Genomic DNA, 43590 nt, shown 5'->3' on the forward strand with positions numbered 1-43590 from the left:
GATGAATCATTTCAAATTTCTGATGAAAATCAATAATATCTTCGATGGTCTTTTGTTCTTTGCTGTGATAATTTAAGAGTAATTCTTTCATCTTTATAACAACTTCTTTTGGAGGGCAGGTTTCGTTACCGCCAACCTCATTTGGCAACTTTTTGTAATCGCCAACTTTAAACCAATCTTTTCGACTGTCAGATGTTCCAGATTTTAGCAAAAAATGTAATTCTTTTATAAACGATTCTGTTAGTTTAGATTTTGCTTTTTCAATAATTAAATCAATACAGCGAAAATGATTATTGGTTTCAATAATATCATCAATATTCACACTTTCGTCGGTAATGCCTATAGTATTGGTTTCAAAAATAAAACGGGTTTGCTCTTGAGTAAGTTTGCTTCCTTCTATACGATTCGAATTATAGGTCAGATCAATCTGTGTACGATGATAAATCCCCCCTTTGAGCTTCATATCCTTTTGCTCTTTGAGATGATTAAGTAAAGGGTTATTACTGAATTTTTTCTTATTTCCTTTTTCAGGTATTGTTGCATTCTCTGGAATAACCCAGGTTTTACCAGTTAGGAAAGCTCCTTGAATTCTCCCTATAGCACAGTAATTCCGTACGGTTCTTTCGGGAATATTCCATTTTTTCGCAAATTCACTTACTGAAATAGAATTCATAGCTTCTTTACTATTTGCCGTTATCGGCAAATATACAATAAATAAGTACTTATAAGCACCTTCATTTTGCCGTTATCGGCAAAATTTAGACAAATAAATTTTGTAGTAAAAACTTTTTCTGTTCTTCTAATTTTTTCAAAAAGTTCGTTTCTATATCAATCTTATTGTCTAAAGCAGAAAGAAAACTAGCGATTTTTGTTTGTTCTTCTGGACAAGGTAATGAAATGGTTAATTTCATTAACTCGATTTTAGACATATTATATCGAGTACTTCCTTGTGCCAGCTTAACTATTTCTTTTCTAAAAACGGAATTATTTCTAAACAAATAGCTTGCAAAAAGCGGATTTAGGACTTGAAATGATAAAAGTCTGTATCCAAAACAAAAACTGTTCAGATACATTTCACTGACTGTGTTTAATAGGACTGAGGACATTCCTATCTCATCAGGAGTTTCAGATGATATGGTGAAAAAGACATCACCATACTGGACAATGTTCTGAATTTCATTTTCTGAAATTTCTACAAGTCCACAACTTTCCACTTGAATTTTGGAAGAGTCAAAAATTTGCTTGTATTGAATATAAAATTTACCTTTCCCAAAATTATCTTTAGTTTTTCCTGACAAACCATTAAAAGTTTCTCCTATATCTCCCAAACTCTTCAATGTCCATTGATTAGTAAATTCCTTAAATCTAACTTTCTGAGAAAATAACTTATTACATAGTGCTTTAATTAAGGTTTCCAAATGTTTAATTATTTTGTTTTGGGTTTGAATTCGGGTATCTAATAATTCTAAAAAATTAGAAATTTTATTCTGTTCTTGAATTAATGGAAACGATAACTTAATTTGTTTTATAATTTCTGCTGATAAATTTCCTTGTCCACCTTGCAAGTAGGTAATTGTTATAAATTCTTTTTTGTGTAATAAATAAGAATAAATAAAATAGTGATTTTCACTTGACTTTATACAAAGTACAGCTTGATTTATAGCTCCTTTTATTTTACTGATTCCGACTTCACCACTTGTTGCTCCATACAGTGCATACAAAATATCTCCTATATCAACCATTTTAGCTGAAGAATTTTTTAAACCTAATTCATTAATAAATTGTTCAGTTTGTTTAGAATTAATTTCTCCAGAACGGATAAACGGAATGTTACCGTTAAAATATTCTTTTCTCAACGTTAAAGGGGTTCCTCCTGAATAGAAGTTGGCAACATCCCTCAATTTCTTCAGTTCCCATTCTCCCTCAAACCCATTAAATCTCAAATTAGGAACATTGCCCATATTTTTATCTTGCTTTGTTATCTTAGTCATACAATTACCTTTTTTTTTAGCATTAAGGATTTACTTCTTTCTACTTTTCACTTCGTTTTCCAAGGTATTTAGCTCTTCCAAATCCTCTGCATCAACCTGTTCAGCTTGTTGTTGTTTTCGTTTAACATCAAATTCCTGATACACTTTTTCGACCATTTTTACCATCTAAGGCAGTTGTAAAGTAATTCTTTACAACTGAATTCGACTCTAATTCATTGTCTTCTAACACATTATTTATATGCTGACCTATATTCTGTTTAGAGGTGTCAAAAAGTTCTGCAAGCTGATTCTGATTCATCCACACAGAACCATCTTTTGCATACAAAGCAATGGAAACTTTCCCGTCTTGGGTTTTATATATAATGATGTTTTGTTCTTCACCCATAATTTATTACCTCTTACTTAAAAAACAAGTCCCAATTCCTTGAAATAGACATCAATTTCTTTATCGAGATCGGCTCGCTTGACTTCTAAAGATTTGATTTCGTTCATTACAGCCTGGATGTCGATTTCCGGTTCTTCCTCAAAAGTATCTACATATCGAGGAATGTTTAAATTATAATCGTTTTCAGCAACTTCTTTTAAAGTTGCTAAATGGCTGTATTTTTCAATCTCCGTTCTATTACGATAGGTTTCCACAATCTTAGTAATGTGTACGTCTCGCAACATATTTTGATTTTTGACCTTTTCAAATTCTTTACTGGCATCAATAAATAAAATGGTGTCAGGGGTTTCACGGCATTTTTTAAAAACTAAAATACAAGTGGGAATACTGGTTCCGTAGAAAATATTAGCAGGCAACCCAATAACGGCATCCAAGTAATTCTTTTGTTCAATAAGATACTTACGAATATGTAATTCTGCTGCACCACGGAACAAAACACCGTGTGGTAACACAATAGCCATTGTCCCGTTTTCTGCCAGATGATAAATCATGTGTTGTACGAAAGCAAAATCGGCTTTGCTTGCCGGAGCTAATTTTCCATATTGACTAAAACGATCATCGTTCAGAAATAAAGGATTTGCACTCCAATTAGCGGAAAAGGGAGGATTTGCCACTATGGCTTCAAAAGGCATATCATTAAGGTGCTGTGGATGTTCTAATGTATCCTCTTGCTTAATGTCAAATTTTAGATAATGTACGCCATGGAGTATCATATTCATTCGGGCAAGATTGTATGTGGTACGATTCATTTCTTGTCCGTAGAAATTGTTGACGTCTTTTACCTCCCGGGCAACACGCAATAATAAAGAACCGGAACCGCAGGTTGGATCATATACTGATTTTAATCTGTTTTTTCCTGTAGTAACAATTTTTGCCAGAATTTTAGAAACCTCTTGTGGAGTATAGAATTCTCCCGCTTTTTTACCTGCACCACTGGCAAACTGACCAATCAAATATTCGTAGGCATCACCCAATACATCAAGCTCAGTATGTTCCAGTTTAAAGTCAATTTCATCAAGATGTATTAATACTTTTACTATAATAGTATTTCGGGCATCTGCCGTTTTTCCCAATTTTGTACTGTTGAGATCCATGTCTTCAAACAGGTTATCAAAGTCTTCTTCACTTTGTGTTCCCATCGTACTCAACTGAATATTTGTAAGTATTTTCTGTAAATCTTCCAAAATAAACGTATTGGTATCGCTGTTTCCCCTTTTTGCAATTTCACCGAAAAGTTCAGATGGTTTCAAAAAGTAACCTAAGGTTTCAAGTGCTTCTTCTCTAATTGCTTCAATATATTTTTGACCTTCTTTTGTGTTTTCCTGAATATTTCGGAATTGAATATTATCCTGTTCTAAAATAGAGTTGGCAAAAATTTCCATTTTTTCAGCCAAATATTTATAAAATATGAAACCTAAGATATAATCTCGGAATTCATCCGCATTCATTTTACCTCTTAATGTATTAGCTATATTCCAAAGCTGTTGCTCTAATATTTTTTTTTGTTCTTCTGACATTTCAACTAATTGTAATTTAGATTAAGGATTAAAAATCCTTAAGAATGCACTAAAGTAGTAAACTTTTAAGTTGTATGCCTTATACTTGTAATGAAAAACGAATGGCTATATGTTTTGGGGGTTATTCTCTGAAAATTTATTTTAAAAGATCATCAAGAACTTTTCTGAAACGATCACTGTTCCAGTCTGCTGATCCGGTTTTATCAACAATAATATTTCCGGATCGGTCAATAAGATACGTTGTGGGAATTGAACGGGATTCTAATACTTCAGGAATCGAGCTGTAAACATAATAAACGGGTAAGGTATACTTATGTTTTTCCATAAATCGAACTACTTTATCTTCGTCATCATTTGCTATAAACAAAAACACAATCTCTTCTTTATAATCATTATACAGTTTCTGCATCCCGGGCATTTCTGCAATACAAGGAGGACACCATGTCGCCCAAAAATTAATCAGAATGATCTTGTCCTTATATTGTTCAAAGGAAACTGTTTCTCCTTTTTCATTTAGTAAGTTCCAATTGTAATTTTCTATTTTTTTCTGATCTGTTTTTTCTATTACGGAAGGACTAAAGGCAATTATTCTGTTAATCCATACTTTGATCGTGGTACCTAAGGGTGTAAACAGAAATAGGATTAGAAAAAGTAATACTGCTATATTTGTGATTCGGGATCTTAATTTATTTTTCATTTTTTCTCAGCTTTAGGGAATCCGTCTTTATAATATGGTTCTATATGAATATGTACGTCTATTACCTGAGGAACGGCTTCAACAATGGTATCTTTTACATTATGTGCAATAGTATGCCCTTTTTCTACTGTAAAGTCCTTATCTACCCAGATATGGAGATCAACATGATAGGCGGTTCCCATTTTTCTGCTTTTACATTTCTGAACTACGGCAACTCCGGGAACTGATTCTGCCAGTTTTTTAATATCAACTAATAATTCGGGTTCTAGTGTTTCGTCTAATAATTCTCCTATTGCGGGTCTTGCAATCTTATAGGCATTGTACATAATCAGACCGGCGGCAAACAAAGCTGCGTAATCATCTGCTACTTCATATCCGGGTCCGCCAATAATACCGATACTTATCCCTATAAATGCGGCTATTGAGGTTATTGCATCACTACGATGATGGGAAGCGTCTGCTTTTATAACGTCACTGTTCAGCTCTTTACCTACTTTCAGTACATATCGATATAAAATTTCTTTTGTAAATACCACTACAACTAATATTATCAGAGTATAGATAGCCGGCACTTTGTGGGGCTGTATAATATGTTCTATACTGTCTTTAATAATTATAAATCCTGCCAGTACCATCGCCAGTGCAATCCCTAATGAAACTAAAGCTTCTACTTTTCCATGTCCGTATGGATGATTTTCATCTGGGGGCTTTGTGGACCATTTTAAACCAAACCATAGTAATGTTGAAGTAAGTACATCTGCTCCGGATTCTATTGCATCTGCAATTAATGCATAGGAATGCCCAAAAATACCTCCCAGTAGTTTTACAACTGCTAATATTCCACTGGCAACAATTCCTATAAATGTTGTCTTAAGTCCTTTGTTTTGTTCTTTTTTAGAAGTATTAACCTCTTCCTGCATTATAACTGTTCTTTAAGGATTGTAAAAATGATTTACTGAAGAATTTTATTTATCAAAGATAAACTTTCTCTACAATAGAGTAAATCATAATCAAAAAAACATTTTTAGAATTAACTGATTAGTTTTTTTATAAAAAAACACATTGTATCATAAAAACAGACTTCTTTAATTTTTTTTTTGTTATATTTGCCTACTATAACATTCTTTTAACATAAAATTAATACAGAAATGAAAAAATACATATTATTTAGCTTACTATCTGTTTCGTATATCATTAAAGCTCAGGACTGTAACACTATACTTAACGAATCAGAATCTGCTACACAAAATGAAACCTTAAAAGTATCTGGTGAAGGAGAACTTATAATTTCTAGAAAAGGAGAAACCTCCGCTGCTAATCATTACTCTTTCTCTTCTACAAGTTTTCTGTTATATAGAGACAAGAACAACGATACAGCTCTTATAGAACTAAACCTTACAGCTGTACAGGCATTTACTCTTGAAAAAGGAGATCAAGTATTCTTCAAAACTCAAAAAGGAAGTATTATTAACCTGGAAATACCGGAAAAAATTGCTTCAAAAGATCTGGGATCTGACAAATGGGGAATAAATGCTATCTTGCCTATACCGGATTCTACTTACAACCAGCTTAAGGAAGAGAAAGCAGGTCGTTTTCTTCTTTTCCCAAATGAACATTACAGTAAGCTACAGGAAAAAGGAGATAATACTCTTCAGGAATACCTTAAATGTGTACTTAAATAAATTCAGGTAATTATAGACATACAAAAAAGCTGTTAAGAAATTCCTCTTAATAGCTTTTTTTGATTTAATCATTTATATTTTATTTTACATAAAAAAAGCGTTCCGAATATCGAAACGCTTTTTTATTACTGATATTACAATTTATAGTGATTACTTTGCTTCTCCGGCAGCGGCAATCAGGTTTAATGCAGAACCTGCTTTAAACCAACCAATCTGACCTTCGTTATAAGTATGATTTGCTATAATTGTGTCTTTAGAGCCATCTTTATGAACTACTTCAATTGTTAATGGTTTTGCAGGAGCGAAATCTTTCAGATCAATAAAATTGAAAGTATCGTCTTCCTGAATTAAATCGTAATCTGCTTCGTTAGCGAAAGTCAATCCTAATAAACCTTGTTTTTTAAGATTCGTTTCGTGAATACGGGCAAAAGATTTTACTAATACTGCTTTTACACCTAAATGACGTGGCTCCATTGCAGCATGTTCACGTGATGAACCTTCACCATAGTTATGATCTCCTACAACAATTGTAGGCACGTTTGCTGCTTTATATGCACGCTGAACCGCTGGTACTTCGGCATATTCTCCTGTTAACTGATTTTTTACAAGGTTTGCTTTTTGATTAAAAGCATTGATTGCACCGATCAGCATATTATTAGAGATATTATCTAAGTGTCCTCTAAAACGTAACCATGGACCTGCCATAGAAATATGGTCTGTAGTACATTTTCCGAAAGCTTTGATCAATAATTTAGCTCCTGTTATATTTTGTCCGTCCCATGGAGTGAAAGGGGATAACAACTGTAATCTTTCAGATGTAGGGCTTACTCTTACCTGAACTCCTGAACCGTCTTCTGACGGAGCCTGAAAGCCTGGATCTTCTGCATCAAAACCTTTTGGAGGTAATTCATTACCAGTTGGTTCATCTAGTTTTACTTCTTCTCCATCTTCATTGATAAGAGTATCAGTAAGCGGATTAAAACCTAAGTCTCCTGCAATTGCTAAAGCAGTTACTAATTCCGGAGAACCTACGAAAGCTAATGTATTCGGGTTACCGTCTGCACGTTTTGAGAAGTTTCTGTTGAAAGAATGAACGATTGTATTTCTCTCTTCTTTTTCTGCTCCTTCTCTATCCCACATACCAATACATGGTCCACAGGCATTTGCGAAAACGGTTGCTCCAATCTTATCAAAAGTGTCAATAAATCCATCGCGCTCGATAGTATATCTTACTAATTCTGAACCAGGAGTAATTGTAAATTTTGATTTAGTAGTCAGATTCTTATCTGCTACCTGTTTTGCTAAGGAAGCTGCTCTTGAAATATCTTCATAGGAAGAGTTTGTACAAGAACCAATCAAACCAACATCAATTTTTAAAGGCCAGTTATTTTTAATAGCTTCTTCTTTCATTTTTGAAATCGGTGTAGCTAAATCCGGTGTAAAAGGTCCGTTTAAATAAGGCTCTAATTCTGATAAATTAATTTCAATAACCTGATCGAAATACTGATCCGGATTAGCGTATACTTCTTCATCTGCTGTTAAATATTTTGCCACTTTGTTTGCTGCATCTGCTACATCTGCTCTTCCTGTAGAACGTAAATAACGATCCATTGATTCATCATACCCAAAAGTTGAGGTTGTAGCTCCAATCTCAGCACCCATGTTACATATTGTTCCTTTACCTGTACAGGACATTGCTTTTGCTCCTTCACCAAAGTATTCAACGATAGCACCGGTTCCTCCTTTTACAGTAAGAATACCTGCTACTTTTAGAATAACGTCTTTTGGTGCTGTCCAGCCGGAAAGTTTACCTGTTAATTTTACTCCGATTAGTTTAGGAAATTTTAATTCCCATGCCATTCCTGACATTACGTCTACTGCATCTGCTCCTCCAACTCCGATCGCTATCATACCTAAACCACCTGCATTTACAGTATGAGAGTCGGTACCTATCATCATTCCTCCCGGAAAAGCATAATTCTCAAGAACTACCTGATGAATAATACCTGCTCCTGGTTTCCAGAAACCAATCCCATATTTATCTGAAACAGATGATAAGAAATCAAATACTTCATTACTCTGTGTTTTTGCTCTTGCCAAATCGGTAACAGCGTCTACTTTTGCCTGAATCAAGTGATCGCAATGTACTGTTGTAGGAACTGCTACTTTGTTTTTTCCGGCATGCATGAACTGTAATAAAGCCATTTGTGCGGTAGCATCCTGACAAGCTACTCTATCCGGAGCAAAATCAACGTAGTCTTTACCTCTTGTAAAAGCTTGTGAGGGTTTACCTTCCCATAAATGAGCATATAAAATCTTTTCTGTAAGTGTTAGTGGACGACCTACAAGCTCTCGTGCTTTATCAACACGTACAGACATGTCAGCGTACACTTTTTTAATCATTTCAATATCAAAAGCCATAATAAAAATTTAGTTATGTTAAGTGTATTTTCTAAAAACATTAATCGGATACAAATCTACATATTAATACCGATATTTAAAAGATTTTCAGCAAAAGAGACCTTTCAGAAGATTATTATTGCCAAAAAGGTATTTTGAGTGCTCTTTATTGAAAAATATATGATTTTTTGATTAAATTACCTAATAATAATTATTTTAGAATCCTTTTATTGCTAAATTCGAAATCAGGGTTTAAAAAGAAAAAAGGTTCTTTGTGTTTTATTACAAAGAACCTTTCTAAATAAGGGATTCAGAAGCACTTAAAGCAATTTCTGAATAATCATTTCTTCGGAAATTCCTTCTGCGTCTGCTTTATAATTTTTAATAATCCTGTGTCTTAAAATTCCTTCTGCGACTGCTTGTACATTTTCAATATCCGGAGAATATTTTCCATTAAACGCAGCATGTGCTTTAGCTGCAAGAATTAGATTTTGTGATGCTCTCGGTCCTGCACCCCAGTCAATATAATTTTTTACAAACTCATTTGACAGTGGATTATCCGGACGTGTTTTACTTACTAATGTAACTGCATACTCAATAACATTATCGGCAACCGGTATTTTTCGAATCAAATGCTGAAAATCAATGATTTCCTGAGCTGTAAACAATGGATTAACGGTGACTTTAAAATCAGATGTTGTGCTTTTTACAACTTGTACTTCTTCTTCAAAAGAAGGGTAATCCAGCTTAATAGCAAACATGAATCGGTCTAATTGTGCTTCGGGTAAAGGATAGGTTCCTTCTTGTTCTATCGGGTTTTGTGTTGCCAGAACAAAATAGGGTAATGATAATTTATGATGATGTCCTGCAATTGTAACGGCTCTTTCCTGCATAGCTTCCAGTAAGGCTGCTTGAGTTTTAGGGGGTGTTCTGTTGATTTCATCTGCTAAAATAATATTTGAGAAAATAGGTCCTTTAATAAACTTAAACTGACGGTTCTCATCTAATATCTCACTTCCTAAAATATCTGAAGGCATTAGATCAGGTGTAAACTGGATACGTTTAAAATCAAGACCTAAAGCTTGTGAAATAGTATTTACCATTAATGTTTTTGCCAGACCGGGAACACCAACTAATAAGGCGTGTCCTCCAGAAAAAACACTGAGCAGAATCTGATCTACAACGGCATCCTGACCTACAATAATTTTTGCAATCTCTTGTTTTAATTCTTTCTGTTTTTGAACTAAACGTTCTATAGCAGCTACATCAGACATTCTTTTTTAATATTAAAGTGTATAAATCAAATCCTGATCTTCAGAATTTAATTTACAGCATTAAACATAATAACAAATTATTTTTTTAACCAATTATTGGTAAACTTACAGTTCCTGTATTCACCGTTAATTTTTATATAGGTTTCTTTGATCTTTTCTGCGGACCATTTCCCTATCTCTTTAATTTGTTTTTCACGTAAAGCTAACTCTTTTATTTTAATATAATCTTTTGCGTAATCTGCTTTATGCTCTTCAAAACGATTTGTTACTGTAACTAATTTGTATCTTTTTCTTCCGTTTTGATCCTGATCTAGTATAGGGAATGAAACTGCTCCGTCTTTCAGATCGGATACTTGATTGTATAATGCGGGATCCATTTTAGTTAATTCAAAGCGAGTCTCCATTGTTTTGGGATTCAACAGAATCCCTCCACTGTTTCTTGTTTCTTTTTCATCAGAAGAACCACGTGCTGCATCTGCAAAGGAGATTTCACCTTCTGTAATTCTTTTTCTGATTAGTTCAATCTTTTCTTTTGCTTCTTGTAAAGCTTCATCTGTGACCTTTGGTGTCAGTAATATATGTCTTACATCTAATTCCTGTCCTCTAATCTTTTCCAGATAAATGATATGATAACCAAAATCGGTTTCAAAAGGTTCTGATATTTCTCCTTCTGCCAGACTGAAAGCAACATCTTTAAATTCTTTTACAAATTGTGTTTTTCTGGTTATTTTGTAATACCCTCCACTGGATCTTGATCCTGGGTCTTCACTGTATAATACTGCTTTACTGAAAAAACTAGCTCCTTCTTCTACTTCTTTTTTAAATTCTTTTAATCGGTCAATTACTTTTTGTTTTTCTACTTCGGAAACTTTCGGATTCACTACAATCTGGGCTACTTCCATTTCTGCACCAAAAACAGGCAACTCTTTTTCCGGTATTCTTTTATAAAAAGCTCTTACTTCTTCAGGAGTTATTTCGACAGCATCTACAATTTTTCGTTGCATTTCCTCTGTCAGTTTATTCATTTTAATAATATCAAAGAACTCAGATCTGAAATCCTCCAGACTGTTTTTTTTATAATATTTAACAACTTTATCTATTGAGCCCAATTGTTCTACTATATAATCTAATCGCTGATCCAGCATAGCATTAACTTCGGCATCTTTAACAACAATACTATCCTGAGTAGCCTGATGTGCATAGAGTCTGTTCTCTAAAAGAGTACCTAACATTTCACATCTTGTAATATTTTCTACTGTTCCACCCTGACTGGATATTTCTAAATACGCTTTATCAATATCTGAATCTAAAATAACATATTCTCCAACTACTGCTATAACGCCATCAATCTTTGGTTTTGAAGTATTCTGAACAGGCTCCTTTACCTGAGGTACTTCCTCTGGAAGAATCTCTTGGGCATTTGTATTTCCTATTGAAACAATAGAAATACCCACGATCAGGCAAACCTTGTTAATTATAGATTTCATATATATTGTTTTTAATTGCATCATTAGTAATATCTTTTTCAAATTTTTTAATTAACTCTAATTGTCTTTTGTTTAAAATAACTTTTCTTAAAGTAGGTTTCACATAATCAAAAGGGCTCACCTCATTTTTATCCAATACTCTGTTCACTTTCACCAAATACACATTCAGAGAATCTGAATACTGAACTGTTTTTCCATTCTGAATATAATTACTTCTGTTATCTGATGTTATAAAGGGCAATTTTCCATAAACCTGGTCCATATCTACCCAGACAGAATCATTCAGCGCAAAACTATTAAATTGAATTGAATAAGTATTTAATATTTTTCGGTCTTCTTTATTATAATTCAAAAATTTAGCTTTTATTGTTTCAAATTTCGGATTGTCTTTTGCTAAATTTATAAATCTGAGTTTTACTAAACTGCTGGTCGTTTTGAAGTTTTCTTTATTTTCGTTATAATACTTTACCAATTCAGCCTGAGTAACGGTAGTATCAACAGTCCTCTGAATTATTTCTTCAATATAAGCTCTTGCATAAAGGTCAATTTTATACTGCTGAATCAGTTTATCAAACTCTGCTTTCTTTTCGGAACTTAAATTGATCTCGGCAGCATCAATAAGTAGTGACTGTGTTGCCCATCTATCGATATAATTTCTGATAATAACAACACTATCTTCTTTTGAAACCCCTTTAGGGACAAGGTTTACTAGTTCTTCTTTATATAAAAAAGATTTGTTTGCTCTGGCAACTGCTTCGGGTTTTATTGCCGGCTTAAAGAAATCACAGGAAGTAACTACTATTAATAATCCCGCTATATAGATGATTTTATGCATTATGATTTAATTCGTTTTTTTTCTTTTTCAAAAACAGCAATATTTAACAACTCTTGCGTTTTAATAATCTGTTTCCAATAATTAAATATTGCAATAATCGAAATATAATAAAAAAGTATAGTGCACCGATTTTCGGAACTATCTTTTAAATGGACTATTGTTAACGAACAAAAATAACAATTCCCAAACATTATACAAGTACAGATTTTTACTATTAACAAAAAATTATAGCAAAGTTTTATAAATATGAAATAAAAAGATTTTTTTTGAACCAAATTTGATTGAAAAATAGAAAATGTTTGTATGAATTTTCTTTCTTAAAGACCATAATACACTTGTTTTAAAGAACTCTCTTGCTACATTAGCTTTAATAATTTATTATTTAACGAATAAACATTACTTTTGCTGTCCATTTATTTATACATATGAGTTTTATAGAAGAAATAAACAGAAGACGAACTTTTGGTATTATTGCGCACCCTGATGCCGGTAAGACTACTTTAACAGAAAAATTATTACTCTTTGGTGGTGCAATTCAGGAAGCAGGTGCGGTAAAGAATAACAAAATAAAGAAAGGGGCTACGAGTGACTTTATGGAAATTGAACGCCAAAGAGGAATTTCTGTAGCTACTTCTGTATTGGCTTTTAATTATAAAGATAAAAAAATCAACATTCTCGATACACCAGGACACAAGGATTTTGCTGAAGATACTTTCAGAACACTTACTGCTGTAGATAGTGTTATTGTGGTAATTGATGTTGCAAAAGGGGTTGAGGAACAAACAGAGAAGCTGGTTGAAGTCTGCAGAATGCGTAAAATCCCGATCATTATTTTCATCAATAAATTAGATCGTGAAGGAAATGACGCTTTTGATTTAATGGATGAAGTGGAACAAAAACTAGGATTAGCAGTTACTCCTTTAAGTCTTCCGATAGGAATGGGCTATGATTTTAAAGGAATTTACAATATATGGGAAAAGAACATCAACCTATTTAGTGGAGACAGCCGTAAAAACATTGAGGAAACTATAGCTTTTTCTGACGTAAACAGCTCTGAATTAGACAAAATAGTAGGTCAAAAACCAGCAGCAACATTAAGAGAGGAATTAGAACTTGTACAGGAAGTTTATCCTCTGTTCAACCGGGAAGATTATCTGGAAGGAAGGCTACAGCCTGTGTTTTTTGGTTCAGCCTTAAATAACTTCGGAGTACGTGAACTACTAGATTGCTTTATTCAGATTGCTCCTTCTCCAAGACCAAAAGAATCGGAAACAAGACTGGTTGACCCAACAGAAACAAAAATGAGCGGATTTGTTTTCAAGATCCATGCTAATATGGATCCTAAACATCGTGACCGTCTTGCTTTTATTAAAATCGTATCAGGAACGTTTGAACGTAATAAACCTTATATGCATGTCCGACTAAATAAAAATCTGAAATTCTCTTCTCCGAATGCTTTCTTTGCAGAGAAAAAAGAGATTGTAGATATTTCTTATCCGGGTGATATTGTAGGATTACATGATACCGGAAACTTTAAAATCGGAGATACTTTAACAGAAGGGGAAATCATGAGCTTTAAAGGAATTCCAAGTTTCTCTCCTGAACATTTCAGATACATCAATAATGCTGATCCAATGAAAGCAAAGCAGTTGGAAAAAGGTATTGACCAGTTAATGGATGAAGGTGTTGCTCAATTATTTACACTGGAAATGAACAACCGAAAAATTATTGGAACGGTTGGTGCTTTACAGTATGAAGTTATCCAGTACCGACTGGAACATGAATATGGTGCAAAATGTTCTTATGAGAATTTCCCGGTACATAAAGCCTGCTGGGTAAAACCAAATGACCCGAAAAGTGAAGAATTCTTAGAATTTAAACGTATAAAACAAAAATTCCTGGCAAAGGATAAGTATAATCAACTGGTATTTTTAGCAGATTCTGATTTCACAATTCAGATGACACAGTCTAAATTTCCAAATATAAAGTTATTCTTTACGTCAGAATTCGAATAAATTATTTTTTAACAGTAGAATCAATACCCCTCGTTTTTTTACAACAAAAAGGTCTCCAATCCCAAATTAGGAGACCTTTTTAATTTTACAGATATAGTTCAAACAATACTTTGTTTATTCCATAATTCAAAGTACTTTCCTTTTTTTAGTAATAAATTCTGATGATTTCCACTTTCAACAATAGAACCATTTTCCATTACTAAGATAGTATCTGCGTTTGCAATTGTACTTAGTCGGTGTGCTATTACAATAACTGTTTTTCCTTTAGCCTTAAAATCATCAATTACTTTTTTTACGATTTGTTCAGCATTAGTATCTAAGGCTGATGTTGCTTCATCCATTAGTAATATTTCAGGATTTTTATATAAGGCTCTGGCGATCGCTAATCTTTGTTTCTGTCCGCCTGATAATAAAGTTCCATTCTCTCCAATTTCTGTTCCAAAACTATTAGGAAGTTTTTCTACAAATTCCGTTATTCCTAACTGTTTTGACAAATCTAAAACACGATGTATATCAGGAAAAGAATCTCCTAACGCAATATTATCAATAATAGTTCCGGAAAACAAATTTAATTGTTGCGGTATTACTCCAATTATGCCTCTTAAACTTTTATAATGTATAGTATTTAAATCATAACTGCCAACATGTATTTTCCCGCTTTTAATCGGATATAAATTTTGTAATAAGGATATTAAAGTAGTTTTTCCACTCCCACTTTCTCCTACAACAGCAGTTGTTTCATTTTTTTTAAAAAGAACATTAAAATCTTTAAAAACTTCAACTCTTGAGCCATAATTAAAACTCACGTTTTCAAACTTTATATCTCCGATATTTTCTCTTTGCAATTCTACTTTATTTTCTGTTTCTTCCCGTTCTAAATCCATGATCTCAAAAAGTCTATCTGATGCGATTAATGCATTTTGTATGGTCTTATTCATCCCTACTAAAGAGGCAACAGGAGAAGTAAAATAACCGATTAAAGCATAAAAAGAAAACAATTCCCCTGCTGTTATTTCTCTTTCAATAACATATCCTGATCCTACCCACAAAAGAATTATTGTAAAAAGGGAAGCTAAAAATTGCGTAGAAACAATCGAAAAAAGGCTATTCAACCCCGATTTATAAGTTGTGAATAATAATTTAACAAATCTATTTTCGGTTTTAAGGTTAGAAAATTCTTCTATACCAAATTCCTTAACGGTTCTGATATTGGAAATACTTTCTACTAACTGCGTTTCCAGATCGGCTGAATTTTCCATCAATTTACGCTCTGTTTTTTTATTGACTTTATTCATTAAAAAATAAATCCCTGAATAAAAAGGAATAATCAACAAAATAACTAAAGCCAGTTTCCAATAATAAGTAAACATTAAAGCAAATGAGAAAACAACTATAAATAGATTAACAATCAGCTCTATAGCTACATCGTTGATAAAGGCTCTTATTTTTACAGCATCATTAATCCGGGAGGTTATTTCACCGATTTGCATGGTGTCAAAAAAACGTTGGGGCAACTGTAGCAAATGTTTATAATAACCCAAAATAAGCTTAGCGTCAATCAGTTGCCCTGTCTTCATGACAAAAATACTTTTCTTGGAATTAATATACGCTTGGAGCAGGATTATGAAAAGCATAACAATACTTAATAAATTCAGTAATTTTCTATTACCTCCTACTAAAACATAGTCCGTTATTTTCTGAACATAAATAGACATTGCCAACCCCAGAATGGTAAAGATTATTGCGCCAAATAATGCCTGAATTAAAATCGTTTTATGGGGCTGAATCAGATCCCAAAAACGTTTTAACGGAGGGACTTGTTCGTTATAGGTTCTGAAATCATCATTTTTAGCAAAAAGAATTAAAACTCCGGACCATATTTTTTTAAAATCTTCATGAGAGTATTTTACCATTTTACCATAACCGGGATCCATAACCTCTATTATCGTTTTGGTAACTTTATAAATTACTACATAATGTTGTAATTGATCTTTCATAACCACATGAGCAATAGCAGGAAGCGGGATTTTATCAATAACATCCATACCCCCTTTTACACCTTTGGCTATAAAACTCATTTTTTCTGCCCCTTGAATAATTCCCAGAGCATTTGTACCCCGTAAATCCGTATTTGCCAACTGACGAATTTTTGCAATAGGGAGATTTACTTTATAATAATTTCCAATTGAAGCCAGACAAGCCGCTCCACAATCTTTTATATCGTGTTGTTTTATTTTTATTGATGCCATCCGGAGGAGTTATTTTTACGTTGTAGGCTACTAGTTTTTGGGTTCAGCCAATCATCCACTTTATCAAATAATAAATCAAACAGGCTTCTTCTGGTAATCATAAATTGAGCTGTCAGGGTCATTCCTTTTGACACAGAAGCTTTGTAACCGTTCTTTAACTGTAATTCAGGATTATCTATTCTACAGCGTACTTTAAAAAAGGTTTCATTTTGCTGTATTGTTATATTTTTATCTATTGCAATTACTCTTCCTGTAAGGAGTCCCCTCTGATTATAATTAAAAGCATCCACCTGAAACTTTACCTGTTGATCCTGTTGTATTAACCCAATATCATTGGGAGATATATTGGCTTCTACAATAAGCTTATCGTTGGGGGACAACATAGCAACGGACTGTGAAACATTTAAAAAAGAACCGCCCTGAATACCTGAAAAACTTTCTATAGTTCCCGAAATCGGAGCAATGATATAATAGTTCTTCGTTTCTACATTAATTTTCTGAATAGTTCCTTGCAGGTTTTTAATTTTCTCTTCTAATTCTCGTTTTTGATTATACCATTGTGATTTTTGATTTTTATCAAAACTGATTAGTGCCTGTACAGCCAAAGTATAATCAAAACTGAATTTCTCAAATTCAGATCTCGACACAACGTCTTTATCAAACAGCTGTTTGTAACGATCATAACCTATTTTAGCATGACTTATTTTACTTTGTAATTCCTTTCTTTTAGAAATATAACTATTCCGGTCTTCTTGTAGTGTCTTTGTTTTCAGACCTTTATTTTTATTTAAAAGGACTTGTTCTAAATCATCTACTAATGCCTGACTATCTTCTGATAGTTCCTGATTCGTTATTTTTTCTGTCAAAAGGCTTTCCTGAGTAAGCTTTACCAAAGTATCACCACCGGAAACCATAGTATTATTTTTAATATTAATATAGGTGATTTTACCATTTACCAGACTTGTTATGGGTACATTATCGGTTGTACTGCGCACAATACCTCTGCCTTGACTACTTATATCAATCTTGATAACAGGCAACAAAATAATACTGATAATAAAAATCAATAAAACGATCCCATAAATAGAAAAACTTTTCGTTTTATTTCTAACTATAAGATTTTCAATAGTATGAATAGGGTCTGAGCTAAATTTCATTTTAGAAAAAGTAATTTTTTATAGTTCAAACACAAAAACTATATTGTTAATTATTAAAAATATCTTTTAAAAAAAAAGTTAAAAAAAACCAACAGAAAGCATATCACTGTCTGTTGGAATAGAATCCATTAAAGGTTTTTTTTCTTTGCTAAATTTTACGGCTTTATGATAAATTTCACAAGCCATTACTCGATTTATAAAGAAGCAAAATATCTACCAAACTGAAAACCAAAGTAAAATAGAATATAAGATAAAATTAATAGATATACTATAAACTTATTAGTTTGTTCTTTAGCAAAATACCCGATTCTTAAAGCTAGATTTTTCATAAAATGATATATTTAAAATAATAATAAACAATGATAGTAAAAAATTTAAAGAAATGGAAATACTTTCGTATTTCCATTTTCAATTAACATATTAATGATTTCGAGCATATTCTCTTCCTGCTTCCCAACCAAAATAAAAAGCAGCACCCGCCAAAGCAAGATATGCAGGAATTACACCACCATTAACTTCTTTAGCTTCTTGAACACTTAGCTCTTCTACATTTAATTCTAATAAATTCATAATAAAAAATTTAAATCGTTAATAAAAAGCTTAGATTATTAAAAATAATTTTTAATAATCTAAGCATACTTTTCGTACAAATAACCTAGTATGAAACCTGTTATAGGAAATGTCAAAATTGCACCTCCATTAACTTCTTGAACCTCTTGAGCGTTAAGCTCTACTAAATTTAGTTTTTCTAAATTCATAATATAAAAAAAATTAATTAATACCTTACAATAGACTTTCTATTGCTTTGATAAATGCAAAATAAATTACTGTTATACTTTTTATAAGTATTTTGTATTTATTGAGTAATTTATTTCTGTTAGCTAACAACACTACAAACATAAGTCTATATCATTTTACTAAATGACGGTAAAACCATCAAATTTATACTGTTTTATTAGTATTGTCTGTTTTTATCAAACAAAAAAAGAAAGAACAGAAGCTTTATTTTATCAATCCGAGTTTTTTAGCCGCAAGAATTATACTCCGATTATCTCCGTCTGAAATACCCAAAGTATGTTTTATATTTGCCTTTCTTCTTTCTATTGAAGAAGCAGAAAGTGGCAGATAATCTACTAAATCTTTTGTTTTTACACCTTCTGTTATTAGCTCAACAATTTTACGATTATCAGAGTCCTTAAAAATATCATTTAAACTCATAATACGAATGCTTTCTTTTACGGTTGGGCTATGATATTGAGCCCCTTTTATAATGGAATCAAATGCGTAAATCAACTCCCTGTCATTAAAATCACTTTTTATTAATAATCCTTCCGGATTTATTTTTGTAAAAATATCATATATAATAAAAGCTTCTGTATATGAGGTTAATATCATTATTTTACTTTCCGGACGGTGTTTTTTTACCAGAACAGCCAGATCTTCACCGGAATGAATATTCTGACCTTCATAAACTGGCATACTTCTATCCAAAAAGATCACATCAAAACTTTTATAATGCAATGTATCTGTAATAATAGCATAGGCTTCTTTATAATTAAAAGCAGTCGTTATTTTAATTGTATAATCGGGAGTATCGGAATCCAAAACAACTTTATAGCCCTTGACCGTTACAGGATGGTCATCTACGATTAGAATGTTTACTATTTTTTTTATTTTCATATTTTAATTAAGATCTAAAATCTTTTTATTACACTTATTAACACATCCTATATCCACTACATTTCTGATTATTTTGCTTTGAAAAAGGGTTTCTGCCTCTATTGCGAATCTTCTCCTAATTCAAATAATTGAGCATGGATTTTCCAAATGCTTGTATTATTCCTTCTTTTTAAATTAGAATATTTATTACATTACACAAAATATTTTTTATATAAAAATTTAAATAAAACATCAATATTAATAAAATAATATACTAAAAACTAATTAAATACTAATTTTATCACCATTAATGTTTTATTTTTCAAAATTAGTATTTATAAAACAGACAGATGTTGTTTAGAATAAAACCTATAAAATACTGGTATTAAGCTAACTTACTTCACATTTAAAAAATCTAAAATCTACAAACCATGAAAAATTCAATAATAAGTTAGGATATGTTAAAATAAAGGGCTGAGATGTTATGAAGTTTTCAATTTTACAAGTATGTCATTATCTTCTTTTTATTATGAAATAAAATAATTTTTGCTTATTTTACTTACATTAGCAACTATAACTATTGTAACCATGATACAAATACATCATCTTAATTGTGTGGAAATCCAATCCTCTTTAGACATAAGAGTCATCGGGCATTGCCTGTTACTGGAAACCAAAAACAAACTAGTCCTGATAGATACCGGAATCGGTCTTTTAGATACGCAGCAACCTCTGGAACGAATTGGACAAGAGCTAATTGATATAGTAGGTTTTCGTTTTAATGAAAAATGGACGGCAATACAACAAATTGAACAACTCGGTTTAAATCCAGCTTTGGTAACTGACTGTATTATATCTCATTTAGACAATGATCATATCAGTGGACTTACTGATTTTCCAAACGCCACAGTACATGTTGGAACTGAAGAATATGACAATTTCAATTCGGATAATCCAAGATATCTGAAAACACCTTTGTTACACCATCCTAAAATTATAACTTATGAACCGTCGGATGATGAATGGTACGGCTTTGAGGCAAGACGAATTGATATACTCCCGGAAACTGATATTTTTCTTATTCCATTGTTCGGACACACTAACGGGCATTGTGGTATCGCGATCAGAAATAATGAGAATTGGTTGTTTTATGTTGGGGATGCTTATTATCTGAGAATTGAATTAGAGAATGATACTCATCCAGTAAATGAATTAGTAAAAACCAGAGCAGACAACAACGAATTACGAATCGCTACACTCAACAAAATTCGTAAGCTCGTAATGGAGCATCCTGAAATAAGTGTTTTTGGTTATCATGATGTTGAGGAATACAGTTACTTTAATACAAAGATAAAGTAATTGGTTATTTACAAAATAAAAAGAGGAAGTCCCAAAACTAAAATGAAGCTCTGAGAATTGAATATTTGAGACATCGTCTCGGTAAGAGTTCAAATGAAATCAAGAAAACGTCTTTTCTGACAACTCACTCGTTGCAGAAACTATAACTAATATCGATATATCAGAGCTAATCATTTAAAATAAGATTGTATAAACTAATTAGTGGTTTATGAATTCTAAAAGGAGGAATTTAAAAACAAAATAATAACGCTTATCATGCTAATAGATAAACATAATGGTGAATAAAATCGAGTATCTTTATCTGAAAAAACAGTTCCTTTAATCTTTTTAGTATATCCTACAAAATTAAAATCGCCTATTGCTCTTAGTAGAAACAAAACACAGATAACATACATACCATATTGTACTACTTTTCTATTTAGAAAAGAATCCCAGACACCAAGATTTCCCAATGTGATAAAAGCAGCTATTAAAAGTACAACAGCAACTAATACTGTTCCTATCTTACCGGGTTCAAACACATTGTTTCCGTTTGGATACTTTGGTAATGCTCCATCTATAAATTTTGTTCCTCCGAATACCCAATACAAATGGATTAATGAAAGAAGAATAAAAATAACTGAGTTGATTAAAACAAAGATCCCCATAACAAAACTATTGAATTGTTTATACTTTATAAAGATAACCAAAAATAAAGAGAATATGATTATTCACAAATTAAAAAAAAGCGTCTCAATTACAATTGGACGCTTTTTGTTTTACAGTTTAGTATTCTGTTTAAGAAAACCTTTTAACAGGTCACACAGGCTGTCGGTTTTATTTGTGCAAAGAAATCATTTCCTTTATCATCAACGAGGATGAAAGCGGGAAAATCAACTACTTCTATTTTCCAGATGGCTTCCATTCCTAATTCGGGATATTCAATACACTCTAAACTTTTAATACTGTTCTGTGCCAGAATAGCTGCGGGTCCTCCTATACTTCCGAGATAGAATCCACCGTGTTTTTTACAGGCATCGGTTACCTGCTGACTTCGATTTCCTTTTGCCAGCATAATCATACTTCCTCCGTTCTCCTGAAGTTCATCTACATAGGAATCCATTCTTCCTGCTGTTGTGGGTCCCATGGATCCTGAGGCGTATCCTTCGGGTGTTTTTGCGGGTCCTGCATAATAGATTGGATGGTCTTTTATATATTGTGGAAGTCCTTCTCCATTATCCAGTCTTTCTTTTAATTTTGCATGGGCAATGTCTCTGCCTACTATAATGGTCCCTGAAAGGGATAATCTTGTTGAAACAGGATATTTGGATAATTCTGCTAATATTTCAGACATTGGACGATTCAAATCTACTTTTACGGCATTACCTTCTCCTTCGTTTCTTAATTCTTCGGGAATATATTTACCGGGATTATCTTCTAGTTTTTCGATCCAGATTCCGTCTTTATTGATTTTTGCTTTTATATTTCTGTCGGCAGAACAGGAAACTCCCATTCCAACCGGACAGGAAGCGCCATGACGTGGTAAACGAACTACTCGTATATCATGTGCAAAATACTTTCCACCAAATTGTGCTCCGATTCCTAATCCTTGTGCTGCTTTGAGCAGTCTCTTCTCCATTTCAATATCACGAAATGCTTGTCCTCCTTCGTTTCCTTGGGTAGGCAGTTCATCATAATATTTGGTTGAAGCGAGTTTAACTACTTTTAGAGTAGATTCTGCTGAGGTTCCTCCTATTACGAACGCAATATGATACGGCGGACAGGCTGCTGTCCCGAGGGATTTCATCTTCTCAATCAGATATTCTTCTAATTTTCCGGGTGTAAGTAATGCTTTTGTTTCCTGATATAAATAGGTCTTATTAGCTGAGCCTCCTCCTTTTGCAACGCAAAGAAATTTATATTCATTTCCATTTACGGCATACAGATCGATCTGAGCAGGGAGATTACTGCCTGTGTTTACCTCTTTATACATATCAAGCGGTGCGTTTTGAGAATACCGCAAATTATTCTCTATAAATGTATTGTAAACTCCTCTTGAAAGGGCTTCTTCATCGTTACCTCCTGTCCAGACCTGTTGACCTTTTTTGCCCATAATGATAGCGGTTCCGGTATCCTGGCAGAAAGGTAAGATTCCTTTGGATGAGATTTCTGCATTTCGTAAAAAGGCTAAAGCAACATATTTATCATTTTCGCTTGCTTCGGGATCGGATAAAATCTTAGCCACCTGAGCCTGATGATCGGGACGAAGAAAAAATTCGGCATTGTGAAAAGCGTGTTGTGCTACTAAGGTAAGTGCTTCGGGTGCAATTTTTAAAATTTCCTGTCCATCAAATTTGGATATGGAAACATGTTCTTTTGTTAATAGATAGTATTCTGTTTTATCTTTTCCTAATGGAAAAGTATCCTGGTACTTAAATGGTTTTACTGACATTATAATACTACTTTTATAAGTTTATTTTTTGAATTGTCAAATATAAATAAACTTATCAGTTAAGACAAAAATGGTCTGTTATTCAGAATCTATCTTATTAAAGTAAAGTTTTTTGATTATATTTAGAATGATTTATTAATTGTAATTATTCAAATGTCCGAAAGTTTCAAAAATAATATTTTATACAAGTTGAGAGGTTCTGAAAGTGAGTTTGATCAGGTAAGAAACCTAATCCATCCTCTTCAATTAAAGAAAGGAACTATTCTTTTACGAGAAACGGAAATCTGTGACAAAGCTTTTTTTGTCTGCAAAGGTTTACTGTCATCTTATACTATTGATGAAAAAGGAAAGAAACACATTATCCAGTTTGCACCTGAAGACTGGTGGATCACAGACAGAAGCAGTTTTTATTTTAATGAGCCTTCTGACTTTAACATTGATGTTATTGAAGACAGTGAGGTCATTTATGTTAAAAAAGAATTTTTCGAAAAAGCAGAAACTGTCTTTCAAAATTTTAAATCTTTTGATACGCTTGCCCTACAGAATAATATTCGGCATATGCAGAAAAGAATAAACTACTTACTGAGCGCTACTGCTGAAAAAAAATATCTGGATTTTATTGCAACTTATCCGAATCTGGCTATGAGAGTTCCTTTGCAAATGATCGCTTCTTATCTTGGAATCACTCCTGAAAGTCTCAGCAGAGTTCGAAAAATTCTGGTACGAAAAGATTCTTAATCATGAATAATCTGCTTTGTAAAATGTCTAACTTTTACAGGGATTAATAAAAAGCCTCCTGACCGTTTATTAACACATTATGTAATATAACATCAGTCAGAGACTGATAAACACTCCTACGAAGTTAAAAACTTCGCAGAGCAGGGGTCATTTTTGTATTTCTTACCATAGATCAAGCACCAGCTATATCAATTCCTCTAAGTTTGTACTGTTAATGAGCTGGTCACAGACACTATCAAAAACTCTTCTGAATATTTGAAACGATTTTTGTTTTAGTTCAGTCTATTTAAAAAGGTGTCTGTCCGGATCTGTAAACATCAAACCTAATAATTACTTATAAAATTTTAAATTATGTCAGTAGTAACAAGAATTAATTCCGATGATGTAATAATACTTCTTATTGATCATCAAAGTGGTCTTTTTCAAACTGTAAAGGATATTGATATTGCAACATTACGTAACAATGTAACTGCTTTGGCAAAATTAGCAGCTCTGGAAAACATCCCTGTAATCACAACGGCATCTGTTCCGAGTGGCCCTAATGGTCCTTTAATGCCTGAAATCCATAAATATGCTCCTCATGCTGTTTATGTTCCTCGTAATGGGGAGATCAACTCTTGGGATACACCGGCATTTGTAGAAGCGGTTAAAAAAACCGGAAGAAAAAAACTGATCATTGCGGGTGTATTAACCAGTGTGTGTGTTGCTTTTCCGGCAATATCGGCGGTGACTGACGGTTTTGAAGTGTTTGCTGTAATTGATGCTTCGGGAGATATGAGTATATTATCTTCACAAACTACAATTGCCAGGCTGAGTTTAGCGGGTGTTGTTCCTATCACTACTATGGCGGTTGCCAGTGAGATTCAAAAAACATGGAATATTCCAAATCCTCTGGATTATGCTGAGGTTTACTCTAGTATAATGCCTAATTATCAGGCTGCAATTGAAAGCTATGAAATGGCTAAAAGTGTGGGAGAAACGGAAACGGTTTAAACCTTATAAACGAAAAGAGGCTGCCTAAAAAAGCAGCTTCTTTTCGTTTATAGAATTGAGTATTAATATTTTAGTATTGAAAAATTTCTATATTGTAAATCTCTTGTTTCTTGTTTTTCTAAACCTTGTAGATCTTATAATTCTACACAGCAATAAAGAACAATAAAATCTATTTATTCCTGTAACGGGACATACCTACAAGGTTTTAAAAACCTTGCAGGAAAACAACCTCTATTTCTTATTTTTAAATATTTTATTCTGATGTTTCTTTTAAAAAGGGACATCACTATCATCGTCAATACTATTCATATTACTGCCAAAGGCATCATGTGCTGACGGAAGGCTTTTTGTCATAAACGGATTATCATCCAGATTCATCTTTGACGGCAGATCGTCGAATCCATTACTGAAATCATCGAGGTTATCAAACTTACCCAGGTTTCCGATGAATTTTAATCGGATATTATCTAAACCACCATTTCTGTGTTTTGCAACAATAAACTCTGCCTGCCCTTGTGTTGGTGTATGTTCGTCATCATCCCATTCATCAATTTTATAATATTCAGGACGATAAATAAAGGAAACAATATCGGCATCCTGCTCAATTGCTCCGGATTCACGAAGATCTGAAAGTAAAGGTCTTTTACTTGATCCACGGGTTTCAACGGCACGTGATAACTGAGATAATGCAATTACAGGTACGCTTAACTCTTTTGCGAGTGCTTTTAAGTTTCGGGATATTGTAGAGATTTCCTGCTCTCGGTTTCCTCCTCCTTTTCCATTACCGCCGGCAGTCATTAACTGTAAATAATCAACCACTATGAGTTTTATTCCATGCTGTGATGCTAAACGTCTTGCTTTTGCACGTAAATCAAAAATTGATAATGAGGGGGTGTCATCAATAAATAAAGGTGCTTTTTCTAAGTTCTTTACCTTGATACTTAACTGTTCCCATTCGTGTTTTTCGAGTTTACCGGTACGTAATTTCTCGGAAGATAATCCGGTTTCGGAAGAAATAAGCCTTGTAATCAGCTGTACGGATGACATCTCCAGTGAGAATAATGCTACCGGATGTCCAAAATCAATGGCTATATTTCTTGCCATAGATAGCACAAAGGCTGTTTTACCCATACCGGGACGTGCTGCAATAATGATTAAATCACTCGGTTGCCATCCTGATGTTAGTTTATCGAGCATCTCAAAACCTGTGGCAATACCGCTTAAACCTTCTTTATTTGCTATTTCCTCAATTCTCTTTTTAGCTTGAATAACTAAACTCTGAGCGGTTTCGGAACTACGTTTTATATTTCCTTGTGTTACTTCGTATAGTTTTGATTCGGCTTTGTCCAGCAAATCAAAAACGTCTGTTGTTTCATCATAGGATTCTTCAATAATCTCTGAGGATATCTTAATTAAACTTCTCTGAATATATTTCTGCAATATAATTCTTGAGTGAAATTCAATATGTGCTGATGATGATATTTTCTGAGTCAGCTGAATCAAGTAATAATCACCTCCTACTGCTTCTAATTTAGCACTCTTTTTTAACTGAGAGGAAACTGTTAATAAGTCTATGGGCTGAGAATCGTTGAATAACTGAACGATTGCTTCAAAAATAAATTTATGGGCTTCTTTATAAAAAGCATCTGGTTGTAATATATCGATAACCTCATCTACCCCTTTCTTATCAATCATCATTGCCCCTAGTACTGCTTCCTCTAAATCCAGTGCCTGCGGAGGTAATTTACCTTTTTCAAGGGTTATAATCGTAGACTTATCTACTTTCATAGGGTTTATATTCCTTAGGTTTTCCATATTGCTAATGTAGCGAAAAATTAAAAATTAAATTATCTGAGTTATTAGCCTCAACTGTTCATAACTCTTGAAATGATGTTGATAACCACAAAAAAATCCGAAGCGATTATGACTTCGGATTAAATTATATATGAAATAGTAATTTATTCTTTGTATTCACCCATTTTACTGTATTTATCCATTCTTTGTTCTATCAACTTCTCTGTTGATAAATCTTTTAGCTCATTATATCCTTTCAGAATATATTTTTCTACTGTTTTGAATGTCGTTTCTCTGTCATAATGGGCTCCTCCTAACGGTTCGGGGATAATATCATCGATTAACTTTTGTTTCTTCATATCAAATGAAGTTAATTTTAATGCTTCGGCTGCTTGTTCTTTGAACTCCCAGCTTCTCCACAAGATTGAAGAACATGATTCGGGTGAAATAACGGAATACCAAGTATTTTCTAACATTAGAACTCTGTCACCAACGCCTATTCCTAAAGCTCCTCCTGAAGCTCCTTCTCCTACAATTACTGTAATAATAGGCACTTTTAATCGGAACATCTCAAAAATATTTCTGGCAATTGCTTCTCCCTGTCCGCGTTCTTCAGCTTCTAATCCCGGATAGGCACCCGGAGTATCTACTAAGGTTACTACAGGGATTCCGAATTTTTCAGCCATTTTCATAAGACGTAATGCTTTACGATATCCTTCCGGATTTGCCATTCCAAAATTTCTGTACTGACGGGTCTTGGTATTAAATCCTTTTTGCTGACCTATGATCATAAAAGACTGACCTCCTATTTTACCTAAACCACCAATCATTGCTTTATCGTCTTTAAAGCCTCTGTCTCCATGCAGTTCTAAGAAAGTATCCCCACAAAGTGCTTTTATATGGTCCAGAGTATAAGGTCTGCTTGGGTGTCTTGATAACTGAACACGCTGCCAGGCAGTTAGGTTTTTATATATATTTTTTTTAGTTTCTTCTAGTTTTTTCTCTATTTGCTTACAAGTATTTGTAACATCAATATCAGATTCCTGGCCAATAACCAAACATTTATCTAACTGATCTTCAAGTTCTTTAATAGGAAGCTCAAAATCTAAATATTCCATAGGATTTGTGCATTTTAGTTTTTAGTTCAAGCTACAAATATAAAATTTAATATCCGTGAACAAAAACAATAATTAATATAATTAGTTTTTACCTTTTTTATAACTCTTTATTATAGCATTCATTATGACTGTCGAGAGGATCACTAACGCTCCTATGTAAAATTCAAAATTCATACTTTCTTTTTCCGGGAAAAAAATTACTGCTAATAAAATTCCATAAACAGGCTCTAAATTAATCGTTAGCATAACTGTATAAGGGCTTATATGCTGCATCACTTTTACAGATTGAATAATAGCATATGCTGTACACACAGAGCTCAATATGAATAACCAGATCCAGTCTGATCCTGATAATGTAAAAAACTCAAGACTGAAACTATTACTGAACAACAGATATAGGGAAAGGAAAAACACTCCTCCTCCTAATTCATAAAATGACACTACTGACGGGGGGTATAATTTTGCTAGTTTACCATTAATAATCGAAAAAAGAGCGGATAAAAAAGCGGATATCAATGCTATAATAACCCCTGTAACCAAAATCCCTTCTACATTAAAAATAATATACAGACCACAAATCACAATTAATCCGAACAGGACTTCATACCAGATTATTTTTCTTTTATAAAAGACAGGTTCTAACAAAGAAGTAAAGAAAGCTCCTGTAGATAAACAAGCCAAGGTAATTGAAACATTTGACACTTTAATAGCCGTGAAAAAAGTAAGCCAGTGAACTGATAATATCAATCCACCTAAAAATAAAGCTACAAGTCCTTTTTTAGGAACTTGTATCGGGATCTTTTTATACCAGACATAAAGAGCAATGAATCCTACTGCAAACAACATTCTGAACCAAACTAGGGGTAAGGCATCTAGTGAGATTAATGAGCCTATAATAGCTGTGAAACCCCAGATAAAAACAACTAAATGAAGTTTTACATAACTTCTGATATTACTATTACCGTTTTGCATTACGTAATAAATATATAGCTAATAAACCAAAGGATACATTAGGTATCCAAACGGCAATTAAAGGAGGAATACTTGATTTTTCTGCCATTGTTCCAAAAATCTTATCAAAGAAAATAAAGGTAAAGGCAAGAGCAATACCTAAAGCTAGATTTGCTCCCATCCCTCCTCTTCTTTTCATTGAGGATACTGAAACGGCAATGATTGTTAGAATAAAAGCGGATACCGGCACGCTATATTTTTTATACTTTACAACTAAGTAAATATTGATATTGGAAGAGCCTCGTTGTTTTTCTTTTTCAATAAACTTATTCAATTCCGTCAGATTCAGAGTTTCTGCAATATAAATAACGGGGGTTAAATCGTCTAGATCAAAATTAAAAACAGTATCTTTTGTCTGCTCTGTATACAACACATCATTTAACTCTCCTACTTTTCTTTTATTAAAATTGGTCAATGTATAGGTACTATCTTTTGCATTCCACTTAATTCTTGTTGCAGTCAGTTTATACAGTAATTTATTGTCTTTGAACTTTTCCATAGAAAATTCATATCCTGTTTTAGAAACGGGGTTAAAATTACTCACATGAATAAATTCATCATCGCTAATCTGCCTGTAAACATCACTGCTCTCTCTGACTTCTGTATTCTTGTTTAAATAGGTGTATTTAAAATCATTAAATCCTTGACTTGCTTTCGGCACTAAAAAGAATCCCATTAATAATGAAAAAAGAGATACTATAGTGGCTCCAATAATGTAAGGTCTTAAAAACCTGGAGAAAGAAATACCAGAACTCAGAATAGCAATAATCTCTGTATTATTTGCCAGTTTTGAGGTAAACCAGATTACTGATAAGAATAAAAATATCGGGAATAATAAATTCGCAAAATATACTGTGAAATTAAAGTAATATTCTGCTACTGCCATGAAAGGCACCTTACTTTCCAGTATTCTGTTGATCTTTTCGGAAACATCAATTACAATACCTATAGGTATAAATAAAAGAAGCATAACTGAAAAGTTAAGCAAATATCTTTTTAATATATATTTATCAATTATACCCATTGGCTTCTGACGTGACTTTAATTATAATCTCTGATCCATTTGTTTTACCATCTTATTTTTCCATTCTGTAAAATCTCCTGCTAAGATATGTTTTCTGGCTTCACGAACTAACCATAAATAAAAACCGAGATTATGAATTGTAGCAATCTGTTTTCCTAAATACTCATTTGCAGCAAAAAGATGTCGCAAATAAGCTTTGGAATATTCTGTATCTACAAAAGTAATTCCCATTTCGTCAATAGGAGAGAAATCATCTGCCCATTTTTTATTTTTAATATTAATAGTACCGTGTGCTGTAAACAACATTCCGTTACGTGCATTTCGTGTAGGCATTACACAATCGAACATATCAACTCCAAGAGCCATATTTTCTAAAATATTGATTGGTGTTCCTACTCCCATCAGATATCGAGGTTTATCTTGGGGTAAAATATCACATACAATATCCGTCATTGCATACATTTCTTCTGCCGGCTCTCCTACTGAAAGACCTCCAATGGCATTACCTTGTGCACCTGCATTGGCAATATATTCTGCTGACTGTGTTCTCAGGTCTTTATAGGTACTTCCCTGAACAATCGGAAAAAGTGTTTGTTCGTAACCGTATTTATAAGGTAACTTTTCTAAATGATTAATACATCTATCCAGCCATCTATGCGTCATATGCATAGAACGTTTTGCATATTTATAATCACATGGATAAGGTGTACACTCGTCAAAAGCCATAATAATATCGGCTCCAATGGTACGTTGAATTTCCATTACATTTTCAGGAGAAAAGAAATGGTAGGATCCGTCAATATGAGATTTAAACTTAACTCCTTCTTCTTTAATTTTTCTGTTACTGGATAATGAATACACTTGATAACCGCCACTATCTGTTAAGATATTGCGATCCCAGTTCATGAATTTATGCAGTCCTCCTGCTTTTTCAAGTATTTCAGTCTGTGGTCTTAAATATAAATGATAGGTATTCCCTAAAATAATATCAGGATTAATATCTTCTTTTAATTCTCTCTGATGTACTCCTTTTACTGAGGCTACTGTTCCAACAGGCATAAAAATTGGTGTTTCAATTACACCGTGATCTGTGGTTATTTTTCCTGCTCTTGCTTTAGATAACGGGTCTTTCTGTAATAAATCAAACTTCATATCGGCTTTTTTCTAAGCGGCAAAGATAAATCATTTACGATATACGATTTATGATATACAATAATATTTTGACTATTCGATGGTTCGATTATTGGATAATTCGACTATCAGGTGATGATAACAAGGCTTTGCTGAACAGGATTATTAGATTTTTAGATAGTTTGATGGTTCGACTATCAGGTGTTAATAATCAAACTTTACTCTGCTTCGGCAAGCAGACACTAATAACATTTTACAAAACTATCAATTATCAACTAAAAACTATCAACTATAAAACGCTACATCTTTTTCAGTATATAATAAAATCCAATTGCTGCAATAACAGCTACAATTCCTGTTCCCCACCATAAAACGTCAAAACCGTAGTGTGATGCTATTTTTGTTCCGAAATAGGGGGAAATAATATAGGCGAGGGAGAAAGAGAAAGCTCCAAATCCCATATAAGCGCCACGGTTTTCTTTAACGGAACGCTTTACTGTAACGGTTGCAATGAAAGGTAGTACCAGTATTTCTGAAATACAGAGAACAAACATGGAAGAATATAATATCAGTTTGCCTCCATCAATTGTAAGCATTATAAAGGAAATACCACAAAGAATGGTTCCTAAAACAATCACTTGCATGGCACTCAATTTTTTTTCGGCAATATGAACTAAAAGCATTTCTAAAGCAAATACAACTACTCCGCTAAATCCTAAAATAAATCCGATTTCACCTTCATTCAGCTTATGTACTTTTTCATAGAACAGAGGTAATGTATTGAGTAACTGAAAAAAGCAGATAGAGTATAAAGCACACAGTATATTGAATATTATAAATTTTCTGTCGGTATAGGGTGAGCGTATTTTTTTATTCTGATCTTCTGTTATGTTATTTTTATGCAATGCTTGTTCATTTCCTTTTCGTCCATGAAAATAAAAATAAAAAAGTGCTGCTGCTGCTATTGCTGCAAATGCGTTTCCATAAAACAACCAGTCATAGGAAAAAGCAGCCAATAATCCTCCTAATGCAGGACCAATAGAAAAACCAAGATTAACTGCCATTCTGTTAAGAGAAAAAGCTTTGGTTATATTTTCAGGTTTAGCATAATAGGCTACAGAGACAGAGTTAGCAGGTCTGAAAGTATCGGTAATAATGCTTAAACAAAATACGCCTAAGGCAAGTGATTCGATTGTCTTGAAGAGTGGTAAAAGACAAAAAACAGGAACTGAAAGTAGCAAACTAAAAATCTGAACTTTAAAATGTCCTATTTTATCTGTCAGTTGCCCTCCCAGCCAGGATCCTATTACTGAACCTACTCCAAAACTTCCTAAAACAATACCAATATCATCGAGTTTAAAACCGAGTGATTTTGTCATGTATACTCCTAGAAAAGGCAAAACCATCGCTCCACTTCGGTTAATAAAAATAACTAATGCCAGCATCCACGCTGGTTGTGAAAGACCACGATAGGAATCAAGATATAATTGAAAAAAATTTTTCATTATAAAAAAAATTAGACTGGTTTTAGGGTTCTGTGAAAACGACACTCTCAATGAGACTATAAAATTATCACTATTTCAGCAGATTATCACATTTATTTCAATATTTTGTGAATAAAAATATCTTTTAATTCCTGTTGTAAATGCTAAAAGCATATCAATCAACAATTAAACAAAAGTGTTGGTACATCATCAAAATAAAACTACTTTTGTGATTAGTTTTAATTTACTTAAAGATCAATGAAGCCTAACACACAACAATTAAACGATTTAACAATTCAGGTACGAAGAGACATTCTTCGTATGGTTCATGCTGTAAACTCAGGACATCCGGGAGGATCTCTAGGTTGTACAGAATTTTTAGTAGCACTTTACAACAACTTAATGGATCGTAAAGAGGGGTTTGACATGGATGGAAAAAATGAGGATCTTTTCTTTCTTTCTAATGGTCATATATCTCCTGTTTTTTACAGCGTTCTAGCCCGAGCCGGTTATTTTCCTGTAAGTGAACTGGCTACTTTCAGACTTTTGAATTCCCGTTTACAGGGACACCCTACTACGCATGAAGGATTACCAGGAGTTCGTGCAGCTTCCGGATCTCTGGGACAAGGGCTGTCGGTTGCTCTTGGTGCTGCGCAGGCTAAAAAATTAAATGGTGATAAACATTTAGTATATAGTTTACATGGTGACGGGGAACTACAGGAAGGACAAAACTGGGAAGCTATCATGTATGCTTCTGCAAAAAAAGTAGACAATATCATTGCTACAGTCGACCTTAACGGAAAACAAATCGACGGTTCTACTGATGAGGTTCTGCCAATGGGAAGTATTCGTGCTAAATTTGAAGCTTTTGACTGGGATGTTCTTGAAATTCAGAAAGGAAATGATATTGAGGCAATTCTTGCCGGTATGAATGAGGCTAAATCCAGAACGGGAAAAGGTAAACCGATATGTGTATTACTACATACTGAAATGGGTAATGGAGTTGATTTTATGATGCATACTCATGCATGGCACGGAAAAGCTCCTAATGATGAACAATTAGAAAAAGCATTTTCTCAAAACCCGGTAACATTAGGTGATTATTAAAATCAGTATTTAAATATTTAAAATTAAATACTTTTAAAAACCATTAACAATTCGTTTGTTAATTGACAACTTAAGCAAAATGAAGAAATATACAAATACAGGAAATAAAGATACTCGTTCAGGCTTTGGAGCAGGGCTTACAGAATTAGGACAGAAAAACGAGAATGTAGTTGCTCTATGTGCTGACCTGATCGGTTCTTTGAAAATGGATGATTTTAAAAAAAATCATCCGGAACGTTTCTTTCAGATTGGTATTGCTGAAGCAAATATGATTGGTATTGCTGCAGGATTAACTATTGGTGGAAAAATTCCATTTACAGGAACGTTTGCAAACTTCTCTACAGGGAGAGTTTACGATCAAATTCGTCAGTCTGTTGCGTATTCTGATAAAAATGTAAAAATCTGTGCTTCTCATGCCGGATTAACATTAGGAGAAGATGGAGCAACACATCAGATTCTTGAAGACATAGGGTTAATGAAAATGCTTCCGGGAATGACTGTAATCAATACTTGTGATTACAATCAGACGAAAGCGGCTACATTGGCCATTGCAGATCATCACGGACCGGTCTATTTACGTTTTGGAAGACCAAGTGTTCCTAATTTCACTCCTGAAAACGGAACTTTTGAAATTGGTAAAGCAATTCTTCTTAATGAGGGAACGGATGTAACCATAATTGCTACAGGACATTTAGTATGGGAAGCTCTGATCGCTGCTGAAGCATTGGAAGCACAGGGAGTATCTGCTGAGGTAATCAATATCCACACTATTAAACCACTGGATGATACTGCTATATTAAAATCTGTTGCAAAAACAGGTTGTGTCGTTACTGCTGAGGAACATAACTTCTTAGGGGGTCTGGGTGAAAGTGTTGCGAGAGTATTATCTCTGAATCATCCTGCTCCGCAGGAATTTGTAGCGGTTCAGGACAGCTTTGGTGAATCTGGAACTCCAGATCAATTAATGGAAAAATACGGTTTAAACCGTCAGGCTATTGAAAAAGCAGCCTTGAAAGTAATAAAGAGAAAAAATTGATTACTTTTTTATTATAAAATAAAGAATCCGTCTGATAAATAAATTTCAGACGGATTTTTTATATATCTGCTTTGCGAAGTCCTCAAAGTATTGTAGGATAAATCATACATATAATACCATAAATTATATACAGAATTATACCTACAAGGTCAAAAAAAGACCTTGCAGGATAAATCGTATTATTGTAATCTCTTTTTTCTTGACTCTTGTCTCTATCTAATTTTCTGTTGATAGATTTATACTGTCATTAGCTGTAAATTCATTTTCAATTTTAGAGATAATAATCACTGCTATTGCATTCCCTATAAAGTTAACAATAGACCGGGCTTCGTTCATAAATTTATCTATACTAAAAAGAATAGCAAGCCCTTCGAGTGGAAATTTATTAATGATGCTCAGGGTTGTAGCTAATGCAATGAATCCTGAACCGGGAATTCCGGATGCTATTTTTGATGTAATCATTATAACTAATATAATACCTATAATATCTGATAACGATAACGGAATATTATATAACTGAGCTATAAAAATGGTTGATATAGGCAGAAATATTGACGCTCCTGTAAGGTTAAAAGAGTATCCTAATGGAATAACAAGACCTACAACGGTCCTGACACAACCTGCATTTTCTAACTTTGAAACAATTAGAGGAAATGCGGTACGTGAAGAGGAAGTACCTAAAACAATTAAAAGCTCTACTTTAATATAATTTAATAGTTTCCAAAGACTTATTTTATAATACCGTAATAAAAAACCCAATATTACAAAGATAAAAAAAGCCATAGTAATATAAGTTGTAGCTAATAATTTTCCTAAAGGCAATAAACTATTTATACCAAATTTAGAAACGGAATAAGCCATACTTCCAAAGATTGCAAAAGGAATCAGATAAAAAAAATACAGTAGTATTTTATATACTGTATTCATTATCTTTTGTAAACGCAATACGACTGTTTCCCGATGTTTATAAAAACTGATAGCAACTCCCAGTACAATTGCAAACAGAAACAACAATAATTGTCTGTTGAAAATCAAGTAACCATACCAGTTATACTCTAATAAGTGTTCGGCATTAGAATATACGGGGATATTTATAGTAAGATGTTCTCTGTCAATTTTACCCGGCTGTACTAAAAGAGCTGCGACAACACCTATAAGTATTGCTAATGTTGTAATAACTTCAAAATAAATAATTGCTTTTAGACTCACCCAACCTACTTTTTTTAAATTACCCACACTACTAATTCCTATTATAATAGTCAGGAAGATAATGGGCTGAATTAAAGGTTCTATCAGATAGAGAAAATTAATTCCAAGGAATTCCAGTTTAATACCTTGTTCGGGATAATAATGCCCAAACGCTATTCCTAACAACAATGCCAGAAATACATAAAATGTTAAATTTCTAAAAAAACCATTAGAAACCTGTAGATTGGATTGTAATCTATATTTATTTTTATTATCCCACACTAAAAAAAATAGTATTAAACATTAATTATACCTATAATTAAAGCGGCAAACAACATCACTACGGTTGAACCAAATGCCCATTTAAGTGTAAATTTCAAATGATCTGAGAAATCCACTCCTGCTAAGCCTACTAAAAGATAGGTAGACGGAACAAGAGGACTTAATAAGTGTACTGGTTGACCAATTAATGATGCACTGCCTATTTCTAATTTAGCAGCACCAAGATACATTCCTGTTTCTGCTATCAGAGGCAATATACCAAAATAATACGCATCATTACTTAAAAAAAAGGTTAATGGGGCACTGGTTAAAGCTGTGATAACAGGAAAAAGGTTACCCCAGGTTTCGGGAACTACTGATATCATTGAATTTGCCATAGCTCCCATCATTCCGGTACCGGATAATATTCCGGTAAAAATACCTGCGGCAAATATCATTGCGGCTACAGACAGCGCATTTCCGGCATGATTTTTCAGTATTTGTTGTTGATCTTCAAGTTTTGGATAATTGATAATAAGAGCAACACAAAAAGCAATCATAAAAGAAATTGCTAATGGTAATACATCAAGTATCATGGATACTAACAAAGCAATTGTAAGTGCTAAATTAATCCAAATCAGTTTTGGTCTTTTTAACTGATAATCTTCTGATTCAGACAAAAGATCATTATTATCATGCCGATTTAAATCATTCTTTCCCCTGGCAATCTTTCTTTTTTCTTTTTTCCCCAACCAAAATGCAACAAACACCACCCATAAAGCACCCACAGCCATTATAGGTATCATGGGTACAAAAAGCTCTGAACTATCCATAGACATTGTCGTCATTGCTCTGGCAGTTGGTCCACCCCACGGCAGTATATTCATAATACCTCCGCCAAGCATAACAATACCGGTCAACACGAGAGGACTTATACCTTGTTTTTTATATAGTGGCAACATTGCTGAAACTACAATCAGATATGTAGTGGCACCATCTCCATCCAGTGAGACAATCAACGTTAGAATAGCTGTTCCTACAGTAATTTTTATCGGATCTCCTTTTACTAGTTCTAATATCTTATTTACGAGTGGATCAAAAAGCCCGGTATCTATCATAAGACTGAAAAACAATATTCCAAAGATGAGCATAACTCCTGTGGGAGCAATATCTTTAACTCCTGTCATCATTATACTGCCAAGTTCTTGATAAAACCCACCAATACAGGCAAAAATAATAGGTATAACGATTAAGGCTGTTAAAGGAAATAATCGTTTTGTCATTATAAAGTACATAAATGTAACTATCATTGTAAATCCGAGAATTGTAAGCATAATGTGTATGTTTTTAGATTAGTTTAGTTTTCTGATTGTTTCGTGAAATCGAAAGAATTCCTGAATGAGAAAAAAATGTAATTAGAGGTATTACCTGGTCCTAACTGATTAATAAAACCTAGTTCTAATGCAGATTTTTTACTTGTATTTATCCCCAAACCTGCGGTAATTCTATTACTGTCAAACTGTTCTTCTTTTACTACTCTCATACGAATTTCGTTTTTAAATATTCCGTAAAAAACATTCGGTTTATCTTCACAGTTTAAAGGAAATTTTAAGGATAAAAGGTAACGGAACCTCACAACAAAATCATTTGGATTAGTTAAAAAACGTTCTTCTATTCTATACCGATGTATTAAAGAGGTACGACCAAGACGGTTTTTTATGGTCAGCTGCTGATAAAGGCGATTTTCATGTCTAATTTTTTTTTCGTCATCATCAATATAGGATTCTAATATCAAAAACATATATCCGGCAGCGGGATAGAGATTATTTTTCTGTTTTCGCTCTAAATAAGTTGATACAAGAAATAGTCTTGTATCTTTTAACACATCAAATGAACGATACTGGGATAAAGCGGTAAAACTATATCTATCACTTAGTTTTCCGGTCATAGTATACTGATACCACGCATTATACGTGTCTTTTTGTGAATAGCAGACTATATTGAACATCAAAAAAAATGAACAAATAATTATAAATCTTGGTAATATTCTAAATCCTAATGACATATTTTAAGTTTTTATTAACATAAATATAGAATAACCAAGAATTAATCTCTCTATTTATTCAACAAACGACCGTTTTCATCAGTGAACAACTCAAATTATTTTTCCAGGAAAACAACATTATATATAATTTTTGATATATATTTAAAAAAATTCTCTAATTATTAATTTAAAAACATATGGTTTTACTAATAAATATCGTGATTCTGCTAATTGCCTTCCGCTTACTTTTTGAGCAGAAGATCATTAGCGGTTTAATGACAAAAAAATGGAGTAATCTCATCACTATACAGCATATTATATTTCTGATAATATATACTACTACTATATTTTTCTTTGTGTGTTATTTCAATATAATGCCTTTTATTATTTACCAGATAACGTTTATACTTGCTTTAAATCTAACGCTGTATATTATATGCTATTCTTATCTGGTACCTGCTTATTACCAAACTAATAAATATCCTGAATATATCTTATATGTACTGATACTTTTCATTGTTTCAAGCTTGACAAGAATACTTATAGAACCTTTATTTTACAGCAATTCTACGCTAACAGACCTGAACGAAAATATATGGATAATCAGCATTTACGGATCTCAAAGCATCGTAATTCTGGTCGCTTCTTTTTTAGGAATATCAAAACACAAGTTTATAATAGAAAATGATTACAGGGATTTGGAATATCAAAAAAACAAAACTGAAATCAACTTACTGAAATCAAAAATCAACCCTCATTTTTTATTAAATACGCTTAATAACATCTATTCAAATAATTATACACAGGGTAACACCTCTGCTGTAGCAATTTTACATTTGAGTCAACTCCTTCAATATATTATTTATGAAACTGATAAAAAGAAAATTACATTATATAAAGAATTTGAAATAATGAAAGCTTTGGCAGGATTGTATAAACTAAAATACAATACTGAATTATTAATTGAATTTTTAATTGAGGAGGATGATATACAGGAACAGATAGAGATACCTCCTTCTATCTTTTTTACACTTTTTGAAAATGCATTAAAACATTCTTCTATTGGTAATGAGAAAGATGCTTATATAAAAGTTGTATTTAAAAGGATTGATAATGAAATTATTTTTAAAATCATTAATTCTATTTCTGAAAACAACTATTGTGCTAATCATAGTTATAAAGGTATGGGAATGTCTACTCTTAGAAAAATACTGGATATTGAATATGCTAAAAAGTACTTATTAATCGAAAAATCATCGAATAAAATGTATTTTTCTACTTTAAAAATAAAAATATGAATGCGTTAAGAGCTATCGGAATCGATGATGAATATTCCGCATTGGAGCTAATCCATAACTATTGTAGTAAAACTGAAGATATTGATTTACTAAAAACTTTTATTCATCCTGAGGAAGCAATATCATTTTTAAATAAAAACAATATTGATATTCTGATACTGGATATTAATATGCCTTTAATGGACGGTATTGATTTTCTACAAAAAACCGGAAACAACATGCTTTGTATTTTTATTACGGCAGAACAACAACATGCCGCTAAGGCTTATGAACTGGATGTAATAGATTATCTTATTAAGCCTGTAAGTTTTGAACGTTTTGAAAAAGCAATTATCAAAGCAAAGGAATACCATCGATTTACCAAATTTAAGGAGGAGGAGAAATTCATTATGTTTAAATCAAACTATATTATTAATAAAGTAAAATTAGATGACATTCTCTGGATTGAGGGTTTTGGAGAGTATATAAAAATTATATCTCGTTATAAGAAATATATGGTTTTAGAAAGAATAGCTAAATTTGAGGAGATGTACCGCCATTTAGGTTTTATCAGAATCCATAAATCATATCTGATCTTAAAAGGGCATATTGTCTCTTTTAACTCTCGTACTGTAATTCTTAAAAATGGAGAAAAACTACCTATCGGAAGAAGCTACAAGGATAATCTGAAAATGAATAGCTTTTAGTTGGTTGTTGGTTGTTGGTTGTTGGTTGTTGGTTGTTGGTTGTTGGTTGTTGGTTGTTGGTTGTTTTTAAATTATAATCATAAAAAATCCCGCAAATGCGGGATTTTTTAGTTTTTAATCAACTGTATTTTTAATGACAGGCAGGATCTAAATGCTTTTTTAATGTACCGCCCGGACAGGTTGGAATATTATCAAAACTATATAAAACTCCGTTTTCATCTGTAATTTCTTTTCTGGTTGAGAAACCGTCTCCATCATCATCTGTATCTAAGAAGTTAGGAATACCATCTCCGTCTGTGTCATCATCATAGAAATCTCCATTTCCATTAATATCTTCGTGTATTGAAAGAATACCATCATTATCATGATCCATATGTTTTAAAGACATTAATTTTACAGCAAAAATTAATGGAGAATAAGAAGGAACTTTACTTGAAGGGCTTGAATTAAAATATGCTAATCCGGAAGGCAAGAAAAACACACCTGCTCCATATTGTCCATAATCTATCGTTCCATCCGGATTCTCTGTAAAAGGTCCTCCTGTTTTAAATAAAGGCATCATATTTCTCATTCCTGAAATGGTTCCTTCACTTTCTACCACTCTGGTACCCGAATTATTAGGAAGAATTCGAACATCCTGAATCAGCCATACCGGATTTGGAGCATAATCGAATTGGATATTATTCAGTAAGATTCCATTATATGCCATAAAGGTTGAATCTACTTTTGTTGGGTTTTCTCCTGATCCTTCTCTGAAACTAATATAATATACTTTATATTCTACGGGATCATCTATTAGGGTTCCTGCAAAATCTACAGTGCTTTTTCTTATTCTGGTATCGTTTTTAACTGTTTTAAACTGTAATGGGTAATCTGTTTGTAATCGAACAGAAGTCTGTGTTCCTCCTGTAGGAATTTTAGCGAAAGTAACATTATAGTCAGCATCTACTGTCATATAATGGGTGTCTAAAAAAACGTCTATTGAATCGATATCAGCGGCATATTGTACTGCTCGATCTCTGGGAGGTGCAATGGTAACGCCATTATCATCATCTTTTTTACAAGAAAATATAGTGATACTCAAAACGAATAAAACCAAAAAAACCTTAAATCTATTCATTATTACTTATTTTTGGGGTGCAAGATACAATTTTGATTTATTTTTGTATGACTAATTAACGCTGAATTTTCTAAAATAACATGAGAGTAGATAAATATTTATGGTGTGTGAGGTATTACAAAACCAGAAATATAGCCACGGAAGCTTGTAAAAAAGGACATATAACGGTAAATGGACAGGCTGCAAAGCCTTCGAGGGAAGTTTTTCCTACGGATAAAATCACATTGAGAAAAGACCAGATTGTTTATATGCTAACTGTACTGGATGTTCCTGCAAATCGCGTGGGAGCAAAACTGGTTGATATTTACAGAAAGGATGAGACTCCTGCGGAAGCATTTGCGCATCTTGAACTTCTGAAACTATCAAAGGAGCATTACAGAAAAAGAGGGGAAGGAAGACCTACTAAAAAAGACCGCAGAGATTTGGATGAATTTGGTAATGACATAGAGGATGAAAATGATTCTGAATAAAAACTATTGGGAAGATCGGTATTTTAATGAAAAAACCGGATGGGATGTTGGTTCTGTAACTACTCCCATAAAAGAATATATTGACCAGCTAGAGGATAAATCAATTAAGATACTAATACCGGGAGCGGGCAACGGATATGAATTTGAATATTTACTGTCCTGTGGGTTTAAAAACAGTTTTGTCATTGATATTGCGAAAGCTCCGTTAGACAATATTAAAAATCGAATTTCTTCTGTACAGGATTCACAACTTATTGATTGCGATTTTTTTAATCATCAGGGAAAATATGATCTGATACTGGAACAGACTTTTTTCTGTGCTATACCAAAGGAACAAAGGGAAGATTATGCTAAAAAAATGAAGTCTTTATTGAATCCGAATGGGAAATTAGTCGGTTTACTTTTTCAGTGTTCTTTTCCGGGAAACGAGCCTCCTTTTGGCGGTTCAAAACAGGAATATGAAAGATTATTTGGGAAATATTTTACAATCAGAGTACTTGAAACTGCCTATAATTCAATAGAACCCCGAAAAGAAAACGAACTCTTTTTTATATTTGAACAAAAATAAACCGCCATGAGTAAAAATATTATACTGAACCACCAGGAAATTGAACATAAGACTAAAAGAATCGCTTATCAAATTTATGAAACCTTTGTGGATGAAAAAGAGATCGTGATGGCGGGAATCGCAAAAAACGGTTATATTTTTGCGGAAAAAATAGCGACTGCGGTTGAAGAAATTTCGGATTTAAAAGTTATTCTCTGTGAGGTAAAAATCGATAAAGAGAACGCTAATTCAAGTATAACGACTTCTCTTCCTAAGGAGGAATATCAGAATAAAGGTCTGGTTCTTGTTGATGATGTACTGAACTCGGGCACTACGCTTGTATATGGTGTTAAACATTTTTTGGATGTGCCTTTGAAAAAATTTAAAACGGCAGTCCTTGTTGATAGAAACCACAAAAAATACCCTGTTAAAGCTGATTTTAAAGGGATCTCATTATCTACTTCTTTGCAGGAGCATGTACAGGTTGTATTTGATGAAAAGGGAGATTATGCTTATTTAAGCTAAAATCGCTACAATTTCGTCTACAATGGTATCACGAGATTTTCCGTCTACTGAAATCTTGTGTTTTGCCTGATTATAATAATAGCTTCTGTCAAAAAGATGTTTTGCAATGAACTCTTTTAATTCACCTGCTTCTTTAGAGGCGATTATAGGGCGTTTTGCCTTGTCCAAAGTAAGTCTGCTATACAATTCCTCAACTGAAGCTTTCAAGTACACAGAAACGACATTATCTTGCTGTAGAAGCTCATGGTTATTGCTATAGCATGGGGTACCCCCTCCTATGCTTAATATAAACTCATCGTCAGACTGCATTAATTCATTAAAAATGATACTTTCGAGTTTCCTGAAATAGATTTCTCCTTTTTCTTCAAATATTTCCTTAATGGACATTTCTGCTCTTTTTTCGATAATCTGATCGAGGTCTAATACTTTGAATCTTGTCTTTTTTGATAATAATTCGGCAATAACGGACTTCCCCGACCCCATATATCCTAATAAAATAATTTTTTGCATATCAATAAATCCCTATAAACTAAGCTGTTAATATATTTGTAATAAAAAAAAACAAATTTATAATAAAAATGCTTGGTAAAATAAATAAATACACCTTATATTTGCACCCGCATTCAAGGAAAGAATTTGACTCGATAGCTCAGTTGGTAGAGCACATCACTTTTAATGATGGGGTCCTGGGTTCGAGCCCCAGTCGGGTCACAAATTTACATACTTTCCCTGATAGCAATGACTCGATAGCTCAGTTGGTAGAGCACATCACTTTTAATGATGGGGTCCTGGGTTCGAGCCCCAGTCGGGTCACAAA

General features: G+C 33.0%; 39 protein-coding genes and 2 tRNA genes (1 of these 41 cut by a window edge). 14 read left to right on the forward strand and 27 right to left on the reverse strand.

Translation table 11 applies throughout. The features are described 5' to 3' along the window. The 6 genes from AC4FQX_RS08475 to AC4FQX_RS08500 form a co-directional block, all read right to left on the reverse strand. Positions 1–673 carry the 5' portion of a Fic family protein gene (locus AC4FQX_RS08475; RefSeq protein ID WP_491167256.1) on the reverse strand. It extends 221 nt beyond the left edge of the window, so 673 of the gene's 894 nt are visible here — the first part of the coding sequence; it begins with the start codon at positions 671–673; its stop codon lies beyond the left edge, outside the window. 85 nt (positions 674–758) lie between these two features. After that, entirely contained in the window at positions 759–1991 is a 1233-nt protein-coding gene (locus AC4FQX_RS08480) for a restriction endonuclease subunit S (protein WP_491167257.1), read from the reverse strand. 127 nt (positions 1992–2118) lie between these two features. After that, complete coding sequence (locus AC4FQX_RS08485) at positions 2119–2376, reverse strand: virulence RhuM family protein (RefSeq protein WP_491167258.1); 258 nt, start codon at positions 2374–2376, stop codon at positions 2119–2121. A 17-nt stretch (positions 2377–2393) separates the two neighbouring features. After that, on the reverse strand, positions 2394–3953 hold the full coding sequence (locus AC4FQX_RS08490; protein WP_491167259.1) for a type I restriction-modification system subunit M: 1560 nt from the start codon (positions 3951–3953) through the stop codon (positions 2394–2396). Between the two features lie 136 nt (positions 3954–4089). Beyond that, positions 4090–4650 (reverse strand): TlpA family protein disulfide reductase, encoded by a 561-nt coding sequence (locus AC4FQX_RS08495; protein WP_491167260.1) that lies wholly within the window; start codon positions 4648–4650, stop codon positions 4090–4092. Further along, on the reverse strand, positions 4647–5570 hold the full coding sequence (locus AC4FQX_RS08500; RefSeq protein WP_491167261.1) for a cation diffusion facilitator family transporter: 924 nt from the start codon (positions 5568–5570) through the stop codon (positions 4647–4649). The genes AC4FQX_RS08495 and AC4FQX_RS08500 overlap by 4 nt, the downstream gene beginning before the upstream one ends. Positions 5571–5798: 228 nt before the next feature. Here AC4FQX_RS08500 and AC4FQX_RS08505 point away from each other — a divergent pair, with 228 nt between their 5' ends. Next, positions 5799–6332, forward strand: a complete 534-nt coding sequence (locus AC4FQX_RS08505; protein WP_491167262.1) for a hypothetical protein — start codon at positions 5799–5801, stop codon at positions 6330–6332. 150 nt (positions 6333–6482) lie between these two features. On the opposite strand, the gene AC4FQX_RS08510 is transcribed toward AC4FQX_RS08505, so the two are convergent. The 4 genes from AC4FQX_RS08510 to AC4FQX_RS08525 form a co-directional block, all read right to left on the reverse strand. After that, on the reverse strand, positions 6483–8753 hold the full coding sequence (locus AC4FQX_RS08510) for an aconitate hydratase (protein ID WP_491167263.1): 2271 nt from the start codon (positions 8751–8753) through the stop codon (positions 6483–6485). 299 nt (positions 8754–9052) lie between these two features. Then, positions 9053–10006, reverse strand: a complete 954-nt coding sequence (locus tag AC4FQX_RS08515) for an AAA family ATPase (protein WP_491167264.1) — start codon at positions 10004–10006, stop codon at positions 9053–9055. A 77-nt stretch (positions 10007–10083) separates the two neighbouring features. Beyond that, positions 10084–11514 carry a peptidylprolyl isomerase gene (locus AC4FQX_RS08520; RefSeq protein ID WP_491167382.1) on the reverse strand — a complete coding sequence of 477 codons (1431 nt, stop codon included), beginning with the start codon at positions 11512–11514 and terminating at the stop codon, positions 10084–10086. Continuing rightward, complete coding sequence (locus AC4FQX_RS08525; RefSeq protein WP_491167265.1) at positions 11477–12328, reverse strand: hypothetical protein; 852 nt, start codon at positions 12326–12328, stop codon at positions 11477–11479. Before AC4FQX_RS08525 ends, AC4FQX_RS08520 begins: the two co-directional genes overlap by 38 nt. 425 nt (positions 12329–12753) lie before the next feature. Between AC4FQX_RS08525 and AC4FQX_RS08530 the strand changes: the two genes are divergently transcribed. Continuing rightward, entirely contained in the window at positions 12754–14343 is a 1590-nt protein-coding gene (locus AC4FQX_RS08530; protein WP_491167266.1) for a peptide chain release factor 3, read from the forward strand. A gap of 98 nt (positions 14344–14441) precedes the next feature. Here the strand turns inward: AC4FQX_RS08530 and AC4FQX_RS08535 are convergent, their stop codons facing one another. The 4 genes from AC4FQX_RS08535 to AC4FQX_RS08550 all read right to left on the reverse strand — a co-directional run bounded on the left by AC4FQX_RS08535 (position 14442) and on the right by AC4FQX_RS08550 (position 19429). Next, positions 14442–16592 carry a peptidase domain-containing ABC transporter gene (locus AC4FQX_RS08535; RefSeq protein ID WP_491167267.1) on the reverse strand — a complete coding sequence of 717 codons (2151 nt, stop codon included), beginning with the start codon at positions 16590–16592 and terminating at the stop codon, positions 14442–14444. After that, the gene (locus tag AC4FQX_RS08540; RefSeq protein WP_491167268.1) at positions 16580–17749 is read right to left on the reverse strand and encodes an HlyD family secretion protein; all 1170 of its coding nucleotides are present in this window, start codon (positions 17747–17749) and stop codon (positions 16580–16582) included. The genes AC4FQX_RS08535 and AC4FQX_RS08540 overlap by 13 nt, the downstream gene beginning before the upstream one ends. 420 nt (positions 17750–18169) lie before the next feature. Next, positions 18170–18319: a class IIb bacteriocin, lactobin A/cerein 7B family gene (locus tag AC4FQX_RS08545; protein ID WP_491167269.1), complete on the reverse strand. Its 150-nt coding sequence runs from the start codon at positions 18317–18319 to the stop codon at positions 18170–18172. Between the two features lie 432 nt (positions 18320–18751). Further along, positions 18752–19429, reverse strand: coding sequence for a response regulator (locus AC4FQX_RS08550; protein WP_491167270.1), 678 nt, complete (start codon positions 19427–19429; stop codon positions 18752–18754). A 567-nt stretch (positions 19430–19996) separates the two neighbouring features. On the opposite strand from AC4FQX_RS08550, the gene AC4FQX_RS08555 reads away from it, so the two are divergent. Next, positions 19997–20767 (forward strand): MBL fold metallo-hydrolase, encoded by a 771-nt coding sequence (locus tag AC4FQX_RS08555; RefSeq protein WP_491167271.1) that lies wholly within the window; start codon positions 19997–19999, stop codon positions 20765–20767. A gap of 215 nt (positions 20768–20982) precedes the next feature. Here AC4FQX_RS08555 and AC4FQX_RS08560 read toward each other — a convergent pair whose 3' ends face one another. Next, on the reverse strand, positions 20983–21414 hold the full coding sequence (locus AC4FQX_RS08560; protein WP_491167272.1) for a DUF3995 domain-containing protein: 432 nt from the start codon (positions 21412–21414) through the stop codon (positions 20983–20985). A 143-nt stretch (positions 21415–21557) separates the two neighbouring features. Then, on the reverse strand, positions 21558–23198 hold the full coding sequence (fumA, locus tag AC4FQX_RS08565) for a class I fumarate hydratase FumA (RefSeq protein ID WP_491167273.1): 1641 nt from the start codon (positions 23196–23198) through the stop codon (positions 21558–21560). A 153-nt stretch (positions 23199–23351) separates the two neighbouring features. On the opposite strand from fumA, the gene AC4FQX_RS08570 reads away from it, so the two are divergent. Together AC4FQX_RS08570 and AC4FQX_RS08575 are read left to right on the forward strand one after the other, a co-directional pair. Then, complete coding sequence (locus tag AC4FQX_RS08570) at positions 23352–23936, forward strand: Crp/Fnr family transcriptional regulator (protein WP_491167274.1); 585 nt, start codon at positions 23352–23354, stop codon at positions 23934–23936. A 351-nt stretch (positions 23937–24287) separates the two neighbouring features. Next, entirely contained in the window at positions 24288–24929 is a 642-nt protein-coding gene (locus tag AC4FQX_RS08575; protein ID WP_491167275.1) for an isochorismatase family protein, read from the forward strand. A 270-nt stretch (positions 24930–25199) separates the two neighbouring features. Here AC4FQX_RS08575 and dnaB read toward each other — a convergent pair whose 3' ends face one another. The 6 genes from dnaB to AC4FQX_RS08605 form a co-directional block, all read right to left on the reverse strand. Then, a complete protein-coding gene (gene dnaB / locus AC4FQX_RS08580) occupies positions 25200–26744 on the reverse strand; it encodes a replicative DNA helicase (protein ID WP_491167276.1) in 1545 nt (514 codons plus the stop codon). Positions 26745–26887: 143 nt separating this feature from the next. After that, complete coding sequence (locus AC4FQX_RS08585; protein ID WP_491167277.1) at positions 26888–27841, reverse strand: acetyl-CoA carboxylase carboxyltransferase subunit alpha; 954 nt, start codon at positions 27839–27841, stop codon at positions 26888–26890. A gap of 81 nt (positions 27842–27922) precedes the next feature. Continuing rightward, a complete protein-coding gene (locus tag AC4FQX_RS08590) occupies positions 27923–28813 on the reverse strand; it encodes a DMT family transporter (RefSeq protein ID WP_491167278.1) in 891 nt (296 codons plus the stop codon). Continuing rightward, entirely contained in the window at positions 28800–29876 is a 1077-nt protein-coding gene (locus AC4FQX_RS08595) for an LptF/LptG family permease (RefSeq protein ID WP_491167279.1), read from the reverse strand. Before AC4FQX_RS08595 ends, AC4FQX_RS08590 begins: the two co-directional genes overlap by 14 nt. Before the next feature lie 21 nt (positions 29877–29897). Further along, positions 29898–31028 (reverse strand): tRNA guanosine(34) transglycosylase Tgt, encoded by a 1131-nt coding sequence (gene tgt / locus AC4FQX_RS08600; RefSeq protein ID WP_491167280.1) that lies wholly within the window; start codon positions 31026–31028, stop codon positions 29898–29900. Between the two features lie 278 nt (positions 31029–31306). Then, the gene (locus AC4FQX_RS08605; RefSeq protein ID WP_491167281.1) at positions 31307–32512 is read right to left on the reverse strand and encodes an MFS transporter; all 1206 of its coding nucleotides are present in this window, start codon (positions 32510–32512) and stop codon (positions 31307–31309) included. A gap of 237 nt (positions 32513–32749) precedes the next feature. Between AC4FQX_RS08605 and AC4FQX_RS08610 the strand changes: the two genes are divergently transcribed. Both AC4FQX_RS08610 and AC4FQX_RS08615 read left to right on the forward strand, forming a co-directional pair. Next, positions 32750–33598 (forward strand): transketolase, encoded by an 849-nt coding sequence (locus AC4FQX_RS08610; RefSeq protein ID WP_491167282.1) that lies wholly within the window; start codon positions 32750–32752, stop codon positions 33596–33598. Between the two features lie 79 nt (positions 33599–33677). Beyond that, on the forward strand, positions 33678–34634 hold the full coding sequence (locus tag AC4FQX_RS08615) for a transketolase family protein (RefSeq protein WP_491167283.1): 957 nt from the start codon (positions 33678–33680) through the stop codon (positions 34632–34634). Between the two features lie 216 nt (positions 34635–34850). On the opposite strand, the gene AC4FQX_RS08620 is transcribed toward AC4FQX_RS08615, so the two are convergent. The 3 genes from AC4FQX_RS08620 to AC4FQX_RS08630 are packed head-to-tail and all read right to left on the reverse strand — an operon-like array spanning position 34851 to position 38148. Beyond that, positions 34851–36104 (reverse strand): cation:dicarboxylate symporter family transporter, encoded by a 1254-nt coding sequence (locus AC4FQX_RS08620; protein WP_491167284.1) that lies wholly within the window; start codon positions 36102–36104, stop codon positions 34851–34853. Between the two features lie 14 nt (positions 36105–36118). Continuing rightward, positions 36119–37417 carry a CitMHS family transporter gene (locus AC4FQX_RS08625; protein WP_491167285.1) on the reverse strand — a complete coding sequence of 433 codons (1299 nt, stop codon included), beginning with the start codon at positions 37415–37417 and terminating at the stop codon, positions 36119–36121. Between the two features lie 23 nt (positions 37418–37440). After that, positions 37441–38148, reverse strand: a complete 708-nt coding sequence (locus tag AC4FQX_RS08630) for a DUF2490 domain-containing protein (protein ID WP_491167286.1) — start codon at positions 38146–38148, stop codon at positions 37441–37443. A gap of 176 nt (positions 38149–38324) precedes the next feature. Here AC4FQX_RS08630 and AC4FQX_RS08635 point away from each other — a divergent pair, with 176 nt between their 5' ends. Further along, entirely contained in the window at positions 38325–39425 is a 1101-nt protein-coding gene (locus tag AC4FQX_RS08635) for a sensor histidine kinase (RefSeq protein ID WP_491167287.1), read from the forward strand. Continuing rightward, complete coding sequence (locus AC4FQX_RS08640; protein WP_491167288.1) at positions 39422–40111, forward strand: LytR/AlgR family response regulator transcription factor; 690 nt, start codon at positions 39422–39424, stop codon at positions 40109–40111. Before AC4FQX_RS08635 ends, AC4FQX_RS08640 begins: the two co-directional genes overlap by 4 nt. Positions 40112–40241: 130 nt before the next feature. Here the strand turns inward: AC4FQX_RS08640 and AC4FQX_RS08645 are convergent, their stop codons facing one another. After that, the gene (locus AC4FQX_RS08645) at positions 40242–41231 is read right to left on the reverse strand and encodes an FKBP-type peptidyl-prolyl cis-trans isomerase (RefSeq protein ID WP_491167289.1); all 990 of its coding nucleotides are present in this window, start codon (positions 41229–41231) and stop codon (positions 40242–40244) included. Positions 41232–41311: 80 nt separating this feature from the next. Here AC4FQX_RS08645 and AC4FQX_RS08650 point away from each other — a divergent pair, with 80 nt between their 5' ends. Genes AC4FQX_RS08650 through AC4FQX_RS08660 form a run of 3 tightly spaced genes read left to right on the forward strand, consistent with a single transcriptional unit; the run spans position 41312 to position 42773 of the window. Then, entirely contained in the window at positions 41312–41701 is a 390-nt protein-coding gene (locus AC4FQX_RS08650) for an RNA-binding S4 domain-containing protein (protein ID WP_491167290.1), read from the forward strand. Further along, positions 41688–42269 carry a methyltransferase gene (locus AC4FQX_RS08655; protein ID WP_491167291.1) on the forward strand — a complete coding sequence of 194 codons (582 nt, stop codon included), beginning with the start codon at positions 41688–41690 and terminating at the stop codon, positions 42267–42269. Before AC4FQX_RS08650 ends, AC4FQX_RS08655 begins: the two co-directional genes overlap by 14 nt. Positions 42270–42275: 6 nt before the next feature. Continuing rightward, entirely contained in the window at positions 42276–42773 is a 498-nt protein-coding gene (locus tag AC4FQX_RS08660; protein ID WP_491167292.1) for a phosphoribosyltransferase domain-containing protein, read from the forward strand. Here AC4FQX_RS08660 and AC4FQX_RS08665 read toward each other — a convergent pair. Next, positions 42765–43283 carry a shikimate kinase gene (locus tag AC4FQX_RS08665; RefSeq protein ID WP_491167293.1) on the reverse strand — a complete coding sequence of 173 codons (519 nt, stop codon included), beginning with the start codon at positions 43281–43283 and terminating at the stop codon, positions 42765–42767. The genes AC4FQX_RS08660 and AC4FQX_RS08665 overlap by 9 nt on opposite strands. A 128-nt stretch (positions 43284–43411) precedes the next feature. Here AC4FQX_RS08665 and AC4FQX_RS08670 point away from each other — a divergent pair. Together AC4FQX_RS08670 and AC4FQX_RS08675 are read left to right on the forward strand one after the other, a co-directional pair. Beyond that, a tRNA-Lys gene (locus AC4FQX_RS08670) sits at positions 43412–43484 on the forward strand. A gap of 29 nt (positions 43485–43513) precedes the next feature. Then, positions 43514–43586, forward strand: a tRNA-Lys gene (locus AC4FQX_RS08675). Positions 43587–43590 lie beyond the last annotated feature (4 nt).

The organism is Flavobacterium sp. AK-301 (assembly GCF_058310215.1).

What these genes read in the sequence shown, in the direction of transcription:
- AC4FQX_RS08615 (WP_491167283.1), top strand. Translation starts at nt 33,678, where the DNA reads ATGAAGAAATATACAAATACAGGAAATAAAGATACTCGTTCAGGCTTT.
- AC4FQX_RS08490 (WP_491167259.1), bottom strand. Translation starts at nt 3,953, where the DNA reads ATGTCAGAAGAACAAAAAAAAATATTAGAGCAACAGCTTTGGAATATA.
- AC4FQX_RS08625 (WP_491167285.1), bottom strand. Translation starts at nt 37,417, where the DNA reads ATGCTTACAATTCTCGGATTTACAATGATAGTTACATTTATGTACTTT.
- AC4FQX_RS08585 (WP_491167277.1), bottom strand. Translation starts at nt 27,841, where the DNA reads ATGGAATATTTAGATTTTGAGCTTCCTATTAAAGAACTTGAAGATCAG.
- dnaB (WP_491167276.1), bottom strand. Translation starts at nt 26,744, where the DNA reads ATGGAAAACCTAAGGAATATAAACCCTATGAAAGTAGATAAGTCTACG.
- AC4FQX_RS08485 (WP_491167258.1), bottom strand. Translation starts at nt 2,376, where the DNA reads ATGGGTGAAGAACAAAACATCATTATATATAAAACCCAAGACGGGAAA.
- fumA (WP_491167273.1), bottom strand. Translation starts at nt 23,198, where the DNA reads ATGTCAGTAAAACCATTTAAGTACCAGGATACTTTTCCATTAGGAAAA.
- AC4FQX_RS08495 (WP_491167260.1), bottom strand. Translation starts at nt 4,650, where the DNA reads ATGAAAAATAAATTAAGATCCCGAATCACAAATATAGCAGTATTACTT.
- AC4FQX_RS08570 (WP_491167274.1), top strand. Translation starts at nt 23,352, where the DNA reads ATGTCCGAAAGTTTCAAAAATAATATTTTATACAAGTTGAGAGGTTCT.
- AC4FQX_RS08550 (WP_491167270.1), bottom strand. Translation starts at nt 19,429, where the DNA reads ATGAAAATAAAAAAAATAGTAAACATTCTAATCGTAGATGACCATCCT.
- AC4FQX_RS08510 (WP_491167263.1), bottom strand. Translation starts at nt 8,753, where the DNA reads ATGGCTTTTGATATTGAAATGATTAAAAAAGTGTACGCTGACATGTCT.
- AC4FQX_RS08505 (WP_491167262.1), top strand. Translation starts at nt 5,799, where the DNA reads ATGAAAAAATACATATTATTTAGCTTACTATCTGTTTCGTATATCATT.
- AC4FQX_RS08630 (WP_491167286.1), bottom strand. Translation starts at nt 38,148, where the DNA reads ATGTCATTAGGATTTAGAATATTACCAAGATTTATAATTATTTGTTCA.
- AC4FQX_RS08610 (WP_491167282.1), top strand. Translation starts at nt 32,750, where the DNA reads ATGAAGCCTAACACACAACAATTAAACGATTTAACAATTCAGGTACGA.
- AC4FQX_RS08635 (WP_491167287.1), top strand. Translation starts at nt 38,325, where the DNA reads ATGGTTTTACTAATAAATATCGTGATTCTGCTAATTGCCTTCCGCTTA.
- AC4FQX_RS08525 (WP_491167265.1), bottom strand. Translation starts at nt 12,328, where the DNA reads ATGCATAAAATCATCTATATAGCGGGATTATTAATAGTAGTTACTTCC.
- AC4FQX_RS08640 (WP_491167288.1), top strand. Translation starts at nt 39,422, where the DNA reads ATGAATGCGTTAAGAGCTATCGGAATCGATGATGAATATTCCGCATTG.
- AC4FQX_RS08595 (WP_491167279.1), bottom strand. Translation starts at nt 29,876, where the DNA reads ATGGGTATAATTGATAAATATATATTAAAAAGATATTTGCTTAACTTT.
- AC4FQX_RS08560 (WP_491167272.1), bottom strand. Translation starts at nt 21,414, where the DNA reads ATGGGGATCTTTGTTTTAATCAACTCAGTTATTTTTATTCTTCTTTCA.
- AC4FQX_RS08655 (WP_491167291.1), top strand. Translation starts at nt 41,688, where the DNA reads ATGATTCTGAATAAAAACTATTGGGAAGATCGGTATTTTAATGAAAAA.
- AC4FQX_RS08500 (WP_491167261.1), bottom strand. Translation starts at nt 5,570, where the DNA reads ATGCAGGAAGAGGTTAATACTTCTAAAAAAGAACAAAACAAAGGACTT.
- AC4FQX_RS08660 (WP_491167292.1), top strand. Translation starts at nt 42,276, where the DNA reads ATGAGTAAAAATATTATACTGAACCACCAGGAAATTGAACATAAGACT.
- AC4FQX_RS08665 (WP_491167293.1), bottom strand. Translation starts at nt 43,283, where the DNA reads ATGCAAAAAATTATTTTATTAGGATATATGGGGTCGGGGAAGTCCGTT.
- AC4FQX_RS08535 (WP_491167267.1), bottom strand. Translation starts at nt 16,592, where the DNA reads ATGGCATCAATAAAAATAAAACAACACGATATAAAAGATTGTGGAGCG.
- tgt (WP_491167280.1), bottom strand. Translation starts at nt 31,028, where the DNA reads ATGAAGTTTGATTTATTACAGAAAGACCCGTTATCTAAAGCAAGAGCA.
- AC4FQX_RS08480 (WP_491167257.1), bottom strand. Translation starts at nt 1,991, where the DNA reads ATGACTAAGATAACAAAGCAAGATAAAAATATGGGCAATGTTCCTAAT.
- AC4FQX_RS08605 (WP_491167281.1), bottom strand. Translation starts at nt 32,512, where the DNA reads ATGAAAAATTTTTTTCAATTATATCTTGATTCCTATCGTGGTCTTTCA.
- AC4FQX_RS08530 (WP_491167266.1), top strand. Translation starts at nt 12,754, where the DNA reads ATGAGTTTTATAGAAGAAATAAACAGAAGACGAACTTTTGGTATTATT.
- AC4FQX_RS08520 (WP_491167382.1), bottom strand. Translation starts at nt 11,514, where the DNA reads ATGCAATTAAAAACAATATATATGAAATCTATAATTAACAAGGTTTGC.
- AC4FQX_RS08590 (WP_491167278.1), bottom strand. Translation starts at nt 28,813, where the DNA reads ATGCAAAACGGTAATAGTAATATCAGAAGTTATGTAAAACTTCATTTA.
- AC4FQX_RS08515 (WP_491167264.1), bottom strand. Translation starts at nt 10,006, where the DNA reads ATGTCTGATGTAGCTGCTATAGAACGTTTAGTTCAAAAACAGAAAGAA.
- AC4FQX_RS08555 (WP_491167271.1), top strand. Translation starts at nt 19,997, where the DNA reads ATGATACAAATACATCATCTTAATTGTGTGGAAATCCAATCCTCTTTA.
- AC4FQX_RS08645 (WP_491167289.1), bottom strand. Translation starts at nt 41,231, where the DNA reads ATGAATAGATTTAAGGTTTTTTTGGTTTTATTCGTTTTGAGTATCACT.
- AC4FQX_RS08650 (WP_491167290.1), top strand. Translation starts at nt 41,312, where the DNA reads ATGAGAGTAGATAAATATTTATGGTGTGTGAGGTATTACAAAACCAGA.
- AC4FQX_RS08545 (WP_491167269.1), bottom strand. Translation starts at nt 18,319, where the DNA reads ATGAATTTATTAGAATTAAATGTAGAAGAGCTAAGTGTTCAAGAAGCT.
- AC4FQX_RS08575 (WP_491167275.1), top strand. Translation starts at nt 24,288, where the DNA reads ATGTCAGTAGTAACAAGAATTAATTCCGATGATGTAATAATACTTCTT.
- AC4FQX_RS08540 (WP_491167268.1), bottom strand. Translation starts at nt 17,749, where the DNA reads ATGAAATTTAGCTCAGACCCTATTCATACTATTGAAAATCTTATAGTT.